The sequence below is a fragment of the Enterobacter cloacae complex sp. 394F7 genome, from assembly GCF_057320385.1.
On sequence record NZ_JBXWCS010000008.1, the window covers coordinates 57,672 to 113,179 of the forward strand.

The window sequence follows — 55,508 nt, forward strand, 5'->3', positions numbered from 1 at the left end:
GATATTCGATGCTGTGACGTTTTGCGGCCATCGGGTAGGTATCAGGATCTTCAACCCAGCCAGTTACTTCAACGGCAGTGGCCTGAATTTCGAAACTCTGACCCTGACCCGGTGATGCGACAACCACGCCGGTAACAATTACGGAACAACCGGTTGTCAGGTGCAGAACGTCATCATTGTAATTGGGCAGAGAATTATTAATGACGGCCTGTACAGGATCAAAGCAGGAACCGTCATAGACGGCAAGGAAGGAGATGCCAGCTTTAGAATCTCGGCGGGTACGCACCCATCCGCGCACGGTGACTTCCTGGTCAACGGCGACACGGCCCTGGAGTACGTCGGCTACAGGCACAACGCTCATAATATTCTCTCTGTTAATAGTCGGAAAAAATAAACACTTGTCCACCCAAATGGGGGGATATCTATGTTACCTGCCATCCGCTATCAGACAAGTAAATTTCGCAGTCAAAAGAGAAGAATTAAGAAATAAATAAGAAGTAGGGAGCCATTTGGCTCCCTTAAGCGCTTAACTGGCTTTTTTGACCTGAGGGAGATCGAAAGCTTTGCGTAACGCGCGGACAAACGCTTTATCATGACAGATGGTTTTACCCGGGCTATCGGAGAGCTTGGCTACCGGCTTGCCGTTACATTCCACCAGTTTTATCACGATATTCAGCGGTTTTACCTGAGGGATGTCGCAGGTTAAACGGGTGCCAATCCCGAAGCTCAGGTTCACTCGGGTACTGAAATGGCGATAGAGTTCAACCGCTTTCGCGAGATCGAGGTTGTCGGAGAAGACCAGCACCTTGCTCATCGGGTCGATGCTGAGTTTTTCGTAATGCGCTATCGCCTTCTCACCCCATTCAACCGGATCCCCGGAGTCATGACGTAACCCCTGGTAACGCTCAGCGAACTCAGGGCCGAAATCACGCAGGAACGCATCCATCGTGATACAGTCGGTCAGGGCGATGCCGAGTTGATTCGGATACTCGTCAAGCCACGCGGCCAGTGCGGCGCGTTGGCTGTTGGCCAGATCTGGACTGATCTGCTGATGCGCCTGGAACCATTCATGCGCCTGGGTACCCATGGGTGTCAGGTTCAGACGACGTGCCAGATCGTAATTACTGGTGCCCACGAACCACGACTCTTGCTGCAGACGCTGAACAATGGCCTGCTGAACGTCGCGGGAGAAACGGCGACGCGTGCCAAAGTCCATAAGACGGAAGCGGGACATATCCAACCCATCCGTCAGGGTGGCAAACCCTGCGAGTTTGTTTTCCAGCGCGGCCAGTGCCTGAGTCACCCCGGTTTCCGGCGAACGGTAGCGGTGAGCCAGCTCGCTGATCACAGCCAGCAACGGAACTTCCCACATGATCACTTCACGCCATGGGCCTTCAAGGCGAATATCCAGCTTGCCGTTATCATTCGTGACGGTGACCTGCTCTGGCTTATAACGGAAGTCGCGCAGCCAGTTCAGATAGTCCGCTTTAAAGAAAGGCAGGCCGGAAAGCCACTGGTATTCGTCGTCCTGCAACGTCAGATGCTGCATAGCATCGACCTGTTCACGAATGGAATCTGCGTAGATACCGAGCAAGTCGTCGCCACGGCAGCGGAATTCCGCCGCAACATCAACATCATAGTAATGGTGGAAAACGGCTTGCTGCATGTGCAGTTTATACGCGTCGGTATCCAGCAATGTATGCAGAACAGGAGAAGCGAATCGAGTCATAGGTGCGCAGTAGCATCCTCTCACAGGAGCGTTTAGTACAATAAACAACTCCGGAGTATACCTTGTTTAGTGATTTATTGAACCCCGATCACAACATAAGCGCTCTTTATGGTCGAGGGCATTTTGTGCCCCGTGTTATACAAATGTAGCAAAAAGGGTGTTTGTACCTGAAAAGATGAACATTCTGCATAGCGCGATCTACACAACAGGAATAGACTGGAATCGTTATTCGACAAACGATGCATAAGGTTTTCTATGACACAACAGCCACAAGCCAAATACCGCCACGACTATCGTGCGCCGGATTACCTGATTAGCGATATCGATCTGACTTTTGACCTGGATGCCACTAAAACCGTTGTGACGGCGGTAAGCCAGGTGACGCGCCAGAGCGCGACGGCAGTGCCGCTGCGTCTGGATGGTGAAGACCTGACGCTGGTCTCCCTGCATATTAATGATGCAGCCTGGACTGACTATAAAGAAGAAGACAACCAGCTGGTGATCGATAACCTGCCGGAACGCTTTACGCTGCGCATCGTGAATGAAATCAGCCCTGCCGCCAATACGGCGCTGGAAGGGCTCTACCAGTCTGGCGTGGCGCTGTGCACCCAGTGTGAAGCGGAAGGTTTCCGCCACATCACCTGGTATCTTGACCGTCCGGACGTGCTGGCGCGCTTTACCACCAAAATCATCGCGGATAAAACGCTTTATCCTTTCCTGCTCTCTAACGGTAACCGCGTGGGTGAGGGTGAGCTGGAAAACGGCCGTCACTGGGTACAGTGGCAGGATCCGTTCCCAAAACCATGCTACCTGTTTGCGCTGGTGGCGGGTGATTTCGACGTCTTACGCGACACCTTCAAAACCCGTTCTGGCCGCGAAGTGGCGCTGGAACTGTTCGTTGACCGTGGCAACCTCGATCGCGCGCCATGGGCGATGACCTCGCTCATCAACTCCATGAAATGGGACGAAGAGCGTTTTGGTCTGGAATACGATCTCGACATCTATATGATTGTCGCCGTCGACTTCTTCAACATGGGGGCGATGGAGAACAAAGGTCTCAACATCTTTAACTCCAAATACGTGCTGGCCCGTACCGATACCGCCACCGATAAAGACTACCTCGATATCGAGCGCGTTATTGGCCACGAGTATTTCCATAACTGGACCGGTAACCGTGTCACCTGCCGCGACTGGTTCCAGCTGAGCCTGAAAGAAGGTCTGACCGTCTTCCGTGACCAGGAGTTCAGCTCCGATCTGGGCTCGCGTGCGGTTAACCGCATCAACAACGTGCGCACCATGCGTGGGTTGCAGTTCGCGGAAGATGCCAGTCCGATGGCGCACCCAATTCGTCCGGACAAAGTCATCGAGATGAATAACTTCTACACCCTGACGGTGTATGAAAAAGGGGCGGAAATTATCCGTATGATCCACACCCTGCTGGGCGAGGAGAACTTCCAGAAAGGGATGCAGCTCTATTTCGAGCGTCACGACGGTAGCGCCGCCACCTGCGATGATTTTGTGCAGGCAATGGAAGATGCGTCGAATGTGGATCTCTCTCACTTCCGCCGCTGGTACAGCCAGGCCGGTACGCCGATTGTCACCGTTAAAGACGATTACAATCCGGAGACCGAGCAGTACACCCTGACCATCAGCCAACGCACGCCGCCAACGGCTGAGCAGGAAGAAAAATATCCGCTGCACATCCCGTTCAGCATTGAACTGTATGATAACGAAGGCAAAGTGATCCCGCTGCAGAAGGGTGGCCACCCGGTACACCACGTGCTGAACGTGACCCAGGCAGAGCAGACCTTTATCTTCGATAACGTCTATTTCCAGCCGGTGCCTGCGCTGCTGTGTGAATTCTCTGCTCCAGTGAAGCTGGAGTATAAGTGGAGCGATCAGCAGCTGACGTTCCTGATGCGTCACGCGCGCAACGATTTCTCCCGCTGGGATGCCGCTCAAAGCCTGCTCGCGACATACATCAAGCTGAACGTTAATCGTCATCAGCAGGGCCAGCCGCTGTCGCTGCCGGTTCACGTGGCCGACGCGTTCCGTGCGGTTCTGCTGGATGAACAGATTGATCCGGCCCTCGCGGCTGAAATCCTGACGTTGCCGTCCGCGACCGAAATCGCCGAGCTGTTCGAGACCATCGATCCTATTGCCATCGTGGCTGTGCGTGAAGCGCTGACCCGCACGCTGGCGGCCGAACTGGCGGATGAGTTCCTGGCGATCTACAACGCCAACAAGCTGGATGCGTACCGCGTGGAACATGGCGATATTGGTAAACGTTCCCTGCGCAATACCTGTCTGCGCTACCTGGCCTTTGGTGAAACAGACCTGGCGAACACGCTGGTGAGTAAGCAGTATCACGAAGCGGATAATATGACCGACGCGCTCGCAGCCCTGGCGGCAAGCGTGGCAGCCGAGTTACCGTGCCGTGATGCGCTGATGCAAGAGTATGACGACAAGTGGCACCAGGATGGCCTGGTTATGGACAAGTGGTTCATTCTGCAGGCGACCAGTCCGGCAGCCGATGCGCTCAGCAACGTGCGCAGCCTGCTGAAGCATCGCTCCTTTACCATGAGCAACCCGAACCGCGTCCGCTCCCTGATTGGCGCGTTTGCCAGCAGCAACCCGGCTGCGTTCCACGCGGAAGACGGCAGCGGTTATCAGTTCATGGTGGAAATGCTGACCGAGCTGAACAGCCGCAACCCGCAGGTGGCATCACGTCTGATTGAGCCGCTGATCCGCCTGAAACGCTACGATACGCAGCGCCAGGCGAAGATGCGTGCCGCGCTTGAGCAGCTTAAAGGGCTGGAAAATCTCTCTGGCGATCTGTACGAGAAGATTTCGAAGGCGCTGGCCTGATAGAAAGCTTAACCCTCCCTCTCCCTGTGGGAGAGGGCCGGGGTGAGGGCATCAGGCATTAGCTTTAATCAACGCGCGCTCATTCACACCGCGCCTCATCACTCGCTCCAGCACCTCCGCTTCCAGCTCTGCCAGTCTGGCCGATCCCACACGGCGAGGGCGTGGAATATCTACCGTCAGATCCAGACCAATTTTTCCCTCTTCTATTAACAGCACCCGGTCGGCCATGGCGACGGCTTCGCTCACGTCGTGCGTCACCAGCAGGACCGTAAAACCGTGCTCCTGCCAGAGCGAGGCAATTAAATCCTGCATTTCAATCCGCGTCAGGGCATCAAGTGCCCCGAGCGGCTCATCGAGCAGCAGCAGGCCTGGACGATGTATCAACGCCCGCGCCAGCGCTACGCGCTGTTTTTGCCCGCCTGAGAGGGCCGCAGGCCAGTCACCGGCGCGATCCTCCAGCCCGACGGCGGCCAGTGCCTGACGCGCCTCCTCCCGCCAGTGACCTTTCAGCCCCAGCCCGACGTTATCCATCACCGTTTTCCAGGGCAGCAGGCGCGCATCCTGAAACATCATGCGAGTATCATCCTGAATATTGGCCAGCGGCGTTGTCCCTGCCAGAATCTCCCCTCCATTCGGCGCTTCCAGTCCGGCTAACAGGCGCAGCAGCGTACTCTTGCCGCCGCCGCTGCGGCCGACAACGGCCACAAATTGTCCGGCGGGGATATGCAGATCCAGGGCGTTAAGAATGGTTTTGTCGCCGTAGCGTTTCGTGACGCCGTTAAGTAACAGCGGTGTCCCCTGAGTGAGTCGGGCGGTATTCATGCTTTCGCCTCCTGAGAGAAATAGGCCGGGTTCCAGCGCAGCCAGCTGCGTTCCAGCCACTGGGCACTGACGTCAGCAAGTTTGCCCAGCAGGGCATAAAGGATAATGGCGACCACCACCACGTCCGTTTGCAGGAATTCGCGGGCGTTCATTGCCAGATAGCCAATGCCGGAGTTGGCTGAAATGGTCTCCGCGACGATCAGCGTCAGCCACATCAGGCCGAGCGCAAAGCGAACGCCAACCATAATGGAGGGCAGGGCGCCCGGCAGCAGCACGTGGATAAACAGGGCAAATCCTGATAATCCGTAGCTGCGTGCCATCTCAACCAGCCCGCGATCGATATTGCGGATCCCATGCCAGGTATTGATGTAAATCGGGAACAGCGTGCCCAGCGCCACGAGGAAAATTTTGGCGCTCTCATCAATACCAAACCACAGAATGACCAGGGGGATCAGCGCCAGATGCGGTACGTTGCGCAGCATCTGAATGGAGGTATCCAGCAACCGTTCCCCCCAGCGGGACAGGCCGCTGATCAACCCCAGCGTCAGGCCGATGCTCCCGCCGATGGAAAACCCAATCACCGCGCGCCAGGAGCTAATGGCCAGGTGCTGCCACAGCTCGCCGCTGGCACTCAGCGACCAGAAGGCTTCGATCACGCCCTCCGGAGAGGGCAGGATACGGCTCGACAGCCAGCCGGTGGAGGAGGCCAGTTGCCAGATAAGGACAATGCCGACAGGTAAAAACCATGGGGCGGCGCGCAACAGCCATTTTTGTGAGGTGAGAGACATAGCCACTCCTTAGCTTTGCGCGACTTTTCGCGGAATAAACTCGTTGGCCACGGCTTCGCCCTGAAGCTGCAGCTGGCGGGGCTGCGGAATGTCCGGGATAGCGACATCCAGATGCGGGAACAGCAGTTCTCCCACTTTGTATGCCTCCTCAAGATGCGGATAGCCCGAGAGGATAAAGCTGTCGATACCCAGCTCGGCATATTCGTTGATACGCGCCGCGACGGTCGGGCCGTCACCCACCAGCGCAGTACCTGCACCACCGCGTACCAGGCCGACACCCGCCCAGAGATTGGGGCTGATCTCCAGATTCTCGCGTTTGCCGTTATGTAACGAAGCCATCCGGTGCTGTCCAACGGAGTCGGTTTTCGCAAACGCCGCCTGCGCTTTGGCGATGGTCTCATCGTCCAGATGCGAGATCAGCCGGTCAGCGGCCTGCCAGGCCTCTTCGTTGGTTTCACGCACAATCACGTGCAGGCGAATACCAAAGCGCACCTTGCGGCCGTGGGCGGCGGCTTTGGCCCGCACCTGGGCAATTTTCTCTTTCACCAGTTCAGGTGGCTCCCCCCAGGTCAGATAGAGATCGACCTGTTCTGCCGCCAGATCCTGTGCCACATCCGACGATCCACCGAAGTAGAGCGGTGGACGCGGCTGCTGTACCGGAGGAAAGTAGAGTTTCGCGTCGCGAATATGAATATGCTTGCCATCGAAGGTGACCGTTCCCCCCTCAAGCAGACGTCGCCAGACGCGGGTAAACTCGGCGGAGGCCTCATAGCGTTCCGTATGATCGAGGAACACGCCGTCACCGGCCAGTTCCTGCGGATCGCTGCCGGTGACCAGGTTAAACAGCGCGCGTCCGTTGGAGAGCCTGTCGAGCGTTGCCGCCTGACGCGCGGCAACGGTCGGGGAAACCACGCTCGGACGTAATGCCACAAGGAATTTCAGGCGCTGGGTGACCGGGATCATCGACGCGGCGACCAGCCAGGCGTCTTCGCACGAGCGTCCGGTGGGGATCAGCACGCCGGTGAAACCGATTCGGTCTGCCGCCTGCGCAATCTGCTGCAGATAGCCGTGGTCAACCGGGCGCGACCCCTCTTCGGTACCAAGATAGTGTCCATCACCGTGGGTGGGTAAAAACCAGAAAAGATTCAGACTCATGATTTGGCTCCTTCTTTGGCTGCGGGTTGCCAGATGCGTTCGCGAATGTTCACCTGTTTTGGTACTAAGCGGTTTTGATAAAAGAGGTCGGCAGTCTGTTGTTGCAGGGCTGCAACATGCGCGTCCACCGGGATAATGGTGGTGGGTGGACGGTGGTTGAGGTAGCTCGCGATCACCGCCTCCGGTAAGCCCATGGTTTTCGCCAGCAGGGTGATGCTCTCCGGGCGCTGGCTTTGCGTCAGGGTATCGGCCTCGGTAAAGGTATTCAGGACCTCCTGAACAAAGGCACCGTTTTTCTCTGCATACGGACGGGCTGCAAGGTAGAACGAACCGGTCTGTTTCAGGGTTGTGCCATCTTTCAATACCCGTACGCCGCCCTGAAGTAATGCCGCGGAGTAGTAAGGATCCCAGATAGCCCACGCGTCGACATTGCCTTGCTGGAAGGCGGCGCGGGCATCAGCAGGGGTCAGATAGACGGGTTGAATATCGGTGAACTTTAGCCCGGCCTCCTGCAGGGCGCGGAGTAGCAGGTTGTGCGAGCTGGAACCTTTCTGGAATGCGACTTTGTGACCTTTAAGTTCGGCGACATTTTTAATGGCGCTATTTTCCGGCACCAGAATCACCTCGGCTTTGGGCTTGGGTGGCTCAACGCCAACGTAGACCAGATCGGCCCCGGCCGCCTGCGCAAAGATCGGTGGAATATCGCCAGTACTGCCTAAATCAATGCTTCCAACGTTCAGCGCCTCCAGCATTTGTGGCCCGGCAGGAAATTCCACCCAGGAGAATTTGGTCTGTGGGAAGCGTTTTTCCAGAAGCTGGTGGCTTTTTGCCAGCACCATACTGACGCTGCCTTTCTGGTAACCAATGCGCAAACTGTCAGGTGCCGTCTCTGCTGCATGGGTCAGGGACGAGAGTGTGAGCAGACCAGCCAGGCTGATACGGGTAAGTGTTTTAAACATGTGCGACTCCTTGTGGCTGTCCAAACGCAGGTACCTGAATATCGCGACGGTGCAGGGCATGCCAGAATGTCTCCAGCGCAGTGTCGAGCCGGGTTTGCAGATTCGGGGTGAAATGCGGTTTGTGCTGGTAATCGATAACCTGCGAGTCATCGGCAAAAACGCCGTGCAGGATCTCCTGCGCCTTCAACGCGTTCAGTACCGGCTTCAGGGCGTAATCCACGGCCAGTAAATGCGCAACCGTACCGCCCGTAGCCAGCGGCAACACCACTTTTCCATCGAGTGCACGTTCAGGCAGCAGATCGAGCAAGGTTTTCAGTGCGCCGGAAAATGAGGCTTTATAAATCGGGGTCGCGACGATAAGCCCGTCAGCACTTTTTAGCTGTTCAATCAGGGTTTTCAATGCCGGACTGTCAAAGCGCGCGTAGAGCAGATCCTCAGGTTCAAAGTTGTGCAGATTCCAGTGGCACACTTCCACATCCAGAGCATTAAGCCTTTCGCGGGCATATTCCAGCAGGGCGCTGGAACGAGAAGGGAAACGTGGACTTCCGGCCAGGGTGATGACGCGCATGTGTGCTCCTTATAACTAATTGTTTGCTTTTATCTAACATTCATAACAATTTTCAGGAGTGTGACACTGCGTGGTTATTCCACTAAATGATTTATCCGCAATTAAAATGCGAAAAAGCGCATAAGAAGTGTACGGGGAAGTAAACGTTTGCGTTTTACGCTGATTTTTTTGCCGCAGGTCAATTCCCTTTCCGGGCAGGATCGCACATAATCCCCTCCCGGTTTGCACACCGGGAATCCAGGAGAGTTCATGTACTACCCCTTCGTTCGTAAAGCCCTTTTCCAGCTCGACCCTGAGCGCGCTCATGAATTTACATTCCAGCAATTACGCCGTATTACGGGAACGCCGCTGGCCGCGCTGGTGCGTCAGAACGTGCCGGAAAAACCTGTGCAGTGCATGGGTCTGACCTTTAAAAACCCGCTGGGTCTGGCGGCAGGTCTGGATAAAAATGGCGAGTGCATTGATGCCCTGGGCGCGATGGGCTTTGGTTCCATCGAAATCGGTACCGTAACGCCGCGTCCACAGCCGGGTAATGATAAGCCGCGTTTGTTCCGCCTGGTCGAAGCCGAGGGGCTGATCAACCGCATGGGCTTTAATAACCTCGGCGTGGATCATCTCGTAGAAAACGTTAAAAAAGCCCATTTTGATGGTGTATTAGGCATCAATATTGGCAAAAATAAAGACACGCCGGTTGAACAGGGTAAAGATGACTACCTGATTTGTATGGAAAAAGTCTACGCCTATGCCGGTTATATCGCCGTGAATATTTCATCGCCGAATACCCCGGGGCTACGTTCTCTGCAATATGGTGAAGCGCTGGACGATCTTCTCAGCGCCATTAAAAATAAACAAAATGAGCTGCAGGCGATCCATCATAAATATGTTCCGGTGGCGGTTAAGATCGCACCGGATCTTTCTGCTGAAGAATTGATCCAGGTTGCCGACAGCTTAGTTCGCCATAATATTGATGGTGTGATTGCGACCAATACGACGCTCGATCGCTCCCTCGTCCAGGGAATGAAAAACTGTGACGAAGCGGGTGGGTTAAGTGGACGTCCGGTACAATTAAAAAGTACGGAAATTATTCGTGCGCTCTCCGCCGAATTAAAAGGTCGTCTGCCAATAATCGGTGTCGGTGGTATCGATTCGGTGATTGCTGCGCGCGAGAAGATGGCTGCGGGCGCCTCACTGGTGCAAATCTATTCCGGCTTTATTTTTAAAGGCCCGCCGCTCATAAAAGAAATCGTTACTCATATCTAATCTTTTCTCTTAATTAGACAACCAGGGCTTTATTTCCAGCCCTGGTTGTTTTATATTCCGTCACTGTTGCTTATTTAGACATTATAGTCTTTTATTAATGGTGTTATAAACGAAGCGGCGAATGGGACATTTTTAGTACAGGACGTTTGGGTACGGGAGAGACACATGCGAATTAAACCTGACGATAACTGGCGCTGGTATTTTTGTGAAGAGCATGACCGAATGATGCTCGATTTAGCCAATGGCATGTTGTTCCGTTCTCGTTTTGCGCGTCGAATGTTAACCCCGGACGCTTTCTCCCCGTCTGGCTTTTGTGTAGACGATGCTGCGCTTTATTTCTCCTTTGAAGAGAAATGCCGTGACCTGCTGCTCTCAAAAGAACAGCGTGCCGAACTGATATTAAACGCGCTGGTGGCGATTCGTTTTCTGAAACCGCAAATGCCGAAAAGCTGGCATTTTCTGCCGCATGATATGAACTGGACGCCGTCCACGGGCGATGCGGCCAGCGTCAATCTGAGCGATACCGCAGAAGAGGTGAGTTTACTGGTGGTGGAACCTGGCGAAAATGCCGCGCTTTGTCTGCTGGCTCAGCCCGGCGTGACCATTGCCGGGCGGACGATGCAACTCGGGGATGCCATTAAGGTCATGAATGACAGGCTGAAACCGCAGCTGCGCGTGGATTCGTTCAGCCTGGAACAGGCGGTTTAAGCTTCCAGCTGTATCGACGTTTTTGGAATACAGCTACAGCACAGGATCGTCCCGTCATCACCGATTGCGGATTTCTTCAGCGCACTGACATCGCCCCCGACCAGCTTGATTCGACAGCAACCACAGATACCCGCCCGACAGGAATACGGGATACGGATCCCGGCTTGCTCCAGCTGCTCAAGTATCACCTGCTGATTGTTACCCCGTATAACGCGGCCCTGCCAGTGAATATCCACTGCGGAACTGGCTTGCGTCTCAACGTCTACCGTTTCTTCTTCCTGACCCGCACCGTACACGCGCGCAGGCCCACGGGTGAGAATTTCCACCTCGTCACCCACGCGGATCACTCCGCTTGAGCGTGGAATAAGATTCTGGCCGAAATCCACGTCGCCATTATCCTGCGCGGTACGGAATGATTGCAGGGTTTTCAGCGGTTCGCTGGAAGGATGCTTCAGGCCTTTCTCCGGACTTACGGTGGTGAAAATGCAGCGGCTGCACGGCTTCACGACATCAAAAATGACGCTGCCGATGCGGATGACTTTCCAGGTATCTTCCTCCCAGGCTTCCGTACCGGTCACCACCAGATTCGGGCGAAATTGCTCCATCTGCACGCTGGCCTTACAGCGACGCTGCAGGTCACGCAGCGAGGCTTCGCTGGTTAACAGGAACGGGAAACCATCGGCAAACGAGAGGGGAACCGCGTCGTGGCGCTTGACGCGTCGCGTCAGCGCCGGACCCACCCAGCGCAGCTGTACCTCGCGGGAGAAGAAGCCGCTCAGCCAGCGGTTAATCTCGTCCGGAGCGATGCGAGCGGTAAAATGATTGCCCCACACTTCCGTTGGCGCATCGACAGGCGCAAAATCAGCAAAGCGAATCACCACGCTTGAGCCATCCGGGGCGGTGAGGTGCAGGCCGTCATGCAGCGGCGAAGGCGTAAAGCGCACCATCTGCGGGAACTGGCGTGCAGTAATGAACGTACCGTCAGGCTCGGTGACCATAAAAATACGATCGAAGGCAAATCCACTGATGTCAGCCAGGGCGTGAGAAACGCCGATACCGCGCATGGATTTCACCGGATGAATAAAAAGCCTGGATAACGTCGCCACTGTGCACAGTCCCTCGAATGAAAATAAGCCTTCAACTTTATGACATACACGTCATATTAGCTATAATGCGCGACAATTTTCTTAGAGTAAAAGTGACGATATGAATTCTCTGTTTGCCAGTACGGCCCGTGGGCTGGAAGAGCTGTTAAAAACTGAACTGGAAGCCCTGGGCGCGCAAGAGTGCCAGGTGGTTCAGGGTGGTGTCCATTTTGAGGGCGACACACGGCTTATTTACCAGAGCCTGATGTGGAGCCGCCTGGCGTCACGCATCATGCTGCCGATGAAAGAGTGCAAGGTCTACAGCGATCTTGATCTCTATACCGGCGTACAGATGATCGACTGGACAGAGATCTTCACGCCAGACGCGACCTTCGCGGTGCATTTTAACGGTGTAAACGATGAGATCCGCAACAGCCAGTACGGCGCGCTGCGTGTGAAAGATGCCATCGTGGACTGCTTTACCCGTAAAAACAAAGAACGACCAAACGTCGATCGTGAAAACCCGGATCTGCGCATTAACGTCTGGCTCAATGGCGATACCGCCAGCATCTCTCTGGATCTGAGCGGGGCAGCTCTGCATCTGCGTGGCTACCGCGATCGCACCGGTATGGCGCCCATCAAAGAAACGCTGGCCGCCGCCATCGTGATGCGCTCCGGCTGGCTGCCGGGCACGCCGCTGCTCGACCCAATGTGTGGTTCCGGTACGCTGCTGATTGAAGCCGCGATGCTGGCCACCGACCGCGCTCCCGGCCTGCATCGCGGCCACTGGGGCTTTAGCGGCTGGGCGCAGCACGATGAAGCACTCTGGAAAGAGGTCAAAGCCGAAGCGCAGGCCCGTGCGCGTAAAGGCCTGGCGGAGTATACCTCGCATTTCTATGGCTCTGACAGCGACCCGCGCGTCATTGAACGTGCGCGCAGCAATGCCCGTCGCGCAGGTATCGGTGAGCTGGTGACCTTTGAAGTGAAAGATGTCGCGAACCTGACCAACCCGCTGCCGAAAGGCCCCTACGGTACCGTTATCAGCAACCCGCCATACGGCGAGCGTCTGGATAGCGAACCGGCGTTGATTGCCCTGCACAGCCTGCTGGGCCGCAATATGAAAGACTACTTTGGCGGCTGGAATCTCTCCCTGTTTAGCGCTTCACCAGAACTGCTGAGCTGTCTGCAGCTGCGTGCCGATCGCCAGTTTAAGGCGAAGAATGGCCCGCTGGACTGTGTGCAGAAAAACTACCATCTGGCAGAGAAAGCGGCGGACAGCAAACCGTCGGGCGTGGCGGAAGATTACGCTAACCGTCTGCGCAAGAACCTGAAGAAATTTGAAAAATGGGCCAAACAGGAAGGCATTGAATGCTATCGCCTGTATGACGCCGATCTGCCGGAGTACAACGTGGCGGTTGACCGCTATGCAGACTGGGTGGTGATTCAGGAATATGCCCCACCAAAAACCATTGATGCGCAAAAAGCGCGCCAGCGCATGCTGGACGTGATCGCAGCGACGATTGCCGTGCTTGGCATCGCGCCAAACAAACTGGTGCTGAAAACCCGCGAGCGTCAGAAAGGGAAAAACCAGTATCAGAAGATGGGTGAGAAGGGCGACTTTATTGAAGTGGGCGAATACAACGCTCGCCTGTGGGTTAACCTGACGGATTACCTCGATACCGGGCTGTTCCTCGACCACCGCATTGCCCGTCGTATGCTGGGCCAGATGAGCAAAGGTAAGGACTTCCTTAACCTGTTTTCCTACACCGGTAGCGCCAGCGTGCATGCGGGCCTGGGCGGCGCGCGCAGCACCACTACGGTGGATATGTCGCGCACCTATCTGGAGTGGGCGGAGCGCAACCTGCGTCTCAATGGCCTGACCGGACGCCAGCATCGTCTGATGCAGGCCGATGTCCTGGGCTGGCTGCGTGACACCGATGAACAGTTCGATCTGATCTTCATCGATCCGCCAACGTTCTCCAACTCCAAGCGTATGGAGGATAGCTTTGATGTACAACGCGATCACCTGCGCCTGATGACCGACCTGAAGCGCCTCCTGCGTAAAGGCGGCACGATTATGTTCTCGAATAACAAACGCGGTTTCCGCATGGATCACGACGGCCTGGCCGCTCTGGGACTGAAAGCACAAGAAATCAGCCAAAAAACGCTGTCTCAGGACTTTGCCCGTAATCGTCAGATCCATAACTGCTGGCTTATCACCGCGGCCTGAAAGGAAAAATAAATGTCTTTAATTAGTATGCACGGTGCGTGGCTCTCCTTCAGCGACTCACCGCTTCTCGACAATGCTGAACTGCACATCGAAGACAACGAACGCGTCTGTCTGGTGGGCCGTAACGGCGCGGGTAAATCCACGCTGATGAAAATCCTCAACCGCGAGCAGGGTCTGGATGACGGGCGTATTGTTTACGAGCAGGATCTGATTGTCTCCCGCCTGCAGCAGGATCCGCCGCGTCATGTCACCGGGAGCGTGTACGATTTCGTAGCGGAAGGGATTTCGGAGCAGGCTGAATACCTGAAGCGCTATCACGAGATTTCTCATCTGGTGATGACCGACCCGAGCGACAAAAATCTTAACGAACTGGCGAAAGTTCAGGAGATGCTCGATCATCACGGCCTGTGGCAGCTGGAGAACCGTATTAACGAGGTGCTGGCTCAGCTGGGCCTGGAGCCGGATATGCAGCTGTCTGCGCTATCTGGTGGCTGGTTGCGTAAGGCGGCACTGGGCCGCGCGCTGGTCAGCGGGCCGAAGGTGCTGCTGCTGGATGAACCAACCAACCACCTGGACATTGAAGCGATCGACTGGCTTGAAGGGTTCCTGAAAACTTTCAGCGGTACCATTATCTTCATCTCCCACGACCGTTCCTTCATTCGCAATATGGCGACGCGCATTGTCGATCTCGATCGTGGCAAGCTGGTCACTTATCCCGGCGATTACGATACTTATCTGCTGGAAAAAGAAGAAAACCTGCGCGTGGAAGAGCTGCAAAACGCCGAATTCGACCGCAAACTGGCGCAGGAAGAGGTGTGGATCCGTCAGGGTATCAAAGCCCGCCGTACCCGCAACGAAGGCCGCGTTCGTGCCCTGAAAGCGATGCGTCGTGAACGCAGCGAACGTCGCGAAGTGATGGGCAGCGCCAAAATGCAGGTAGAAGAGGCCTCCCGTTCCGGGAAGATCGTCTTCGAGATGGAAAACGTTAACTACCAGGTTGACGGGAAAGTGCTGGTGAAAGACTTCTCCGCTCAGGTTCAGCGCGGGGATAAAATCGCCCTGATTGGCCCCAATGGCTGCGGTAAAACCACGCTGCTGAAGCTGATGCTGGGCCAGTTGCAGGCGGATAGTGGCCGAATTCACTGCGGTACCAAACTGGAAGTGGCCTATTTTGACCAGCACCGCGCGGAGCTGGATCCGGACAGAACGGTGATGGATAACCTTGCCGAAGGTAAGCAGGAGGTCATGGTAAACGGTAAGCCGCGCCATGTGCTGGGCTATCTCCAGGACTTCCTGTTCCACCCTAAACGGGCGATGACCCCGGTGCGTGCGCTGTCTGGCGGTGAGCGAAACCGTCTTCTGCTGGCGCGGTTATTCCTGAAACCAAGCAACCTGTTGATTCTCGATGAACCAACCAACGACCTGGATGTCGAAACGCTCGAACTGCTGGAAGAGCTGATCGATGGTTATCAGGGCACTGTGATGCTGGTGAGCCACGACCGTCAATTCGTTGACAACACCGTGACCGAATGCTGGATCTTCGAAGGCGAAGGGCGGATTGGTCAATATGTGGGTGGCTACCACGACGCGAAAGGGCAGCAGGCACAGTCGCTGGCGCAAAAACAGGCGAAGTCTAAAACAACGACTGAACCTGTTGTAACAAAAGCAGAAACTGTCAAGAAAACCTCGGCTAAACTAAGCTATAACCTGCAGCGCGAACTGGAGGGTTTGCCTCAGCGTCTTGAGGAGCTGGAGGCCGCGCTGGAGGCGCTGCAAGCGCAGGTTGCCGATGCATCCTTCTTCACCCAATCGCACGACTATACTCAAAAAGTCCTGGCCGAATTGTCCGCAGCTGAAAAAGCTCTGGAAGAAGCATTTGAGCGCTGGGAGTACCTTGAGTCTCTGAAAAACGGCGCATAAACAGGGATAACATATGTGTGACCAGCACCATGCCGACAGGCATATATTATGCTCGCAATGCGATATGCTCGTGGCGTTGCCAGAGCTTGGTCACGGACATAAGGCCCTGTGCCCGCGTTGCGGCACAACGTTGACAACCGAATGGGACGCGCCAAGACAGCGTCCCACGGCGTATGCGCTGGCCGCGTTGTTCATGTTGCTGCTCTCTAATCTCTTCCCCTTCATCTATATGAAGGTGGGAGGGATGACAAGCCAGGTCGATCTGCTTGAAATTCCGGGGGTGATGTTCTCGGAAGATTACGCCAGCCTCGGCACCTTCTTTCTTCTGTTTGTGCAGATCGTTCCGGCTTTTTGTCTGGTTGTCATCCTTTTGCTGGTCAACCGCGTAAAAATGCCCGCAGCCCTGAAAATCAAACTGGCGCGAGTCCTGTTTCAGCTTAAAAGCTGGGGAATGGCCGAGATTTTTCTGGCGGGTATTCTGGTCAGCTTCGTAAAGCTGATGGCCTACGGTGACGTGGGGATTGGCAGCAGCTTTATCCCGTGGTGTCTCTATTGCGTGCTGCAACTGCGCGCATTCCAGTGCGTTGACCGGCGTTGGGCATGGGATGATATTGCTCCGGCTCCCACGCTTGCCCAGACGGTGAAGGTTGGCGTGCCGGGGATCCGCCAGGGACTGCGCTCTTGCTCCTGCTGTACTGCCGTGCTGCCCGCCGATCTGGACGTCTGCCCACGCTGTGAAACCAAAGGCCATGTGCGGCGCAAAAATAGCCTGCAGTGGACCATGGCGCTGCTGGTGACCTCTGTCATGCTGTATCTTCCCGCGAATATTCTGCCGATCATGATCACCGATTTGCTCGGTGACAAAATGCCCTCGACGATCCTCGCCGGGGTGATATTGCTGTGGGGCGAGGGATCTTATCCGGTGGCTGGGGTGATTTTTATCGCCAGTATTATGGTGCCTACCTTAAAAATGATCGCGATTGCCTGGCTCTGCTGGGATGCGAAAGGGCACGGCAAACGCGACAGCGAACGCATGCACCTCATTTATGAAGTTGTCGAGTTTGTTGGACGCTGGTCAATGATTGACGTGTTTGTCATTGCCGTTCTCTCTGCACTGGTGCGGATGGGCGGTTTGATGAGTATTTATCCTGCGATGGGGGCTTTAATGTTTGCGCTGGTCGTGATTATGACCATGTTTGCGGCCATGACCTTCGACCCTCGTTTATCGTGGGATCGTGAGCCTGAATTAAGCCATGAGGAAGAGTAAGAGCATGGAAAATAAGAGTGGAGAGGCGAAAGTGCAGAAGGTCAAAAACTGGTCACCGGTGTGGATTTTTCCCATCGTGACGGCGCTGATCGGTGCATGGATCCTGTTTTATCATTACAGCCATCAGGGACCGGAAGTGACGCTCATCACCACCAATGCCGAGGGGATTGAGGGCGGTAAAACGACCATCAAAAGCCGCAGCGTGGATGTAGGGGTGGTTGAAAGCGCCACCCTGACGGATGATTTAACGCACGTAGAAATTAAAGCGCGGTTAAATGCCGGGATGGAAAAGCTGCTTCACGGTGATTCCGTTTTTTGGGTGGTTAAACCGCAGGTCGGTCGGGAAGGGATCAGTGGTTTAGGCACGCTGCTCTCGGGCGCGTATATTGAGCTACAGCCGGGGGCAAAAGGGGCGCAGCCAGCCCAGTATCAGCTTTTAGACTCTCCACCGCTAGCCCCGCCTGATGCAAAAGGGATCCGCGTGATTCTCGACAGTAAAAAAGCGGGCCAGCTCTCACCTGGCGATCCGGTGTTGTTCCGCGGCTATCGTGTTGGCTCAGTCGAGACCAGCACCTTTGATCCGCAAAAACGGACCATCAGCTATCAGCTGTTCATCAATGCGCCAAACGATCGTCTGGTGACCAGCAACGTACGCTTCTGGAAAGACAGCGGGATCGCGGTCGATCTCACCTCAGCAGGTATGCGCGTTGAAATGGGGTCGCTGACCACCCTGTTTGGCGGCGGCGTCAGCTTTGACGTGCCGGAAGGACTGGATCTGGGGCAGCCGGTGGCCGAGAAAACGGCCTTCAGGCTCTTTGACGATCAAAGAAGCATTCAGGACGCGCTCTATACCGATCACATTGATTACCTGATGTTCTTTAAAGATTCCGTCCGCGGCCTGCAGCCGGGTGCGCCCGTTGAGTTCCGCGGTATTCGTCTGGGTACGGTCGGACAGGTGCCGTTCTTTGTGCCGGGACTTCAGCAAGTACTTGATGATGACTATCGTATTCCGGTGCTGATCCGCATTGAGCCAGAGCGTCTGGTTAACCAGATTGGCGAGAATCAGGATATCGGCGCGCATATTACCGATTTGATGAACCGTGGCCTGCGCGGCTCGCTGAAGACCGGCAACCTGGTGACTGGTGCGCTGTATGTGGATATGGATTTCTATCCAAAAGCTCCGCCGATTACCGGTATCCGTGAATTTGGCGGCTACAAGATCATTCCAACGGTGAGCAGCGGTCTGGCTCAAATCCAGCAGCGTCTGATGGAAACACTGGATAAGATCAACAATCTGCCACTGAATCCGATGATTGAAGCGGCGACAGGCTCGTTGCATCAGAGCCAGGAGACGATGCAGCGTCTGCAAACCACGCTGGATAACATCAATAAGCTCACGGCAAGCCAGAGCATGCAGCAGTTGCCGCAGGATATGCAGAAAACGCTGCGTGAACTGAACCGTAGCATGCAGGGCTTCCAGCCTGGTTCGGCGGCCTACAACAAGATGGTGGCAGATATGCAGCGTCTTGATCAGGTCTTGCGTGAACTGCAGCCCGTACTGAAAACGCTCAATGAGAAGAGCAACGCGCTGGTGTTTGAAGCAAAAGATAAAAAGGATCCTGAGCCGAAGAGGGCGAAACAATGAAAAAATGGCTAGCGATTGTAGGTGCGATGGTGCTCACGGCCTGTAGCTCAGGGAGTGAAACGAAAAGCTACTATCAGCTGCCGCTGATGGCGCAGGTGGGTACGCAGAGCACCGCCTCACAGGGCAACCGTCTGCTGTGGGTTGAGCAAGTGGCTGTGCCAGATTATCTGGCCGGCAACGGGGTGGTTTACCAGACCAGCGATGTGCAGTATGTGATTGCCAATAATAACCTGTGGGCCAGCCCGCTGGATCAACAGTTGCGCAATACGCTGGTGGCGAATCTCAGCAGCCAGCTTCCGGGCTGGGTTGTCGCCTCCCAGCCTCTTGGAAGCGACCAGGACACGCTGAACGTGACGGTAACGGGCTTTCATGGTCGTTATGACGGTGCTGTTGTCATCAGCGGAGAATGGCTGCTTAACCATCAGGGACAGCTGATTAAGCGTCCGTTCCATCTGGAGCTCAAGCAGCAAAAAGATGGCTATGATGAAATGGTGAAAGTGCTTGCCCAGGGGTGGGCACAGGAATCGGCCAACATCGCGAGAGAAATCTCCCGGCTGCCATAAGTAAAATTCATCATCAAAAACCGCAATCGGTGTGCCACTGATTGCGGTTTTTTTTCGTTTTCACGTCAGACCGTTACTTGTCCCGGGTCACAATTTTTGTACAAATGATCTTCTGGCTAGCTCACAAATATGACATCCGTATGAATTTTGAACGTTGACGCTACGACTAATTCGGGGTATTCGTTATCTGTGCCTGCACGCATTGTGCAGTCACTGTTTTCTTTCCACCAGACAAAAGAATGAGGGAAACGAGGCATGAAGAGACAGAAACGAGATCGCCTGGAACGGGCTCATCAACGTGGTTATCAGGCCGGCATCGCTGGACGATCTAAAGAAATGTGTCCTTATCAGACGATTAATCAAAGGTCACAATGGCTGGGAGGCTGGCGAGAAGCCATCGGCGACAGGGCACTCATTGCCTGATAACGTCTCTTTAAAAACAGAAACCTCCGCACTGCGGAGGTTTCGCCTTTCTGGAGCCGCGAAAAGCAGCGATTAGAAAGCAGAAGTGTCCTGGAACAGACCCACTTTCAGATCGTTGGCGGTATAGATCAGACGACCGTCTACCAGCACTTCGCCATCCGCCAGGCCCATAATCAGGCGGCGGTTAACAATGCGCTTGAAGTGAATACGGTAGGTCACTTTCTTCGCCGTTGGCAGAACCTGACCTGTGAATTTCACTTCACCCACGCCCAGCGCACGACCTTTACCTTCGCCGCCAAGCCAGCCCAGATAGAAGCCAACCAGCTGCCACATAGCGTCCAGACCCAGGCAGCCAGGCATTACCGGATCGCCAATGAAGTGGCAACCGAAGAACCACAGGTCAGGATTGATATCGAGTTCTGCTTCTACGTAACCCTTATCGAAGTTGCCGCCGGTTTCGGTCATTTTCACGACACGGTCCATCATCAGCATGTTCGGGGCCGGTAACTGTGGGCCTTTCGCACCAAACAGTTCACCGCGACCAGAGGCAAGAAGATCTTCTTTTGTATAGGATTCGCGTTTATCTACCATGTTCTCAGTAAGCCTTATTTTAGTGAAGGACGCAGGATAGCTAACACGTGTACGCTGAACAAGTCCGATCAGTTCGGACTAAACCAACCCAACCAGCGTAACGGCCACGGATAACGATGACGAGCATCTTGCTGTGTCGCCTGGGCAATGCGCTCCTGGATAGTCTGCATCAGGGTCGTTTGCCCCTCCCCATCCCATACCAGGTTTGTCAGTAAGGGTAGTGCATCCTCAATCCCTTCGATGGCCCAGAGGGTGAATTGTTCCTGCTCCACCGCATCCAGAAGTGCCTGACTGAGGCTCAAATGGCGTGCGTTGGGAGCCGGAATAATCACCCCTTGTTTGCCGTTTAACCCGCGTTGCTGACAAATAGAGAAGAAGCCCTCAATCTTTTCATTCAGACCACCTACAGGCTGGGCGCGACCAAATTGATCGACTGAACCGGTAATGGCGATATTTTGATTGATGGGGACGTCCGCCAGGGCGCTGATTAAGGCACACAGCTCGGCCATAGAGGCGCTATCACCATCCACTTCGCTGTAGGATTGCTCAAACGTCAGCGAGGCAGAGAAGGGGATTTGTTGCTCAAGCTGCAGCTCTGACATCAGGAAAGCCTGCATGATCATCATGCCTTTGGCGTGGATGTTTCCGCCAAGCTCAGCTTTGCGTTCAATGTCGGTAAACTCGCCGTCGCCAATGTGGACGACGCAGCTGATGCGTGAAGGCTCGCCAAACGCACGCGGATGTCCGGGAAATTCAATCACCGACAGGGCATTGATCTGTCCGATGCGCTCGCCTTCGGTCTCGACCAGAATCTGCTCCAGCAGAATTTCATCCTGCATACGATCGGCCAGATAGCCTTCCCGCCACTCTCGCTGGGCAAGCATCTGAGCGAGTTGTTCCCCGGTAAAGACGCCGTTCCCGCTGATAACGCCCACTTCACGCAGCTGTTTGCTGATCCAGAGCGGACAAAGCGGCAGCGTCTCCTGGTCACCGGTATAACGAACCGCTTCGCGGATAAGTCCAGGCCACGCGTCAGCAGCAGGCGTCGGCAGGGTAAAACGGGCTGCAATGGCCATCACCCACTGGCACCACTGAGCCATGTCATCGGCATCAGCAATCTGGATGTTGTCTTCGTACTCGCTGTACACCGCCTGTGCCGCCAGCTCTGGCTCCATTTCCTGGAAATCAGCCAGCGGTTCACGGTCACCCGTCAGTACCACGGTCAACGACAGCGGCATGGAGGGGACAGAGACCGGCAGAGGACGAGACTCGTCGTAGCCGACCCAGTCAAAGCGTTGCTGACTGACGATTGTCTTCAGACGCATCCACAACAGCGGCTGGGAGAGCAAAGTACGCAGGGAAATGATCAGTACGCCACCATTCGCGCGGTGTACCAGCCCAGGCTGCAGCGATATCTCACCATTGAACTGGCGAAGGCAACCAAAGAGTTGTTCAGCCTCGACCCAGTTAGCGGTAACCACTTCGCCCTTAGCCGCAAAACGGCCATCAGCCTGTTCTGCGGGTTCGAAAGTGACATCATGTCCAGAAATACGATACTGGCCGCCGAAAACAACATTTGCTTCCGGTCGTAGCTGGCGCATGGCATCACCCAGAAGCGTCAAATACTCGGCTTCTTCCGGGGCTTTGAGCAGCATGAAGGGTGATGTCGCCCATGGGCTTAACACCTGCTCCAGCGCGTAATGCAAACGCGGTTGTGTATCGCTAAGTATGAATTCGTGTTCTTGTGCGAGGTCTGGCTGTGCAAACAATTCCTGGTAACTTTCGGTATCCGGAACAAGGTCACGCCATGCAAGTTTCGTAATGGTCAAAGTTGATGTTTTTTAGTCAGATGTAAAAGCGTGGAGTATACCGTAAGCGGGGGGCTGTACCCAAGCAGGATTGGGGTTTTCGGGAAGCGAATCGCCTGCAATGCTTCACAGGATATGATTTCTTTTCAGCAGATTGCTAAAAAACTGATATTCTGAACAGAGTTACGTGGTAACACTGAGATCGCAATGAAATATCAACAACTGGAAAATCTCGAAAGCGGCTGGAAATGGAAGTACCTGGTCAAAAAGCACCGAGAAGGGGAGCTGATTACCTGCTACATCGAAGCCAGCGCCGCACAAGAGGCCGTGGATATTTTGCTGACCCTCGAAAATGAACCGGTACAGGTGAATGGCTGGATTGAGAAACATATCAATCCGGCACTGTTAAACCGGATGAAGCAAACTATCCGCGCGCGACGTAAACGGCATTTTAATGCTGAGCACCAGCACACCCGCAAAAAATCCATCGACCTGGAATTTATGGTCTGGCAGCGTCTGGCAGGGCTTGCGCAACGGCGGGGAAAAACGTTGTCAGAAACGGTGGTGCAGTTGATTGAAGATGCCGAGCATAAAGAGAAATACGCCAACCAGATGTCCACGCTGAAGAACGATCTTCAGGCGCTGCTGGGCAAAAAATAACGTTTTCAGTTACTTCAGATAATAAAAAACCCCGCATTGCGGGGTTTTTTTATAAGACGATAACTTAAGCCGCTGGCTGAGTTACAACGTCTTTAACGCCTTTAACTTCGATCTCTACGCGACGATCTGGTGCCAGGCAGTCGATCAGAGCAGCGCGAGCTTTAACGTTGTCACAGGTGTTGCCAGTAACTGGGTTAGATTCGCCCATACCACGTGGGGAGATCTTGTTAGCTGGGATACCTTTAGAGATCAGGTAATCAACAACAGACTGAGCACGTTTCTCAGACAGTTTCTGGTTGTAAGCGTCAGAACCGATACGGTCGGTGAAGCCCAGAACCACGACAGAACCGTCTTTAGGATCCAGGTTGCTCAGCTGGGTGTACAGCTGATCCAGTGCCTGCTGACCTTCTGGTTTCAGGGTCGCTTTGTTGAAGTTGAACAGAACGTCAGACTTCAGAGTGAAGTGCTTGGTCTGTACTTCTGGAGCTGGAGCCGGTGCTGGAGCTACGACTGGCGCATCTTCCTGCTGGCCGAAACGGTAGGAAACACCTACGCTCAGCATGCCGTTGTCTGGACGAACACCAACGGTAGCACCGTCACCGATGTTGTTAACCCACTGGTATTCCAGACGGGTAGCGATGTCACGGGTCATAGCCCACTCAACGCCACCAGCGAATACTGGGGAAACACCGGTGTCATGGTCGTCGCCAGCGATGCTGTTGCTGGAGTCAGCGCGCCATACCATGCCGCCCAGACGGGTGTACACGTCCAGATCGTCAGTTACTGGGTAACCCAGTTTAGCGGTCAGCTGTACGCCCTGAGCTTTGAAAGCGCCATTTACGTTGTCGCCTTTGTATGGCATACGACCTAACCAGTCGTAACCCATTTCAAAACCAACATACGGGTTAACCTGATAGCCACCGAACGCACCTGCACCAAGCTGGCTCTCGTGAGTAGGGCCATCATTGTTCAGGCTGCTGTTGTACCAGCCGGTGTCGTGGAACTGAGACCAGCCCAGTTTACCACCTGCATACCAGGTATTATCTTTCGGAGCGGCCTGCGCTACGGTAGCGAAGCCAGCCAGTGCCACTGCAATCGCGATAGCTGTCTTTTTCATTTTTTGCGCCTCGTTATCATCCAAAATTCGCCATGAAAATCTCAATCGAGAATCACGGTTAAATCCTTCACCGGGGGGCGTGGTCAAATATAAATCTACCGATATCTTCGGCTTAGGCCGAGCACCCCTGGCGATGTAAAGTCTACAACGTAGCTGAAAACTTACAAGTGTGAAGTCCGTCAGGCATATGAAAAAAAAAGTTCCGTATACCGATTATTTAACAATTTCTGAACGAAATTTGTGCAATAAAATTAAGAAGAACCGCACCAGACAAGCCTTGCCGCCGTTTTGGACCATGGAACTAAAAGCGCATCTTGAGGTCGAAAAAAATTCCAGGAAAACTCTTAAATTTGCTCAGTGATACAAATTTGAGTGAATTTTTAGCCCAGAAAGTTGTCCTCTGCGGTAAGAATCCTGGCGAACCGGGCGCATGATAAAGCCGATCGCATTGCCTTCTTCTGCCGCTTCGGTGAGACGAAAATGTTCCTGCTCCGTCAATTCGTCTGATAACCATCCAATCACCACGCTGTAATTTCCTGTACGTAATGCCCGGATCATCGACTCAACCGTATCGCAGGGAGAGAGCTGATTAATTTGCATGACTTTCGTCAGCGGCAGGCCTGCAGACTGAACCCATTCCCGGCTCAGTTTCTGCTGCGGCGTTAGCCAGAGCTGCCAGCGCGATTGCTGACCAAGCTGCTGCAAGAGCGGCAGTAACAGAAGTTGGGTCAACAGGGGCTGGTCTTCACGATAAACCACTTCACTGATAAGCCCTGTCGAAACACGCCCGACGGCGTTCTGTGCGACATCGCCAGCGGGAGAAGAGAAAGATGTTGAGCGATTTGCATAGCCTGAAGTGTACATAATCATTCCAGCCCTGTAGTTACTGTATGAATATACAGTAACCCCTGTATGCATAAAGATCAACCTCAATTTCGGAAAGCGACTCGCAAAATTCATTCATTCCTGGCGAACCTGAAAAAATCATCTTGCTCATCGGCAATAAGTTGCCTATTTTCCTGTTAACGGATCCGTTAGTAAGAAATGTCGTCGTTAATATCTGATTTTTAATGGAAATATCATGAAAAAGATATCTTATGAACGGATTTATAAATCCCAGGAATACCTCTCTCCATTAGGAGAAATTCATCATCGTGCGCTTTTTGGTGGCTATACCCTGGCCGTCGATGAAGCGGTGTTTGCCATGGTGTCAGACGGTGAGCTTTACCTTCGCGCCTGTGAGGAAAGTGCAAAGTACTGTGTCAAAAACGGATCCTCCTTTTTGACCTTAATGAAACGCGGCCGTCCGATCCTGCTTAACTACTATCGTGTGGATGACGGACTCTGGCAGGACCGGGAGCGGTTGCTTCAGCTTTCCTCTTACGCGCTTAATGCCGCGCGTAAAGAGCGCATACAGCGCTACCAGCGAAATCGGCTTAAGGATCTGCCCAACCTGACTTTTCAGCTGGAAGTCCTGCTCTGTGAAGCCGGGATTACCAACGAAGATACCCTCCGGTCGCTGGGAGCCAGAACGAGCTGGCTAAAGCTGCGGGCAAAAAATAAAGCGCTCAGTATTAAAGTACTGTTTGCCCTGGAAGGGGCTATTGAGGGCCTGCATGAAGCGGCACTCCCGGCGGAGATTCGCCGGGAGCTGACGGAGTGGTTTAATGCGCTGCCTGAGCCACAGGAGAATCGCTCCTCCAGGTAGCAATTTGCTGTTGCAGTCGGCAAATTTCTGGCAGCAGAGCGATAAGCAGACCAATCTGCTGGAGAACCAGCGGCGCTTTGCTGTCGTTTCCTGGGTCAAGATGCGCAATCCGTTGAGCCAGTTCATCCAGTGCCTGCTGGACACGCGGTTGATCGGCTGGGCGGTGGTGTAGCGCATCATCGACATAGCAGACAGCATCATCCAGCAAGGCAAGGATACCCGGGTTTGTCAGTTTTTCGCGGTGGGCACCGAGCGTAGAGATATAGCTGGTGAAGGTATGGTTCAGGCACAGCAGGCGGAAAGCCGTTTCACGAATTTCTGCCGTGGCGCGCGGCTCCGTTGACATATTAGAGACTACGGAAGCCAGTTCAGCATCGCTGTTATGCGCATCGCGTCGGGCAATGCGGTAAGCCAGACGGTTATCGCGTCCCTGGTGGTACTGTTCAAGAATGGCATCCAGATAGCGGCAGTTGGCATTCATCGCCCTGTCCAGGACGCGCGGCAAATTACGAAAACGCCAGTCGGGCCAGATAAAACTCACTGCCGCCCAGGCGATGGCACAGCCGAGCAGCGTATCGATCACGCGGGGCAGGGCAACTTCAAACCCTTCACCCAACAGGTTAAAGCAGAGTAGCACCAGCAGGGTGATGAACATCGTCGCGTGGGCGTACTGCACGTTACGAAAGGCGAAGAACAGCACCCCGGTGATCACGATCAGGATCAGCTGGCCCTCCACCGAGGGCACAAAATAGAGCACCGGTAGCCCGATTGCGACCCCCACCAGCGTGCCAATAATGCGCAGCGCCAGGCGGTGTCGGGTGGCGTTATAGTTCGGCTGGCAGACGAACAGGCTGGTCAGCAGGATCCAGTATCCGTGGTGTAAACCGGTGATCTGAATAAAGGCGTAGCCCACGCACAGCACCAGCGACATGCGTACCGCATGGCGAAACAGGGCAGATTCCGGCGTAAAGTTGCGGCTTAGCCGGAGCCACATATCGCTGAAACTGTGCACGCTGTCATCCGCAAGCTGGCTGTCCGCCTCATTACCCGGCAGCGCCATTGCCTGCTCAGATTCAATGGTTGCCAGCTGAGCATCAATTGCCCGCAGGTTGTTGAGCAAAAATCCCAACGCTTTTATATGCTCCGGCGATGTACCGCTGGCTCGCACGCGGTCAATGGCCGCATCGAGATGGCTGAAAACGCGCTCAAAGCGCGGATCGTGTTGATAGGGCGTGCGCAGCAGAATGGAGCGTGCCAGCTGCTGGCACGCCTGGGACTGCATGGACAGCAGGCGCTGGAAGCGGAACATGACGTCGCTGTAGCGAAACTTCTCACGCAGGGCGGCATACTGCACATGCGACGAGCTGGCGCGTTCATGAATATCCTGGGCGGCAAAGTAATAGTGCAGCGTTCTGCGTGTCCCTCGCTGGCCCCGGTCGCCCCGCAGGCGAGTGAGCAGCGAGGCTTTGGTCTGGTTAAGCGTGGCGACCAACTGGCCGTTTGCCAGTGCCAGGTCGTAGAGCGGCGCCTGGCTCTCCTCTTCGATATCCGGGTCGAACAACCGGGATTTTAGCTCAAGGTAGTGGGCCAACTGCTCGTAGCTGCGGGCAAGATTATCCTGCAGAGGGCGTACCGGGAAGATCAGATGACCGGTTAACGTCAGCAGGTTATACCAGATGGCCCCCAGCAACAGCAGAACAGGTTGCTGGTACCATTGGTCGTAAAGGGAAACGCCCAGCATGGTGTAGATGGCAATCAGCAGGGCGCCAAACGCGATGGTGGCATAGCGCTGTCCCAGCCCACCCAACAAAATAAACCCGCTGGTGGAAAGCGTAAGGCCTAAAGCGAACAGCCACGGCCACGGGAACAGCAACTCCACGGACGCGGAGGCAATAAAAAAGCAGACGAGGGTAATAACCAGATTACGCAGACGCCCGGCAAGGCGATCGTCCAGATCCGCCAGCGCCCCCGCAACCACCCCCAGCGTGAGCGGAATGGTGAGCTTGACATCGTTCAGCCACCACGGCAGGGCAACCGTGCCGCAAAGTGCGATAAAAATCCTGACGTTATAGAGCCAGGAGCTGTTCCAGGTGTAACGGCGAAGCAGTGGGCTTAGCATAGACGCGGCCAGTCCTTAATCACTGAAAACGACGACGTGCATTCGCTTCACGCGCCGCCTGGGCCACTTCGACCGGAACAACCCTGCGCCCGACAGGCCACAGAGCGATGGCGGCGATCTTAAAGTTCGCGATCCCCACCGGGATACCGATAATCGTGATGCACTGGGCTATGCCGGCAAAAATATGCATCACACACAGCCACCAGCCGAAGAAAATCAGCCACAGGATGTTCAGCACGGTTCCACCCGTGTTCATCAGTGCGCTTTTGCTCTCCGGGTTCAGTTCGTCGACGTGAACGGCTTCATTCCCGTAAGGGATAAAGGAGAGTTTGGTGATTTCCCAGCAGGAGCGGGTCAGGGGAAGCGTAAAAATCAGGACGATGCTCACCAGAGTGGCAAAAAGCCAGGAAAGGGTGGTGGCAAAACCGCCCAGCACAAAATTCAACACATTCAGAACGGTACGCATAAACCCTCACTTCCTTTCGATAAAATTAACGCCCAATGATTGTAACGTTTTTTTAGGCTGGAGCACCTTAAAACTGGCAGTTAAACTATCAGGCAATTATCTCTTCGTGGATCCGGCTGGATATGGAACTGAAAGCAACTTCAATGGGCAAACGCCTGGCGCAACACCCGTACGACAAGGTTGTCCTCCTCAACGCGGGAGTGAAAGTCTCCGGGGAACGCCACGAATACCTTATTCCGTTCAATCAGCTCCTGGCCATCCACTGCAAGCGCGGGCTGGTATGGGGTGAACTGGAATTTGTGTTGCCTGCCGATAAAGTCGTGCGTCTTCATGGCACGGAGTGGGGCGAAACCCAGCGTTTTCATCATCATCTGAACCAGCTCTGGCAGCAGTGGAGTCACGATATGAGCGTGATTGCCGCGCAAGTCCTGCAGCAGGTGCTGAATGATATTGCGCAGAGTCATGCCCAACAAACGTGGCTGACCCGTCAGCAGACCGCCGGGCTGCAACAAAAGATCAGGCAGGCGCTCACGGCGCTACCGTTACCGGTGACGCGCCTTAATGAATTCGACAATTGTCGTGACGCCTGGCGCCAGTGTCAGGCCTGGCTGAGCGACGCAGACAAGAGCCGGCTGGCGCATAATCAGGCGTGGACTGACGAAATGCTCACCCGCTACGCCGATTTCTTCAGCACAGTGGAGTCTTCACCGCTGAATCCTGCTCAGGCTCGCGCCGTGGTTAACGGCGAACAATCGCTGCTGGTGCTTGCGGGTGCCGGGAGCGGTAAAACGTCCGTGCTGGTTGCGCGGGCGGGGTGGTTGCTGACAACGGGTGAGGCCGTCGCCGATCAGATCCTGCTGCTGGCGTTTGGTCGCAAGGCGGCGCAGGAGATGGACGAACGCATTCAGGAACGGCTACACACCCGGGATATCACCGCGCGAACCTTCCATGCCCTTGCGCTGCACATCATTCAGCAGGGCAGCAAAAAAGTCCCGTCCATCAGTAAACTGGAAAACGACACCCAGGCGCGTCAGGCCCTGTTTATTAAAACGTGGCGCCAGCAGTGCAGCGAGAAAAAAGCACAGGCGAAAGGGTGGCGGCAGTGGCTGGAAGAGGAGCTCAACTGGGAGGTGCCTGAAGGCAGCTTCTGGCAGGATGAAAAGCTGGCGCGTCGGCTCGGCTCGCGTCTTGACCGCTGGGTGAGTCTGATGCGGATGCATGGCGGATCGCAGGCGGAGATGATTGAAAGCGCGCCGGAGTCTGTTCGCGCCCTGTTTTCAAAGCGGGTCAAGCTGATGGCCCCGCTGTTGAAAGCCTGGAAAACGGCGCTGAAGGAGGAAAACGCCGTTGATTTCTCAGGTCTTATCCATCAGGCCATCATCATTCTGGAGAAGGGGCGTTTTGTCAGCCCGTGGAAACATATTCTGGTGGATGAGTTCCAGGATATCTCCCCGCAGCGTGCTGCACTGCTTTCGGCATTACGGGCACAAAATAAACATACCTCTCTGTTTGCCGTCGGGGATGACTGGCAGGCCATCTACCGCTTTAGCGGCGCGCAGCTTTCATTGACCACCGCGTTCCATCACTATTTTGGCGAAGGCGATCGTAGCGATCTGGACACGACTTACCGCTTCAACTCCCGAATTGGTGAAATCGCTAACCGCTTTATCCAGCAGAACCCCCATCAGTTGGCCAAGCCGCTCAACAGTCTGAGAGCGGGAGATAAAAAAGCCGTGACCCTGCTGGCGGATGACCAGCTTGAGCCGCTGCTGGACAAACTCAGCGGTTACGCAAAGCCTGATGAACGTATTCTGGTGCTGGCGCGTTATCACCATCTTAAACCGGCGGCGCTGGAGAAAGCGGCGACTCGCTGGCCGAAGCTGCAGCTTGATTTTATGACCATCCACGCAAGTAAAGGCCAGCAGGCCGACTATGTCATTGTGGTCGGGCTGAAAGAGGGGAGCGATGGATTCCCCGCGCCTGCCCGTGAGTCGGTGATGGAGGAAGCCTTACTGCCGGTACCGGAAGATTTCCCGGACGCCGAAGAGCGGCGATTGCTGTACGTGGCGATCACCCGCGCGCGTCATCGCGTGTGGCTGCTGTTCAACAAAGAGGAGCCGTCAGTGTTTGTCGATATTCTGAAGAGTATTGATGTGCCGGTGGCGCGCAAGCCGTAGCGGGATTGCCGGGTGGCGGCTTCGCCTGACCCGGCCTGCAAAACACGCCGTCCCGTGCAAGCGTAGCGCCGCCGGGCATAACGCTACTTCAGTCTGTCGGAAAGATAACGCTGATAATCGGGGATGAGAATTTCAACCGGCGAGTTGAACTGCGGTGATTCAATGATGAAATCCGCCGTCGACAGGTTTGTCGCCACCGGAATATTCCAGACGGTGGCAAGACGCAGCAGCGCTTTCACGTCCGGGTCATGCGGAACCGCATTCAGCGGATCCCAGAAGAAGATCAGAACATCAATTTTCCCCTCAGAAATCTGTGCGCCCACCTGCTGATCGCCACCCATCGGGCCGCTCAGCATGGCGTTCACCTCCAGACCCGTTTCGCGGTGGATAAGGTTACCGGTGGTGCCCGTCGCCGAGAGGGCGTGCTTTTCCAGCAAGGACTGATGGCGGCGAACCCAGTTAAGCAGCATTTGTTTACAGTGATCGTGCGCAACCAGCGCAATGTGCTTGCGTGCCGGTAATGTGCGTGTTGTCAGTTCCATAATCATATCCATCAGGTTAACTGGCTACACGATGACGGGAACCGCCTGATGCTGCAAGAGAAAGGCGAAAAAAATGTGGCTTACGACGAAGGTTGTTGCTTCACCCACTGTAAAAAGCGGGCTCGCGTGTCGGGATCGGCCTGCTGAAACCAAAATTTCAGGCGTTGTTCTGTCAGCGTCTGGGATTGAGGGGGGATCACATCCAGCTCTGAGACGCCGGACAGCAGTGTACTGTCGTCAGCCATCATGGAGGCAAACCGGGGCAGCGAGGCGCGCTTACCCGCTTTGTTATAGGCTTGCGTTGCGGCCTCATAATCTGTGCCCGTCGGTGACGACGTCAGCGCCAGAATATCCAGCTTCACCGGGATCGGGGTGGCATCGCCATCCACCAGTTCCACACGCGGCGAGGCGTCAAACGTCGCCGACTCTTTTTCCGTTTCCAGACGCGGCAACGTAAAGTTCACCTGGCTTACCTGCTGGGTGTTAAAGCTCATAATCAGCGGAGGAGAGAGGTACGTTCGTTGTTCATGATTAGCAAGGCGGATGGTTTTTTCTACCCGGAACACCACCTGATGAGGGCCGTTATCCAGTTCGATGCTGTCGGCACCGCGTAATAACGAACTGGAGACTTTTTTTCCGTCCAGCACCAGCAGGTCAATGTCGGAAGAAAGCCGCAGCGTGGTTGCAAAAACGCAAACCGGCATCACTAACGCAATCACAGCAGTGGCAAGGCCGGCTTTCATAGGGGCTCCTGTTTAACGTACGCTTACCGCGATAATGTATCTAAATTTGTCGATAATCATGTTTACTAACATATAGACATATTCTGGCCTTTTGCTCTCATACATCTGTATGGGATGGATGGTTGAGATGTGCGCTTTGACATACACTTGTTAAAAAGCCAGGAGGAAAAGCATGAAAGAGAATGATATTGCCGAGATTTTGACGTCCACACGCACCATTGCGCTGGTGGGGGCGAGCGATAAACCGGATCGTCCAAGCTATCGGGTAATGAAGTACCTTCTCGATCAGGGCTACCACGTCATCCCTGTGTCACCAAAAGTGGCCGGTAAGACCTTGCTGGGCCAGCCAGGATACGCCACGCTAAACGACGTACCGGAAAAGGTGGATATGGTGGATGTGTTCCGTAATTCCGAGGCTGCATGGGGCGTGGCGCAGGAGGCCATTGCCATCGGTGCGAAAACGCTGTGGATGCAGTTAGGCGTTATTAACGAACAGGCTGCGGTGCTGGCGCGCGAGGCGGGGCTGAAGGTGGTGATGGACCGCTGTCCGGCGATTGAAATCCCCCGGCTGGGGCTGACAAAGTCATAAAAAAAAGCCCGTTATCGGGCTTTTTTTACACGCTTAGTTCCGCAGGCGCGGAGCCTGTAACTGTTTGCGGATAGTCTGAGCCAGTTCATCCATCGTGGGTTGCTCCGGATGCTCATCCTGCAATTCACTGCTTAGCTGCGCCTCAGCAAGATAGGTATGGACGGGTTGTCCATCATCACCTTCCATCACCACATGGTACCAGGGTGCGGCGCGAAGCTCTGCGTTCACCGCCAGCTCATCCGCCGACGGTTCATCAAGGGAATACTCCGGGTCGATATCCACGACCACACCCAAATACCCGAGCAAAGTGTGGCGGACCTGCTGGCCGATACCGAATTTGCTGGCAATCATAGTCACCTCCCGGGAAACACTACTTACACTCTATGTGCGGGCAATATTTCTCTTTTCAAGTTACATGACGCGACAGGCAAACCCTTTCAGATACAGCCCTTCCGGGTAGGTAGCGATCACCGGGTGATCGGCTGCCTGACGGAACTGCTCTATAAATTGTACATCACGACCAGCATCTATTGCGGCATCGGCGATGATTTTCTGAAATAAATCTGTGGTCATCAGTCCAGAGCAGGAGAAGGTGAGCAGCACGCCGCCTGGGTTCAACAGCTGAATGGCCAGCATGTTGATATCTTTATAGCCGCGGCAGGCACCCATCAGCTGGCTTTTGTTCTCCACAAACTTAGGCGGATCCATCACGATAACGTCAAACTTCTCACCCTGATCGCGATATTTACGCAGCAGTTTGAAGACGTCGTCGCGAATGAATTCGGCTTTGCTCAGATCCAGCTTGTTCAGCTCGACGTTCTGTTTTGCCACATCCAGCGCTTCCTGAGACGTATCCACGCTCACCACCTGCGCGCAGCCGCCCATTAAAGCCGATACCGCAAAGCCGCCGGTGTAAGAGAAGCAGTTGAGCACGCGTTTGTCGGCAACGTACTGACGCGTGGCCAGACGGCTGTCACGCTGGTCGAGGTAATAGCCCGTTTTATGACCACCCTGAATATCCACCAGCAGCTTCATGCCGTGTTCTTCGATAGGCAGCAGGGCAGGCGGCAGTTCGCCGGTCACCGGACCCTGGGTCAGTTCCATTCCCTCTTTTTTACGCACAGCCACATCGCTGCGGTCGTAGATGGCGCATTGCTGGAACAGAGACTGCAGGGCGCTGATCAGCGCGGCGCGCTGGTATTCAGCCCCAGCGCTCAGTAACTGCAGGACCAGGAAGTTACCGAAGCGGTCAATGGTCACGCCCGGCAGACCGTCGGACTCTCCGGCAATCAGGCGGTAGCTGTCCAGACCATCGCGTTTGGCCAGCCAGTCGCGCCAATGCTGCGCCTGCTGCAAACGACGCACGAAGAAGTCGATATCGATGGTTTCATCTTTGTCGAAGGTCCAGACGCGCGCGCGGATCTGGGAGGCTGGCGAGTAGGCGCCTCGTGCTAACCATTTCCCCTGATGGTCAAAAATATCAATGGTTTCACCGAGGCTGGCTTTACCTTCCATACGGGCAACCGCGCCGGAAAAGACCCAGGGATGACGGCGCAGTAATGACTTCTCGCGCCCTTTGGCTAACACTAAACGTACACTCATAATTTGCTATTCTGTCGATTCAAGAAAATGGCCGCCATTTTCCCGAGTTCGCCGGGGAAATGCAACGCGCCAGACGGATAAGGAGAAGGAAGATGTCAAAAGTCTGCACTATCGCCTGGGTTCACGGCGTCGTTCAGGGCGTGGGCTTCCGCTACAGCACGCAGCGCGAGGCGGTCCAGCTTGGGCTAACGGGATATGCGCGAAACATGGATGATGGCAGCGTTGAGGTGGTCGCCTGTGGCGAGGCAGAGCAGGTTGAAAAACTGCTGGCGTGGCTGAAAGCGGGTGGGCCGCGCAGTGCCCGGGTTGATAAGGTCTTAACCGAACCGCATCAACCCGGCCGGGAATACATGAACTTCGGTATTCGCTACTAAATGCATTTCACCGGTTTAGGCAGGCCGGCAATTTTGGTGGCCTGTTTGGCCGGGCCTTTCGGGAACAGACGATACAGATAGCGGCTGTTGCCTTTCTCTTCACCGAATTTATTGGCCATGGCTTTAACCAGCATCCGGATAGCCGGAGAGGTATTGAATTCGAGATAGAACTCGCGCACAAAGCGCACCACTTCCCAGTGCTCAGGGGAGAGCGCGATCGCCTCTTTTTCTGCAATCACTTCCGCCAGCGCCTCGCTCCACTGGTGGCTGTCTTTCAGATAACCGTCGTTATCGGTTTCGATCTCTTTACCTTCAAAGCTCAACATAGTTATTCACGCATCAGTCAAAAACCGCCGCAGTGTACCAAAAAACAAAGCCCCGCATAAGCGGGGCTCGGTACACAACACTCTGGCTTAATCCCGGCTGGCGAAGCCCAGGATGCTCAGCAGGCTGACGAAGATGTTGTACAGCGACACATACAGGCTCACGGTGGCGCGGATGTAGTTGGTCTCACCGCCGTGAATGATGTTGCTGGTTTCATACAGGATCGCGCCGGATGACAGCAGGATAAACACCGCGCTAATCGCCAGGTGCAGGGCAGGGAGCTGCAGGAAGATGTTAGCCACCATACCAATCAGCACCACCACGATACCTGCCATCAGCATACCGCCGAGGAAGGACATGTCCTTGCGGGTGGTCAGCACGTAGGCGGAGCAGCAGAAGAACACCAGCGCGGTGCCGCCCAGCGCCATACCGATCACATCACCCATGCCGGCAGACAGGTATGCGTTCAGGATTGGCCCCAGGATATAACCCAGGAAGCCGGTAAAGGCGAACGCGGAAAGAATACCGACCGGTTTGTCAGCGGTTTTGTAGGTCAGGAACATCAGACCGTACATCCCCACCAGCGTCAGGATCAGCCCCGGAGACGGCAGCATCAGCACGGTGCTGGCGGTGGCGGTGATCGCCGAAAACGCCAGCGTCAGGCTGAGCATAAAGTACGTATTGCGCAGCACCTTGTGGGTGCTGAGTAGCGATGTGCGGTCGCGTGAGGAAGTAATTATACGATCCATGAGTCACTCTCTTATGACAGATGTAATTAACGGAAAGAATAGGAAACGGCGCGCCAGTCTCAAAGTGGTTTTACCCATCTTTACTCAGCAGGTTAGCGCCGGAGCTGGTTATTTATTCTGCAGAAAGACGTTTCACCAGTATGAACAGCGGTTTGGCGCAATTAATCAGATCAAGCTCTTATAGGTTACTGAAAAATATTGCCTTATTACCATAAGGCCGCTAAGAGTTATTTCCGGATCGTCACAAAACAGACAATAAGGCGAAGGAAATGAAACCACAAACACGCACTCACTTTACACTCTCTTTACTGGCGGCCGGGATCCTGTGTGCCAGCACGGCATCCTTGGCGGCTAACGTGCCGGCAGGGACGCAGCTGGCCGATAAGCAGGAACTGGTCAGGAATAACGGAAGTGAACCCGCTTCGCTCGACCCGCATAAAGTCGAAAGCGACGTCGAATTCAATATTATCAGCGATTTATTCGACGGGCTGGTCAGTGTCTCCCCGGCGGGTGAAATCCAGCCACGGCTGGCGGAAAAATGGGAGAACAAGGACAACACCGTCTGGACGTTCCATCTGCGTCCGGGCATCACCTGGAGCGACGGTACCGCCATCACCGCGGAAGATATCGTCTGGAGCTGGCAGCGACTGGTTGACCCAAAAACCGCCTCACCGTATGCCAGCTATCCCGGTAGCATGCTTATCGTCAACGGCACTGAAATTGCCGAAGGTAAAAAAGCGCCCGATACGCTGGGCGTGAAAGCAATTAATGACACCACGCTGGAGGTCACGCTTTCGCAACCTAATGCAGCTTTCCTGGCGATGCTGGCACACCCGTCTCTGGTGCCGATAGATAAAGTCCTGGTGGGGCGTTTCGGCGATAAATGGACCAAGCCCGAGCACATCGTCAGCAGCGGTGCCTATAAGCTGTCCTCATGGGTGGTTAACGAACGCATTGTGGCGGAGCGTAACCCGCGCTACTGGGATAATGCCCATACTGTGATCAACAAGGTGACATATCTGCCTATCACCTCCGAGGCGGCTGATGTGAACCGCTATAAAGCGGGAGAAATCGATATTGTCTACACGGTGCCAGTCAACCAGTTTGCCCAGCTTAAGAAAACGCTGGGCAGCCAGCTGGATGTCTCTCCGCAGCTTGCCACCTACTATTACGAATTCAACACCGCCCGTCCGCCGTTCAACGATGCGCGCGTGCGTAAGGCGCTCAATATGGCGCTCGATAAAGACATCATCGCAGATAAAGTGATGGGGCAGGGACAGCGTCCGGCGTGGCTTATCAGCCAGCCGGACATTGGTGGCGTTAAGTTACAGAACCCGGATTACGCCAGCTGGCCGCGGGACAAACGAATTGCCGAGGCGAAAAAACTGCTCGAAGAGGCCGGGTATAATGCCAGCCATCCACTGAGTTTTAATCTGCTGTATAACACCTCTGAAACGCACCAGCGTATCGCGATTGCTGCCAGCTCAATGTGGAAGAAAAATCTCGGCGTCGAGGCGAAGCTGCAGAACCAGGAGTGGAAAACCATGCTCGATACCATGCACACCCATAACTTTGACGCGGTGCGCTACGCCTGGATTGCCGATTACGATGACGCCTCCACATTCCTGAATAACTTCCGTACCGGGGATAGCCAAAACACCACGCAGTACAGCAATCCTGAGTACGATCAAGCGCTGGTGAATGCGGCGAAGTCGAAAACGGCACAAGAGCGCGGTAAGTTTTATCAACAGGCAGAGGATTTGCTGGGGCGTGATGTGCCGGCGATCCCTGTCTATCACTACGTTCGTACGCACCTGGTGAAGCCGTGGGTGGGGGGATTCACGCCGGATAAGCTCGGGTACTACTACACGAAAGATATGTACATCAAAAAACACTAAGACATTCGCTGGATATTATGCTGGCAAAATGGCCAATATGTTGTCTATTCAACCGATTAAACGTAATTTGGCTATTTTTAAAGCGAACGAATGCGCGTGCTCTTTACAGTCTGCAGTGAGGTGTTTATAGTTCGCCTCACTTAGGAAGCGTGGCCGAGCGGTTGAAGGCACCGGTCTTGAAAACCGGCGACCCGAAAGGGTTCTAGAGTTCGAATCTCTACGCTTCCGCCAAATTCGAAAACCCTGCGATAGCAATATCGCAGGGTTTTTTGCTTTGGCTCTACACTTCCGCCATGCCGCCCATGTTGTAGCCGATCGTCATCCCGGCGTCTGCCCTGTAGACGCTCGCTTTGACACACCAGGTTTGCTCTATATTTTTAGGGGTGAGCACCCCCGCAGGCGCGCCCGTGGCCGCGATACGCCCGGCCTTCAGAAGGATCAGCCGCTGGCAGTAGTTGGCCGCCAGATTGAGATCGTGTAGCGCCACCACCACCGTAAGAGGCAGTTGCGATATAAGTCGCATCAGCTCCAGCTGGTGCTGAATGTCCAGGTGGTTTGTCGGCTCATCAAGCAGCAACACCCGGGGCTGCTGTGCCAGCGCTCGCGCTATCTGGGTTCGCTGACGCTCCCCACCAGACAGTTGCTGCCACCGCCGCTGGCGTAATCCGCATAGCCGCATGAGGCTAATCGCCTCTTCCACCGCCATATCATCATCGCGAGTGCTTCTCTGAAACGCCTTCCGGTAAGGCGTACGTCCCAGCCGCACGATTTCCTCGACGATCAGTTCTCCCTCAACGTCGGCATGTTGCGGGACGAAAGCTAACTGCCGCGCGCGCGTTTTTAACGGCATCACGCTAAGCGACGTGCCATTAAGCGCGACGCGTTCACTGTGGTGTGGAAACAGCCCGGCAAGACAGCGTAGCAGCGTTGATTTGCCCGAGCCGTTTGGCCCTAACAGGCCGACAATCTGCCCGGATGACAGGTCGAGATCGATATCCTCAAGCACCGTCTGTGCTTGTCGGGTCACACTTAACCCCGAGACGGAAATATTCATGGATGCTCCTTCCGGTTTTGATAAAGCAGCGCCACAAAGACAGGTGCGCCCACCAGTGCCGTCACCACGCCGATGGGAAGCACCTGGTGCACAATCAGCGTGCGTGACACGACATCGGCCAGGATCATAAAGTGCGCGCCGATAAGAAACGTCAGCGGGATCGTGCGGCGATGGCCCGGACCGCTGAGCATGCGCGTCACATGGGGAATGACCAGCCCCACAAATCCCACTGCCCCTATGGCGCTGACCAGGGTTGCGGTGACGAACGCGCAGGTCAGCAACAGGATAATTCGTACGGCGGTCACTGGAATCCCGAGGGTGGTAGAGACCTCGTCTCCAAAGGTAAAGGTGTCCAGCGCCCGCGCAAAGAGGCATACCATCAGCAGGCCCGTCAACGTAACGGCCAGCGCCAGCAGCGCGTCCGGCCAGCGCACACCGCTCAGGCTGCCCATTAACCAGAACATAACGCTACGCGACTGCTCGGCATTGGCGGAGGTGCTGACGATATACGCGGTCATGGCGTTGAAGAGCTGTGTGCCCGCAATGCCTGCCAGCAAAATGCGCGACGGGCTTGCGCTCATGCCGTTTGTAATCAACATGATGAGCGCAAAAGCGGCGCAGGCGCCAACAAACGCACCGCTGCTCACGCCAATCACGCTCCCCCCGATACCGAGCAGCATCACGCAGACGGCCCCCAGCGAAGCGCCTGCGGAAATGCCCAGCAGATAGGGCTCCGCCAGGGGGTTACGCAGTATTGACTGGAGCACCAGCCCGCACAGCGCCAGGCCGCCGCCGCTGCATGCTGCCATTAATGCGCGACTCATGCGGTACTGCCAGACGATGCCTTCCTCGGGTTGCGGCAGAACGTATGCAGTCAGCCCAAGACCATTGAGGATCGCTTTTCCGGTAACGGCATACGATACCGGCATATCGCCGATACTCGCGGCAAAGACCAGCATCAGCGGCAATGCCACGGCGCCTGCCGCCATTAACCCCTGCTGGCGGCGGGGAGAAGATACATGACTCATTATTCGTCCTGGAATGAAGCCAGCCGATCGCTGATAAGCTCAACCGCGTCGACGTTACGCAAAGAAGGGTTTAACGACATTGCGGGCACCACAATAATCTGATTATTCCTGACCGCCGGAATGTTTCTTGTCACCGGATCGCGTCGTAAAAAGGCCTCTTTTACCGCGGCGTCATCGGCAGGGTAGAGCCTGCGTGACATCTGAGCGATGACGATAACGTCTGGCTGCATTTGGGCAATATGTTCCCAGGTGACAGCGGGCCATTCATCATGCGAGTCAATAACGTTCTTTAACCCCAGCGTGCGGCTTATCCAGCCAGGCGCGCCGTAATTCCCTGCCACCCAGGGATCGCCATTCAGGCGGCTGCTTGAAAACCAAAAGACAACCTTCAGGGGTTTTGCTGAGATGCGCGCCTGCGCTTTCTGAATCCGTTCTGTCAGGTCACGATTGAGCTGCTCGCCGCGCGTGGGAACATCAAAGATGGCGGCCAGGTCTGTGACTTCGTGTTTTATTTCTGCCAGTGAAAACGGCGTGCTCCGTGCTCCGTCAGCATTTGAGGTTGCCGTCACCGTTTTGTCCGTGCAGTCGGCAGGGGAGATCCACGTCTTGATCCCCAGTGATGCAAACTGCTCGCGTGTTCCCACCTCGCCCTGCGGGCCAATATGCCAGTGATACTGAGCGAGGACGAGTTCCGGTTTTTGTCCCACCACGGCTTCAAAAGAGGGGGAGTTATCCGCAAGCCGGGGGAGTTTTTTTCCGGCATCAGCCAGCGAATCCGGGAGTTTGCCGAACCAGACTGAGGTTGCGGCGACAGATTTTTCCAGCCCCAGCGCGAGCAGCAATTCCGTTTCATGCTGACCCACGGTAACGACGCGCTGTGGCGCTTGCGTAAAGGTCTGCCTGACGCCGCAATTTTCAATCGTCAGCGGGTAAGTTGTTGCTGCAAACGTGGCTGGTGCCATGGCCAGCAGTACTGTCAGTAATAACCCTTTTTTCAGAAGCATAAAAATCAATCCTAAATTGTTATGTTATAACATAATACATATATTGTGATTGAGCGCAACACGCTGCCTGCCGGACATTTGCCGGTGCCTGTAATGAGAGGGAAACTTCACATCCAGATTAACGTCGCCGAAGTGAGTCATGACGCCAGAGGGCGGGGTGATGGTGAGCAAGTGTAACTTTATGCAATTTCACGCTTTACATCATGCTCAGAGATGTTTATAGTGCGCCTCACTTTGGAAGCGTGGCCGAGCGGTTGAAGGCACCGGTCTTGAAAACCGGCGACCCGAAAGGGTTCTAGAGTTCGAATCTCTACGCTTCCGCCAAATTCGAAAACCCTGCGATAGCACTATCGCAGGGTTTTTTCGTTTTACAGCCCAATCACCAGCTCAGCGGAATGACTTCTTGAGCAACACAGCGCCACATGCGGGTTCGGGGCGTTTTTCTCTGCCTCTGACTGTACGCTGTCCCGGTGATCCACCACGCCGTCAATCACCGGTGTCAGACACGCACCGCAGATCCCCATCTCGCAGGAGAGCGGTACGGCCACACCGTTTTCCTGCAGCACCTGAGCAATGGTTTTATCTGCGGGCACAGGCCAGCGCTTTCCGGTGGAGGCCAGTTTAATCGTGAAGATCTCGCCGCTTTCAGCGCCGGTATCAGGCGCAGCGGGTTGAAACGCCTCGCTGTGGATCGTGGCGCCATCCCAGCCTTTCGCCGTCGCCACCTCACGTACCATTTCCATAAACCCGGCCGGGCCACAGACCCAGGCGTGAAGACCCGCCGCGGCCACCGGGATATGCTCTGCCAGCAACGTGCGCGGGCTGGTGGTATGGATAACGCATTCGCCGTGCTTCAACTGCGCCAGCTCGCGGGCGAAAGCCGCGCTGTCAGCGTGTTTGACATAATAGTGCAGAGTGAACGGGGTTCCGGCTGCTTCCAGCTGCAGGGCCATGGCATACAGTGGCGTAATCCCGATCCCCGCAGCCAGCAGCAACACCCGTTCGGCCTCCTGCAGGGCAAACAGATTGCGCGGCGCGGAGATCAGCAGCGTCTGACCGGGACGCAGCGTCTCATGAATATAGCGCGACCCGCCGCGCGATGCGGTTTCCCGGCCCACGCAGATCAGATAGCCTTCACTCCCGCATGGGCCGGTCAGGGAATACTGACGTATAACCCCGCAGGGTAAATGCACGTCGATATGCGCACCGGGCTGCCACTCAGGCAGCGCTTCACCGTTTTCCGCCACCAGCCTGACGGCGAGGCTTTTGTTCCCCTGACGCCACAGCCCGTCGACGATAACGCTTAAGATATCACTCATGACAGCCCTCCATCAGACCAGGAAAAACGCGCCAAAACCCATCTTTTTCAGCCCCCGGCGATAGACAATCGAGCTTTTATCCGCGGGAATATGGGCTTCAAGGGTCAGATCCAACGGCAAACTTTCCGGGCGCTGGGTCTCGACCATCAGGCGGTCTTCCTCAAAAATTCGCAGGTTAAAGGCATGCACCTCTTCCACCGGGATATGCAGGTCAAAGTTGCGCGCAATCGGGGCAAACATGCGGGTGACGCGTGACGAGACCGGCGACGCGGCGTTCATGATCACCAGCCGGGATTCACCCGGAAAATGGATCGTCAGGGTGGCGGTAAAGGGCAGGTGCATTTCAAAATGGCGCAGCCACTGGAAGCCTTCCGGCGCCTGCACGTCAGCGCTGGCGGGATAATTGCTCACCGAACTCCAGTAGTCCGCTACAAAACCAAACGGTGTTTCCTGTGGCTGATAGGTCGGGACGAGCTGGTTATCCGGGTCCGCAAAGGTGCTGGTGTGGATCCACGCGAAATGCGCCACATCCAAAAATCCTTCCACCTGGCGGCCAGCGAAGCCATTCACTTCAAACGCCGGACAGTTGATCTGCTGAAAGCCGTCGTCATCCCAGTGTGGCATGGTGGGTAGCGGCATCGGGTTGTCCGGGTCAAACGCCAGACACGTCCAGATCAAGCCAAAGCGCTCCTCCACGGCGTAGTTAATCAGATTGAGTTTCGCCGGTACCGGCTGGTCGGGGCTGGAGGGAATACGGTTGCAGCGGCCATCTTCCCCGAAGCGCAGGCCATGGTAGGGGCAGATAATCCCGTGCTCATCATGAAAGCCCAGCGTCAACGGCACGCCGCGATGTGGACAAACATCGCGGGCGACCACGACCTGGCCGTTCACGCGGTAGATAACCAGCGCTTCGTCCAGCAGGGTCGCCTTAACCGGCGCCGCGCCAATGTCGCAGGCGCGCGCAACCGGATGCCAGCACTTTGCCAGACGCAGCCAGTCCTCTGGCTCAAACGTGCAATGGGCGGGTGGTACAGGTGCTTTATTCATGTGTATTCCTCTTACGTTCAGCCTAATGGTCCGCCCTGAATGGTGTCGCACAGACCGTTGATAATGCGCTCCCCGGTCTCCTCTCTCAGCTCCTGATACCAGGCTCTGGTTAACGCCATATCTTTACCGTGCGTGACGTCACAGCGCTTGCGAGCCTTCAGCACCAGGTCGCGTACCCGGTCACAGCGCAGGGCTTCGTACTGCCGCAGCGCCAGGGTAATGTTGTGGTTTTCGCGCAGACAATCACCCAGCACCACCGCATCCTCCAGCGCTGCGCAGCCGCCCTGGCCGATATCCGGCGTGGTGCTGTGTGCCGCATCGCCGAGCAGCGCCACGTGGCCGCGTACCAGGCTGTCGAACGGCTCAATGTCGTGGATTTCAATGCGGTTGGTGGTATCCGGATCCAGCGCGGCGATCAGCTTCTGCACCGGCGGCGCCCAGCCGCGGAAGTAACCCGTGAGATCGGCTCTGAGGGTGGTGCGATCTTCCGCCAGACCGAGGGGAAGCGGGACATCAAAAAAGAAATAGAAGCGGCCACCGGAGACGGGCATCAGCGACACACGCTTGCCTTCTCCCACGAACGTGGTCCACTGGTGGGCGGGGGCAATCTCTTCATCAATCTTCACCAGTCCGTTCCAGTTAACGTAACCGGCATAGCGGCGCTCGGGGGTATACCCCAGCACGTACGGGCGCACCGCCGAATGGCTGCCGTCGGCGGCAATCAGAAAATCGCCCGTCGCCGTGCTGCCGTCGGTAAATGTTACGCTGACGCCAGCATCATCTTCCCGGACGTGTTCCACGCGCTTGCCGAACTGCACCCGCTCGCGACCCCAGAAGTCCAGCATCTCGCGCTGCAGTTCGGGGCGCGAGACGGGGCAGGGGCGTCCTCCGGTGCGCTCCACCAGCGGGGCCAGGCTAAAGCGGGTCAACGTGTCGCCGCGCCGGTGATTCTTGTAGGCCATAAAGCGCATCGGCCCGCCGTATGTCTCAATGATGTCGCCCATGCCGAGGTGCTGCATGCATTTCACCCCGTTGGGCCAGATGGAGATGGCCGCGCCAACGGGTTTGATCTCTTTTACTGCTTCAAACACGGTACAGTCGATGCCCGCCTTTTCCAGCGCGACAGCGGCGCTCAGGCCACCAATGCCCGCACCAATGACGATTGCTTTCATGCTTCTCTCCTTTTGCCGGGTGTCATTAACATCAGCAATTTGCGTACCAGGCTGCAGAGTGGGGTAAAGGGCGTTGTGGGAGAGATGTTTGCACTGCTAAGGTGCGTTATCGCGGTGGGAATGCCTTTTTATGAATCAATAATTTCCGGTTTAGGGTTAAGGAATCAACTGTTTCAGGCCTCAGGCAAGAGTGGCGTGTTTTGTGCAATGTTCAGGGACGATGATGTCACGGGAGGAACCATGATAACGCTGGACGATTTTAATCACCGGAGTCACGAAGAGGTGCTTACGCTATTACACCCTTGCGTGGCCATTCCCGGCTGGGCCGAGGCGCTGGTCGCCGGGCGGCCTTATCCGAGCCGGGAGGTTTTGTTTAACGCGGCCCAGGCGCTGACGCATAGCTGGGATGAACACGCGCTCACGCGGGCCCTGAGCGCGCATCCGCGCATCGGTGAGAAGCCCATGGGCACGCAGGCGGAGGCGGCGCTGTCGCGTCGGGAGCAGGGAGCGGTGAATCATGATGATGCGCAGCTTGCTGAGGCGTTGCGGGCAGGCAATGCCCGCTACGAAAGCCGTTTCGGGCGCGTCTTTCTGATCCGCGCCAAAGGCCGCAGCGGGGAGGAGATCCTGCAGGCCCTGAACGCGCGGCTGGAAAACAGCGATGCGCAGGAGGTGCAGGCCGCACTGGATCAGCTGCGGGAAATTACCTTATTACGACTGGAAGGAGTCATTGGCGCATGAGCACACTCAGTACACATATTCTGGATATCTCGACGGGCAAACCCGCGCAGGGGGTGACGGTACGTCTTGAACAGGACGCGGAGATCATCGCAACTGGCGTGACCAACGCGCAGGGCCGCATCACCGAATTTGTTCCCCTTCTGCCTGCGGGCCGCTATCGGCTGGTGGCCGAGACTGGCGCCTGGTTTAGCGAAACGGGGCGCGACACGCTCTATCCCTGCGCGCAAATTGATTTTCTAATCGGCGAAACGGCAGATGAGCACTTCCATCTGCCGTTTGTGATTGCCCCTGGCGGCTGGTCAACCTACCGCGGCAGCTGACCACACTGGCTCGCCGTTGACCCAGGTTTGGCTGATATTACGCTCGTCGCCCAGGGTCATCAGCACAAACAGTTGCTCGTAGATATCCTTGCAGCGCCCGCTGCGCAGGCGCTGCAGCGGGGTGACAGCCGGGTCGATCACGATAAAATCGGCCTCTTTGCCCGGAGCGAAGTTGCCAATTTTGTCATCCAGACGCAGGGCATGCGCGCCACCCAGCGTGGCATGATAAAAGGCCTCGCTGGCGCGCAGGCGATAGCTCTGCAACTGACCCACCTTGTAAGCTTCCCCCAGCGTGCGCAGCATGCTGAAGGTGGTACCCGCGCCGACGTCGGTGCCGATACCCATTCGCACCTTGTGCTGCCAGCAGGCGGGTAACCGAAACAGCCCACTGCCAAGAAACAGATTGGAGGTAGGGCAAAACGCCACCGCCGATCCGGTGTCGTGCAGGCACTGCCACTCGCTGTGGTGCAGATGGATCCCATGAGCAAACACGCTGCGCTCGCCGGTGAGGCCGTAGTGGTGATAGACATCCAGATAACGTTCATGCTCCGGCCACAGGTCATTAACCCAGGCCACTTCGTTCGGGTTTTCGCTCAGATGGGTCTGCAGCCAGGTGTCCGGAAACTCCTCTCTGAGTAAACGCACCGCCGCCAGCAGTTCCGGTGATGAAGTGGGTGCAAAGCGTGGCGTAATGGCATACCCCAGCCGTCCATGGTGGTGCCAGCGCTGGATTAGATCCCGCGTCTGCCGGTAGCTCTGTTGTGCCGTTTCGGTCAGGTAGTCCGGGGTGTGCCGGTCCATCATCACCTTCCCGGCGATAAGGCGCATATTCAGGCGCGATGCTTCGGTAAACAGCGCATCCACCGATTCAGGATGCAGCGTGCAAAACACCAGTGCGGTGGTGGTGCCGTGGCTCACCAGCTGATTTATGAAAAATTCCGCGATCTCTTTTGCGTAGCTCTCGTCGGCAAACTGGCTCTCCACCGGAAACGTATAGGTGGTCAGCCACTCCAGCAACTGCTCGCCGAAGGCGCCGATCATCTCGGTCTGCGGGTAATGAACGTGGGTATCGATAAAGCCGGGCAGCAGCAGTTTGCCGCGCAGGTCGGTGTAACCCTTGTGCGGGTCAAGATATTGATCTCCCTCCTGCCAGGCCATGAGCGCCACGATTTTCCCGTGGTGAATAAACAGCAGGCCGTCCTCCTGGTAGCGCGCATGGTCGGCAATCAGGTCTGCGCTGTCGCAGACCCGGGCGATATCGAAAAATGCACCGCGTATCGCAGTCTGGTAATCCATCACGGCTCCTGTCTGATTGTTTGCGTGGCCTCGCGTGCCGTGAAGTGAGCAGTGGACGCCCCTTCGCGCTCTTCGCGCGCCAGCCAGCGGTAGGTTACCCCGCCAAGGAACACGCCAATGAACCAGCTAAAGTTTGCCACCTCATGCAGCGCCGGGATGAAGCTTATCACCAGCCCGACGGCAACCGAGGGGATCAGCGCGCCGATGGCTTTCGGGTTAAAGCCGTTGCGGTACCAGTATTTCCCTTCTGGCGTGTCATCGAACAGGTCGTCCACGGATACCTTGCCACGCTTAATCAGGTAGAAATCGGCAATCAGGATACCGAACAGCGGACCGATAAACGCCCCCAGCACATCCAGGGTGTAATGAATAAGCTCCGGGGAGTTAAACAAGTTCCACGGGGTTAACAGGATCGAGCCGACGGCGGCAATCATTCCCCCGGTGCGGAAGCTGATTTTCTGCGGGGAACAGTTAGAGAAATCAAACGCCGGGGAGACGAAGTTGGCCACGATGTTAATCCCGATGGTGGCGGTGATCATGGTCAACAGACCAATCGCCACCGCCAGATCGTTGCCCACGCGGCTGACGGTTTCAATCGGGTCGGTGATCATGCGGCCAAACAGCGACTGGGTACCGGAGACAATCACCACGGTCACGATGGAAAACAGCAGGAAGTTAAACGGCAGGCCCCAGCGGTTACCGCGGCGGATTTCCCCCATGCTTTTGCCGTAGCGGGAGAAATCACCAAAGTTGAGCAACGGGCCTGAGAAGTAGGAAACCACCAGCGCCGTGGCGGTGATCATCTGCCAGGTCTGCTCGCCCGCGCTCAGGGATTTGCTGGCGAGGGTAAAGGAGATCCCGTCGAATCCTGTCTTGTATACAATCCATCCTGCCAGCGCCAGCATCACCACATACACCGCCGGGCCGGCGATGTCGATAAAGCGCTTAATGGCATTCATGCCGTGCCAGAAGACCATTGCCTGCAATACCCACATAATGGCAAAGCAGACCCAGCCCAGGTGCGACAGTCCGAGGAACGCGCCGGTGGTGAGCGACGAGAGCGACGGCCAGAACTTCAGCGCCACCAGCATCAGGGCGTTAGCGGCCAGATAGGTCTGAATGCCGTACCAGGCAAAGGCGATAAGCCCGCGGATCACCGCCGGAATGTTTGCCCCGAACACGCCAAAGGCCTGACGGCTGATCACCGCATACGGCACGCCCGCCATCTGGCTCGGTTTCGCCACCAGGTTGGCACACAACTGCACAATGCAAATTCCCACCAGCAGGCAGAGCAACACCTGCCAGCTTGCCAGCCCGAGCGTAAAGAAGCTCGCGGCGACCACGTAGCCCCCCATGCTGTGGACGTCGGACATCCAGAAAGAAAAGATGTTGTACCAGCTCCAGTTCTGGTCACGCGTCGGTGCCAGATCCTCATTGCAAAGCCGTGGGCTGTATACCGCACCGGAATCAGCGGCCGTACCGTGTTGCGTATTTTGTCTGTTTGGCATGAAACCTGCTCCTGTGAATGAAAACCCGTTGAGTGGGAGTGCAGACGGTGTTGCAGGATTCAGGCCAAAATAATAAATCTTGTATGCAATATTTTATTTTTATGTATACGATTCGATAGCGAAAAGTAAAAAGTGGAGTGGTTAATGAACAACGTGAACAGTCTGCACGCCGCGCCAGACCTGCAAGACAAAGACGAATCCATCTTTCAGGCGCTGATGACCGCGATTGTCGAACATCAACTGCTGCCGGGAAGCAAATTGCCGGAAGAGGCGCTGGCGGAGGTCTTTGGCGTGAGTCGTACGGGCATCCGTAAGGTGCTGCAGCGACTCGCCGCTGTGCAAATGGTCACCTTAACGCCCAAACGTGGTGCACACGTTGCCAGCCCGACGGTCGAAGAGGCCCGGCAGATCTTTCGCACCCGCGCGCTACTGGAGGTCGCCAATCTACCGGACGTGCTGGCGCACTGTCAGCCGCCGCATCTGACCGCGCTGGCGTCAATCATCCGTCAGGAGCTGCAGGCGCATGAGGCTTACGACGGCCCGGCGGCGATCCGCCACTCCGCAAATTTCCATATTCAGCTGCAGGCCATCTCCGGCAATCAGGTCCTGACGGAGATGGTGACCCGCCTGAGCCAGCGCTCCTCGTTGGTGATTGCCACCTGGGGCGCGCCGTGGCGTCAGGGGTGTCGCTGCAATGACCACGAACAGCTTGTGGAGCTGCTGCGTCAGAAAGCGCTGCAACCCCTCAGTGATGCCTTAATGCACCATTTTGAACATATCGTCGCCAGCCTCTGTTTCGAACGGGCAGGTGAATGCCTGCCCGATTTTGCCCGGCTGTTCGCCAGCCACAAGGAGTCGTAATGTCGTCTGTCCGTATACAAGTCATTAATCCCAATACCAGCCTCGCGATGACGGAAACCATCGGCGCGGCCGCCCGCGCGGTGGCTGCGCCGGGCACCGAGATCCTCGCGGTCTGCCCCAGTGCGGGTGTGCCCTCAATCGAAGGCCATTTTGATGAAGCCATTGCCGCCGTGGGTGTCCTTGAGCAAGTCAAAAAAGGCAGAGAGCAGGGGGTGGAAGGGCACGTGATTGCCTGCTTTGGCGATCCGGGGCTGCTGGCCGCGCGCGAGCTGGCACAAGGGCCGGTTGTCGGCATTGCCGAAGCCGCCATGCATATGGCCACGCTGGTGGCGACGCGCTTTTCCATTGTCACCACGCTGCCGCGCACGCTGATCATTGCCCGTCATCTGCTGCACCAGTATGGCTTTCAGGATCACTGCGCGGCCCTGCACGCGATTGATCTCCCGGTGCTGGCGCTGGAAGACGGCAGCGGCCTGGCGCAGGAGAAGGTGCGCGCGCGCTGTATACAGGCCCTGAAAGAGGATGGCTGCGGTGCCATCGTACTGGGCTGTGGCGGGATGGCAACGCTCGCCCAGGAGCTGACGCGCGAACTGCGCGTGCCGGTGATCGACGGCGTCAGTGCGGCGGTGAAGATGGTGGAATCGCTGGTGGCGCTGGGGCTGGCAACCAGCAAGCACGGGGATCTGGCCTTCCCGGAGAACAAACCGTTAAGCGGACATTTTCAGGCATTGAATCCATTTTAATTTTTGGGGGGGTAGCAATGGGGCTTTTTGAAGAGGGTTATCCGCGGGATCTGCGTGGCTACGCAGGCAACCCGCCGCATGCGCAGTGGCCGAATCAGGCACGCATCGCCGTGCAGTTTGTGCTCAATTATGAAGAGGGGGCAGAAAACCACGTCCTGCACGGCGATGCCGGGTCGGAACAGTTTCTCTCGGACATCATCGGAGCGGTCAGCTATCCCGACAAACACATGTCCATGGACTCCCTGTACGAATACGGCAGCCGCGCCGGGTTCTGGCGAATTCATCATGAATTTCAGAAACGCGGCCTGCCGCTGACGGTCTTTGGCGTGGCGATGGCGCTGGCGCGTCACCCGGAGATTGTCGCGGCGATTAAGGCGGCGGATTACGACGTGGTCAGCCACGGCTGGCGCTGGATCCACTATCAGAATATGGATATCAACCAGGAGCGCGAACATCTGCACAAAGCGGTGCACGTGCTGACCGATCTGTTTGGCAAGCCGCCTACGGGCTGGTACACCGGGCGCGACAGCCCCAACACGCGCCAGCTGGTGGTCGAGCACGGCGGTTTTGACTACGACAGCGACTACTATGGCGACGACTTGCCCTTCTGGACGGAAGTGGCCTGCAGCGATGGCAGCCGTAAACCGCACCTGATCGTGCCCTACACGCTGGACGCGAACGACATGCGCTTCGCCACCGCCCAGGGGTTTAATACCGCCGAGCAGTTTTATACTTATCTGAAAGACAGCTTTGACGTGCTGTATGAAGAGGGTGAAAGCGCGCCGAAGATGATGTCCATCGGCATGCACTGCCGTCTGCTGGGGCGTCCGGGCCGTTTTCGCGCGCTGCAGCGGTTCCTGGATTATGTGCAGCAGCACGAGCGGGTCTGGGTCTGTACCCGTCAGCAGATCGCTGACCACTGGCGGGACGTGCATCCGTTTCAGAAATAGTGGTGTCGTATTGTGCCGGGTGGCGGCTGCGCCTTACCCGGCCTACAGCATCCGCAGCGCCACCGGGCAGGTTTTTCAGCGTTACACCATCACACTCACCTGTGCCGCAACAATGCGCCACCCGTAAGCAAACCGCACCCACGTCTGCTGCTGGCGGCCAATGCGTTCTGTGCCCTCGCGGGTAAATTCGGTGCTGCACACCGCGTAATCTTCTCCGAAGGTGGTGATCACGGTATTGCGCAACGTCCGCTGCAGCCCGGCGGAGGGGCGCGCCGCCCGAAAGGCGCGGATTTCATCAATGCCGTAAAGGTTTTCCCCCGCGCCCAGTCGCACCGTGTTTTTGTCGTGCCAGAACAACTCATCCAGCACCGCAATGTTGTTGCTCACCAGCGCATCTTCATAGCGATAAAACGCGGCCGTGACGTCCGCCACCACCCAGGGAAGGTTAATGTCGTCGTGATTGATCATGGTGCCATCTCCGCAGGACGGGCATCGGTTATCCCGCTCGCTTCCAGGACCCGCGCCACGCGCAGGCAGGCTTGTTCATTAAACGGTGCTGCGATGAGTTGCAGACCAATCGGTGCCCCCCGGGCGGTGCGTAGCGGAACGGTGGTGACGGGCAAACCCAGAAACGAAATCGGCTGCGTCAGCATCCCCATGCTGGCACGCACCGGCAGTGGCTCCCCGTTAATCTCCATGGTCTGCTCGCCAATCGTCGTGGCGCTGCGCGGCGTTGCCGGGGCGATCAGCACGTCGGCCTGCTCAAACAGCGCTTTACAGGCCTGTCGGGCGTGGGCGCGAAAACGCTGGGCCTGAATATACCAGGCGGAAGGGATCATCGCCCCAGCCAGCAGGCGTTCGCGGGAGTGTGGTTCAAAACGCTCCGGTTCACGGCGAAGTGACGGCAGGTACTGGTTCCCCCCTTCGGAGGCGCTGATGATAAACGCGGCAGAGCGGGACAGCGCGGCTTCAGGAAACTGCAGCTCCTCCTGGACGTCAAGAGCACGTGCCGCGCGCGCGACGGCTTCCCGGGCGTCGTCGTTACACCACGTGCTGAAATAGCCCCCGAGGACGGCGCAGCGCAAACCATCCAGACCGCGATCGAGCATAGGCCGCGTCTGCTCGCGGGAGGACTCTGCCTGAAAAGGGTCGCTGGTGTCTCGTCCCTGTAGCGCATCGTACACGGACGCCAGATCGCACACCCGGCGGGCAAACGGCCCGATATGATCGAGACTGGCGACAAACGGGTGGCTGCCGGAGCGTGACAGGCGGCCAAAGGTCGGTTTTAAGCCGTAAATTCCGCACAGGGACGCCGGGACGCGAATCGACCCGTTGGTGTCGGTACCCAGTGAAAAATGGACCAGCCCGGCGGCGACGGCGGCGGCAGAGCCACCGGAGGAGCCGCCTGCAATGCGCGTCAGATCGTGCGGATTACGCGTGGCGCCGTAGTGGCTGTTTTCCGTGGTAAAGCCGTAGGCATAGGCATCCATATTGACCATCCCGGACAACAGTCCTCCCGCGCTGCGTAGCTGGCGAACCGCAAAGCTGTCTGCGCTGGCAGCGGAACGCTGGCTGAACAGCTCGGCTCCGGCGAGGGTGGTGTGCCCGGCCACATCAAACAGGTTTTTTACCGCGTAAGGCACGCCCGCCAGCGGCGGCAGGGGGCGCTTTTCCCGGCGCAGGGTGTCGATATTTTCTGCCTCGGCCAGCATCCGCGCGTCGGTAACCGCCGTCCAGGCGTTGATCTGCGGGTTGATGCGCGCAATATCTTCCAGCGTCTGACGGGCGATCTCGCGGGCGCTTAACTCGCCTGCACTCAGCGCCTGCTGGATCGCGCTGATACTCATCTCGTGTAGACTCATGCTTTGTACACTCCTGCGATCTCCAGACGGTCATCAAGCGGCAGCGCCATCAGCGGGGCGGCCATGGCGGCAATGCGGCTAAACTGCTGCTGAAGCTCCGCGCGGCGGGCGTCATCCAGCTCAACGCCCAGCACGGCCTCCATCTGCGCCAGGTAGGCATGCCAGTCAGGTTGTTGTGTTGTCATGGTTTTCTCCTTAGTATCCGGCGGCGCCGCCGTTGCTGCGCGGGTCGAACGCGCCTTCAAACAGCCCGTTCGGGTGGCGGACAATCGCGCCCGCGTGGCCCATGGCTTCGCTAAAGTCCGGGAAGATCTCCACCTCGTGACCCAGCGCCTGCAGGCGTGCGATCGTTTCGGGGGAAAACCGGCCTTCCACTTTTAAGGTGTCTGAGCTTTGTCCCCAGGTGCGCCCCAGCAGCCAGCGCGGACGGGAGATGCTCTCCTGCAGCGGCAGACCCTGCACCACATAGCGGGTAAAGAGCGTGGCCTGAGTTTGCGGCTGGCCGTCACCGCCCATGGAGCCGTAGACCATCACCCGTCCGTCGTTCAGACGCGCCGCGGCCGGGTTCAGGGTATGGAACGGCTGTTTGCCCGGCGCGAGGGCCAGAAGATGTGCGGAATCGAGGCTGAACGACGCCCCCCGGTTCTGCCAGACGATGCCGGTATCCGGCAGCACCACGCCGCTGCCGAACTCGTGATAAATGCTCTGGATAAACGACACGGCCAGGCCGCTGTTATCCATCACCCCCATCCACACCGTATCGCCGGGGCCTTTGCCGGTGCCCCACGGCGCGGCATGGTTATCGTCAACCCGGTCGGCGAGCGCCTGAAGCGCCGCAGGATCCAGCAGGCTCTGAATATCGGTTTTCAGCTCGCGCGGGTCGGTGATGTGGGCATCGCGCAGGCCAAAGGCCAGTTTGGTGGCTTCCACAATGCGGTGCACCGTCCCGGCGTCGTCGGCATCGGCCATTGCCAGACGGTCGGTAATGCCGAGGATCGCCAGCGATACCAGCCCCTGCGTCGGCGGGGCGAGGTTCCAGACCTCACCTTGCTGATGCGCTAATTTCAGCGGCGTGGTGCGCCGGGCGACATGCGCGTTCAAATCGGCCAGCGTAATCGGCAGGCCGAGTGTCTCCATCCCACGGGCCAGACGCGCCGCCAGCGGGCCGCGATAAAAGCTCTCCAGACCCTCTTCGGCAAGTTGTGTCAGCGTGGAGGCCAGCGCCGGTTGATAAAACCGGCTGCCGACCTCCGGTGGTTTGCCGTCAACCAGCCAGGTTTCCGCGAAGCCGGGCAGGTCTTTCAGTTCGTCGAATTTACTGGCGGTGGCGCTGGCCTGCGAGGCCGTGACCGGCGTGCCGTTGCGGGCATAGTCAATGGCATCTGCCAGCAGATGCGTCAGCTGCAGGGCCTTGCCCGTCAGCGCGTGTGAGACCTTAAGCGCCTCCTCCCAGCCACTGACGGTACCCGCCACGGTCAGCGCCGCACGGGGCCCGCGGTGGGGGATGTGCGCCAGATCGCCATAGGCGGCAAGCGTCGCCAGCGATCCCGCCGCGCCGCTGGCATCGATGGCAATCGGTTCGCCGCCGGGGGGTACGATAAGCCAGAAGCCATCGCCGCCCAGGCCATTCATATGGGGATAGACCACGGCAATGGTGGCCGCCGCCGCGACCATCGCTTCAATCGCGCTACCGCCGTCGCGCAGCACCGACAGTGCGCTCTGGCTGGCAAGATGATGGGGGGCAACCGCCATTCCGTGTACGGAGACATTACTTTGCATGAACAGTCCTCATAACCCTGAAAGTCACAAGGCGCTGCAAAAGCTGTTCCAGGTATGAAAGAAAAGTTTCATGTCATCCCGGCTGATAAGCTGGCATGCTTAATGAATAGAGAGCAAGAGATGAAACAAACGTTACAGAGGCGTTATGGAACAGCTTGATGAACGACTGAAAGCACAATACGCGTCACTGTCGCCGCAGGAGCAGCGGGTGGCGGATTTTATTTTCGATCACTTCGACGACCTGATCAGCTACAACAGCGCCGAGCTGGCACAGCTGAGCGGAGTGTCGAAAGCCACGGTGAGCCGCCTGTTTAAGCGTCTGGGCTATGATAAGTATAAAGACATGCGCGATGAGTTGCGTACCCTGCGCCAGAGCGGTATGCCGCTGACGGACAACCGCGACGCGGTGCAGGGCAATACGCTGCTGGCGCGTCACTATAAGCAGGAGATGGCCAACCTGACCCAGTGGGTGAATGCCCTGGATGCCCGGCAGTTTGCCGACGCGATGGCGAGCATGGTTAAGGCGAGGCGCATTGTCATTATCGGGATGCGTAACGCCTATCCCGCGGCGCTGCACCTGCGTCAGCAGCTGTTGCAGGCACGCGGACAGGTGCTGGTGTTGCCGCAGCCCGGGCAGAGCCTGAGCGAAGAGCTGGTGGATCTCACCCCTGACGATCTGGTGGTGATGATGGCGTTTCGCCGCCGCCCGCGCATCATCCGCCCGCTGCTGCAGCAGCTTCAGAGCAGTGGTATTCCAGTGCTGCTGATGTGCGAGCCGCAGGCGCACAGCCTGTTTCCGCTGGCGAGCTGGCAGCTCTGCGCTCCGCTGGACAGCGTCTCAGCCTATGACAGCTACGCCTCGGTCACTAGCCTGATCAACCTGCTGGCAAACGCCTTTCTGCATGAAATCCTCGATAAAGGCCGTCCGCGCATTCATGAGATCGCCACCCTGTATCAGCACCTGGACGAGCTCGAACAACGATAATGGGGCATCGGTGTGGTGCTTTGCATTGAAATGGTGCAGTGAGGCGGGGCGAAAAAGAGAGAGCTTTTTCGCCCCGCCTTTGTTTTATCAGGCTTTACAACAAAATCCCGCGTTTCGCTTTATCTGGCACATTAGTTGCAAAATCCAATTCAAAGAATCTTTTGTTTCATGTTAACGTTACGGGGAAGCACCATGAAAAAATTGTTGATTGCACTGGCCGGGGCCGTCTGTCTGCTCACTAACCTGTCGGCAAAGGCGGACCAGCTTCAGGATATCGAGAAACGCGGCACCATTCGCATTGCCGTGCCGCAGGATTTCCCGCCGTTTGGCTCGGTCGGAACCGATCTGCAGCCGCAGGGCTATGACATCGATATGGCGCGTT

At 56.4% G+C, this 55,508-nt stretch carries 53 protein-coding genes, 2 tRNA genes and 1 pseudogene (2 of these 56 cut by a window edge); 24 read left to right on the forward strand and 32 right to left on the reverse strand.

The annotated features are described in order from the left end of the window. Both asnS and pncB read right to left on the reverse strand, forming a co-directional pair. On the reverse strand, positions 1-361 hold the start of the coding sequence (gene asnS / locus AC2FAK_RS13130; protein WP_058680323.1) for an asparagine--tRNA ligase. Its footprint begins 1,040 nt before the window's first position; the window shows 361 of its 1,401 coding nt (coding positions 1-361); the start codon lies at positions 359-361; its stop codon lies beyond the left edge, outside the window. Between the two features lie 165 nt (positions 362-526). After that, positions 527-1,729 (reverse strand): nicotinate phosphoribosyltransferase, encoded by a 1,203-nt coding sequence (pncB, locus tag AC2FAK_RS13135; protein ID WP_058680324.1) that lies wholly within the window; start codon positions 1,727-1,729, stop codon positions 527-529. Between the two features lie 255 nt (positions 1,730-1,984). Here pncB and pepN point away from each other — a divergent pair, with 255 nt between their 5' ends. Then, entirely contained in the window at positions 1,985-4,597 is a 2,613-nt protein-coding gene (gene pepN, locus AC2FAK_RS13140) for an aminopeptidase N (protein WP_038981301.1), read from the forward strand. Between the two features lie 51 nt (positions 4,598-4,648). Here pepN and ssuB read toward each other — a convergent pair whose 3' ends face one another. Genes ssuB through ssuE form a run of 5 tightly spaced genes read right to left on the reverse strand, consistent with a single transcriptional unit; the run spans position 4,649 to position 8,889 of the window. Beyond that, positions 4,649-5,419, reverse strand: coding sequence for an aliphatic sulfonates ABC transporter ATP-binding protein (gene ssuB, locus AC2FAK_RS13145; RefSeq protein WP_058680325.1), 771 nt, complete (start codon positions 5,417-5,419; stop codon positions 4,649-4,651). Next, positions 5,416-6,207, reverse strand: coding sequence for an aliphatic sulfonate ABC transporter permease SsuC (gene ssuC, locus AC2FAK_RS13150; RefSeq protein WP_058680326.1), 792 nt, complete (start codon positions 6,205-6,207; stop codon positions 5,416-5,418). Before ssuC ends, ssuB begins: the two co-directional genes overlap by 4 nt. Positions 6,208-6,216: 9 nt before the next feature. Then, positions 6,217-7,362, reverse strand: a complete 1,146-nt coding sequence (ssuD, locus tag AC2FAK_RS13155; protein ID WP_095455498.1) for an FMNH2-dependent alkanesulfonate monooxygenase — start codon at positions 7,360-7,362, stop codon at positions 6,217-6,219. Next, complete coding sequence (locus tag AC2FAK_RS13160; RefSeq protein ID WP_023619891.1) at positions 7,359-8,321, reverse strand: sulfonate ABC transporter substrate-binding protein; 963 nt, start codon at positions 8,319-8,321, stop codon at positions 7,359-7,361. Before AC2FAK_RS13160 ends, ssuD begins: the two co-directional genes overlap by 4 nt. Continuing rightward, positions 8,314-8,889, reverse strand: a complete 576-nt coding sequence (ssuE, locus tag AC2FAK_RS13165) for an NADPH-dependent FMN reductase (RefSeq protein ID WP_038419038.1) — start codon at positions 8,887-8,889, stop codon at positions 8,314-8,316. Before ssuE ends, AC2FAK_RS13160 begins: the two co-directional genes overlap by 8 nt. Positions 8,890-9,138: 249 nt before the next feature. Between ssuE and pyrD the strand changes: the two genes are divergently transcribed. Both pyrD and zapC read left to right on the forward strand, forming a co-directional pair. Then, positions 9,139-10,149 carry a quinone-dependent dihydroorotate dehydrogenase gene (pyrD, locus tag AC2FAK_RS13170; protein WP_013097269.1) on the forward strand — a complete coding sequence of 337 codons (1,011 nt, stop codon included), beginning with the start codon at positions 9,139-9,141 and terminating at the stop codon, positions 10,147-10,149. Between the two features lie 165 nt (positions 10,150-10,314). Beyond that, on the forward strand, positions 10,315-10,857 hold the full coding sequence (zapC, locus tag AC2FAK_RS13175) for a cell division protein ZapC (RefSeq protein ID WP_020689696.1): 543 nt from the start codon (positions 10,315-10,317) through the stop codon (positions 10,855-10,857). Here the strand turns inward: zapC and AC2FAK_RS13180 are convergent. Next, positions 10,854-11,963 (reverse strand): YcbX family protein, encoded by a 1,110-nt coding sequence (locus tag AC2FAK_RS13180; protein WP_095455499.1) that lies wholly within the window; start codon positions 11,961-11,963, stop codon positions 10,854-10,856. The two genes, zapC and AC2FAK_RS13180, sit on opposite strands and share 4 nt — an antisense overlap. A 100-nt stretch (positions 11,964-12,063) precedes the next feature. On the opposite strand from AC2FAK_RS13180, the gene rlmKL reads away from it, so the two are divergent. The 6 genes from rlmKL to rmf all read left to right on the forward strand — a co-directional run bounded on the left by rlmKL (position 12,064) and on the right by rmf (position 19,990). Next, complete coding sequence (rlmKL, locus tag AC2FAK_RS13185; protein ID WP_485453295.1) at positions 12,064-14,172, forward strand: bifunctional 23S rRNA (guanine(2069)-N(7))-methyltransferase RlmK/23S rRNA (guanine(2445)-N(2))-methyltransferase RlmL; 2,109 nt, start codon at positions 12,064-12,066, stop codon at positions 14,170-14,172. A 12-nt stretch (positions 14,173-14,184) separates the two neighbouring features. After that, positions 14,185-16,092, forward strand: coding sequence for an ABC transporter ATP-binding protein (locus AC2FAK_RS13190; RefSeq protein WP_029883226.1), 1,908 nt, complete (start codon positions 14,185-14,187; stop codon positions 16,090-16,092). A 13-nt stretch (positions 16,093-16,105) separates the two neighbouring features. Beyond that, positions 16,106-17,359 carry a membrane integrity-associated transporter subunit PqiA gene (pqiA, locus tag AC2FAK_RS13195; protein ID WP_058681832.1) on the forward strand — a complete coding sequence of 418 codons (1,254 nt, stop codon included), beginning with the start codon at positions 16,106-16,108 and terminating at the stop codon, positions 17,357-17,359. Between the two features lie 4 nt (positions 17,360-17,363). Further along, positions 17,364-19,004, forward strand: a complete 1,641-nt coding sequence (gene pqiB, locus AC2FAK_RS13200; protein ID WP_013097263.1) for an intermembrane transport protein PqiB — start codon at positions 17,364-17,366, stop codon at positions 19,002-19,004. Beyond that, a complete protein-coding gene (gene pqiC / locus AC2FAK_RS13205) occupies positions 19,001-19,567 on the forward strand; it encodes a membrane integrity-associated transporter subunit PqiC (RefSeq protein ID WP_013097262.1) in 567 nt (188 codons plus the stop codon). The genes pqiB and pqiC overlap by 4 nt, the downstream gene beginning before the upstream one ends. Positions 19,568-19,822: 255 nt before the next feature. Beyond that, positions 19,823-19,990 (forward strand): ribosome modulation factor, encoded by a 168-nt coding sequence (gene rmf / locus AC2FAK_RS13210; protein WP_013097261.1) that lies wholly within the window; start codon positions 19,823-19,825, stop codon positions 19,988-19,990. Positions 19,991-20,062: 72 nt separating this feature from the next. Here the strand turns inward: rmf and fabA are convergent, their stop codons facing one another. Both fabA and AC2FAK_RS13220 read right to left on the reverse strand, forming a co-directional pair. Beyond that, complete coding sequence (gene fabA / locus AC2FAK_RS13215; RefSeq protein WP_000227926.1) at positions 20,063-20,581, reverse strand: bifunctional 3-hydroxydecanoyl-ACP dehydratase/trans-2-decenoyl-ACP isomerase; 519 nt, start codon at positions 20,579-20,581, stop codon at positions 20,063-20,065. A 68-nt stretch (positions 20,582-20,649) separates the two neighbouring features. Then, a complete protein-coding gene (locus tag AC2FAK_RS13220) occupies positions 20,650-22,410 on the reverse strand; it encodes an AAA family ATPase (RefSeq protein WP_095455500.1) in 1,761 nt (586 codons plus the stop codon). 186 nt (positions 22,411-22,596) lie between these two features. On the opposite strand from AC2FAK_RS13220, the gene matP reads away from it, so the two are divergent. After that, positions 22,597-23,049, forward strand: a complete 453-nt coding sequence (gene matP / locus AC2FAK_RS13225; RefSeq protein ID WP_013097258.1) for a macrodomain Ter protein MatP — start codon at positions 22,597-22,599, stop codon at positions 23,047-23,049. 64 nt (positions 23,050-23,113) lie between these two features. Here matP and ompA read toward each other — a convergent pair whose 3' ends face one another. Beyond that, complete coding sequence (gene ompA, locus AC2FAK_RS13230; protein WP_118283100.1) at positions 23,114-24,166, reverse strand: porin OmpA; 1,053 nt, start codon at positions 24,164-24,166, stop codon at positions 23,114-23,116. 354 nt (positions 24,167-24,520) lie between these two features. After that, on the reverse strand, positions 24,521-25,030 hold the full coding sequence (gene sulA / locus AC2FAK_RS13235; protein ID WP_095455501.1) for an SOS-induced cell division inhibitor SulA: 510 nt from the start codon (positions 25,028-25,030) through the stop codon (positions 24,521-24,523). 217 nt (positions 25,031-25,247) lie between these two features. Here sulA and AC2FAK_RS13240 point away from each other — a divergent pair, with 217 nt between their 5' ends. Continuing rightward, the gene (locus tag AC2FAK_RS13240; RefSeq protein WP_013097255.1) at positions 25,248-25,874 is read left to right on the forward strand and encodes a TfoX/Sxy family DNA transformation protein; all 627 of its coding nucleotides are present in this window, start codon (positions 25,248-25,250) and stop codon (positions 25,872-25,874) included. Here AC2FAK_RS13240 and yccS read toward each other — a convergent pair. After that, entirely contained in the window at positions 25,831-27,993 is a 2,163-nt protein-coding gene (gene yccS, locus AC2FAK_RS13245; RefSeq protein WP_014831317.1) for a YccS family putative transporter, read from the reverse strand. The two genes, AC2FAK_RS13240 and yccS, sit on opposite strands and share 44 nt — an antisense overlap. 19 nt (positions 27,994-28,012) lie before the next feature. Then, positions 28,013-28,459 (reverse strand): YccF domain-containing protein, encoded by a 447-nt coding sequence (locus AC2FAK_RS13250; protein ID WP_014831318.1) that lies wholly within the window; start codon positions 28,457-28,459, stop codon positions 28,013-28,015. A 122-nt stretch (positions 28,460-28,581) separates the two neighbouring features. On the opposite strand from AC2FAK_RS13250, the gene helD reads away from it, so the two are divergent. Next, positions 28,582-30,636 (forward strand): DNA helicase IV, encoded by a 2,055-nt coding sequence (gene helD / locus AC2FAK_RS13255; RefSeq protein ID WP_046888174.1) that lies wholly within the window; start codon positions 28,582-28,584, stop codon positions 30,634-30,636. 83 nt (positions 30,637-30,719) lie between these two features. On the opposite strand, the gene mgsA is transcribed toward helD, so the two are convergent. Beyond that, entirely contained in the window at positions 30,720-31,178 is a 459-nt protein-coding gene (mgsA, locus tag AC2FAK_RS13260) for a methylglyoxal synthase (RefSeq protein ID WP_095455525.1), read from the reverse strand. An 80-nt stretch (positions 31,179-31,258) separates the two neighbouring features. Beyond that, positions 31,259-31,921 (reverse strand): curli synthesis inhibitor, encoded by a 663-nt coding sequence (gene csgI, locus AC2FAK_RS13265; RefSeq protein ID WP_095455502.1) that lies wholly within the window; start codon positions 31,919-31,921, stop codon positions 31,259-31,261. A 172-nt stretch (positions 31,922-32,093) separates the two neighbouring features. On the opposite strand from csgI, the gene AC2FAK_RS13270 reads away from it, so the two are divergent. Further along, a complete protein-coding gene (locus AC2FAK_RS13270; RefSeq protein WP_020689684.1) occupies positions 32,094-32,510 on the forward strand; it encodes a CoA-binding protein in 417 nt (138 codons plus the stop codon). 33 nt (positions 32,511-32,543) lie between these two features. On the opposite strand, the gene hspQ is transcribed toward AC2FAK_RS13270, so the two are convergent. Further along, on the reverse strand, positions 32,544-32,861 hold the full coding sequence (hspQ, locus tag AC2FAK_RS13275) for a heat shock protein HspQ (RefSeq protein WP_013097248.1): 318 nt from the start codon (positions 32,859-32,861) through the stop codon (positions 32,544-32,546). Between the two features lie 60 nt (positions 32,862-32,921). Beyond that, positions 32,922-34,112 carry a 23S rRNA (cytosine(1962)-C(5))-methyltransferase RlmI gene (gene rlmI, locus AC2FAK_RS13280; protein ID WP_095455503.1) on the reverse strand — a complete coding sequence of 397 codons (1,191 nt, stop codon included), beginning with the start codon at positions 34,110-34,112 and terminating at the stop codon, positions 32,922-32,924. A 92-nt stretch (positions 34,113-34,204) separates the two neighbouring features. On the opposite strand from rlmI, the gene yccX reads away from it, so the two are divergent. Then, positions 34,205-34,486 (forward strand): acylphosphatase, encoded by a 282-nt coding sequence (gene yccX / locus AC2FAK_RS13285; protein WP_013097246.1) that lies wholly within the window; start codon positions 34,205-34,207, stop codon positions 34,484-34,486. On the opposite strand, the gene tusE is transcribed toward yccX, so the two are convergent. Then, positions 34,483-34,812 (reverse strand): sulfurtransferase TusE, encoded by a 330-nt coding sequence (gene tusE, locus AC2FAK_RS13290; protein ID WP_013097245.1) that lies wholly within the window; start codon positions 34,810-34,812, stop codon positions 34,483-34,485. The genes yccX and tusE overlap by 4 nt on opposite strands. 87 nt (positions 34,813-34,899) lie before the next feature. Next, the gene (gene yccA / locus AC2FAK_RS13295) at positions 34,900-35,559 is read right to left on the reverse strand and encodes an FtsH protease modulator YccA (protein WP_013097244.1); all 660 of its coding nucleotides are present in this window, start codon (positions 35,557-35,559) and stop codon (positions 34,900-34,902) included. A 269-nt stretch (positions 35,560-35,828) separates the two neighbouring features. Between yccA and AC2FAK_RS13300 the strand changes: the two genes are divergently transcribed. Further along, entirely contained in the window at positions 35,829-37,457 is a 1,629-nt protein-coding gene (locus AC2FAK_RS13300; protein WP_095455504.1) for an ABC transporter substrate-binding protein, read from the forward strand. A 143-nt stretch (positions 37,458-37,600) separates the two neighbouring features. Beyond that, positions 37,601-37,688, forward strand: a tRNA-Ser gene (locus AC2FAK_RS13305). 49 nt (positions 37,689-37,737) lie between these two features. Here AC2FAK_RS13305 and AC2FAK_RS13310 read toward each other — a convergent pair. From AC2FAK_RS13310 to AC2FAK_RS13320, 3 genes are read right to left on the reverse strand one after another with little or no spacing between them, the layout of a single operon-like run. Beyond that, positions 37,738-38,511: an ABC transporter ATP-binding protein gene (locus tag AC2FAK_RS13310; protein WP_095455505.1), complete on the reverse strand. Its 774-nt coding sequence runs from the start codon at positions 38,509-38,511 to the stop codon at positions 37,738-37,740. Then, positions 38,508-39,539 (reverse strand): FecCD family ABC transporter permease, encoded by a 1,032-nt coding sequence (locus AC2FAK_RS13315; RefSeq protein ID WP_095427249.1) that lies wholly within the window; start codon positions 39,537-39,539, stop codon positions 38,508-38,510. Before AC2FAK_RS13315 ends, AC2FAK_RS13310 begins: the two co-directional genes overlap by 4 nt. After that, a complete protein-coding gene (locus AC2FAK_RS13320; RefSeq protein WP_057072077.1) occupies positions 39,539-40,543 on the reverse strand; it encodes an ABC transporter substrate-binding protein in 1,005 nt (334 codons plus the stop codon). Before AC2FAK_RS13320 ends, AC2FAK_RS13315 begins: the two co-directional genes overlap by 1 nt. A 236-nt stretch (positions 40,544-40,779) precedes the next feature. Here AC2FAK_RS13320 and AC2FAK_RS13325 point away from each other — a divergent pair. Beyond that, a tRNA-Ser gene (locus AC2FAK_RS13325) sits at positions 40,780-40,867 on the forward strand. A 44-nt stretch (positions 40,868-40,911) separates the two neighbouring features. On the opposite strand, the gene AC2FAK_RS13330 is transcribed toward AC2FAK_RS13325, so the two are convergent. The 3 genes from AC2FAK_RS13330 to hpxO are packed head-to-tail and all read right to left on the reverse strand — an operon-like array spanning position 40,912 to position 44,081. After that, positions 40,912-41,862 (reverse strand): PDR/VanB family oxidoreductase, encoded by a 951-nt coding sequence (locus AC2FAK_RS13330; protein ID WP_038419048.1) that lies wholly within the window; start codon positions 41,860-41,862, stop codon positions 40,912-40,914. Between the two features lie 12 nt (positions 41,863-41,874). Continuing rightward, positions 41,875-42,909, reverse strand: coding sequence for a molybdenum cofactor-independent xanthine hydroxylase subunit HpxD (hpxD, locus tag AC2FAK_RS13335; protein ID WP_095455506.1), 1,035 nt, complete (start codon positions 42,907-42,909; stop codon positions 41,875-41,877). 17 nt (positions 42,910-42,926) lie between these two features. After that, positions 42,927-44,081, reverse strand: a complete 1,155-nt coding sequence (gene hpxO / locus AC2FAK_RS13340; RefSeq protein WP_095455507.1) for an FAD-dependent urate hydroxylase HpxO — start codon at positions 44,079-44,081, stop codon at positions 42,927-42,929. Between the two features lie 240 nt (positions 44,082-44,321). Here hpxO and uraD point away from each other — a divergent pair, with 240 nt between their 5' ends. Continuing rightward, positions 44,322-44,822: a 2-oxo-4-hydroxy-4-carboxy-5-ureidoimidazoline decarboxylase gene (gene uraD / locus AC2FAK_RS13345; protein ID WP_095455508.1), complete on the forward strand. Its 501-nt coding sequence runs from the start codon at positions 44,322-44,324 to the stop codon at positions 44,820-44,822. Further along, the gene (gene uraH, locus AC2FAK_RS13350) at positions 44,819-45,142 is read left to right on the forward strand and encodes a hydroxyisourate hydrolase (RefSeq protein ID WP_045295753.1); all 324 of its coding nucleotides are present in this window, start codon (positions 44,819-44,821) and stop codon (positions 45,140-45,142) included. The genes uraD and uraH overlap by 4 nt, the downstream gene beginning before the upstream one ends. Here uraH and guaD read toward each other — a convergent pair. Continuing rightward, the gene (gene guaD, locus AC2FAK_RS13355) at positions 45,122-46,438 is read right to left on the reverse strand and encodes a guanine deaminase (protein ID WP_095455509.1); all 1,317 of its coding nucleotides are present in this window, start codon (positions 46,436-46,438) and stop codon (positions 45,122-45,124) included. The genes uraH and guaD overlap by 21 nt on opposite strands. Then, positions 46,438-47,946, reverse strand: coding sequence for an NCS1 family nucleobase:cation symporter-1 (locus tag AC2FAK_RS13360; protein ID WP_095455510.1), 1,509 nt, complete (start codon positions 47,944-47,946; stop codon positions 46,438-46,440). Before AC2FAK_RS13360 ends, guaD begins: the two co-directional genes overlap by 1 nt. Before the next feature lie 144 nt (positions 47,947-48,090). On the opposite strand from AC2FAK_RS13360, the gene AC2FAK_RS13365 reads away from it, so the two are divergent. The 3 genes and pseudogenes from AC2FAK_RS13365 (at position 48,091) to puuE (ending at position 50,500) form a co-directional block, all read left to right on the forward strand. Beyond that, entirely contained in the window at positions 48,091-48,807 is a 717-nt protein-coding gene (locus AC2FAK_RS13365; protein ID WP_095455511.1) for a GntR family transcriptional regulator, read from the forward strand. Next, positions 48,807-49,683: pseudogene (hpxA, locus tag AC2FAK_RS13370) on the forward strand (allantoin racemase). The gene AC2FAK_RS13365 and the pseudogene hpxA overlap by 1 nt, the downstream one beginning before the upstream one ends. Next, positions 49,601-50,500, forward strand: coding sequence for an allantoinase PuuE (puuE, locus tag AC2FAK_RS13375; protein WP_375714101.1), 900 nt, complete (start codon positions 49,601-49,603; stop codon positions 50,498-50,500). The pseudogene hpxA and the gene puuE overlap by 83 nt, the downstream one beginning before the upstream one ends. Before the next feature lie 81 nt (positions 50,501-50,581). On the opposite strand, the gene hpxZ is transcribed toward puuE, so the two are convergent. Genes hpxZ through hpxW form a run of 4 tightly spaced genes read right to left on the reverse strand, consistent with a single transcriptional unit; the run spans position 50,582 to position 54,141 of the window. Then, positions 50,582-50,968, reverse strand: coding sequence for an oxalurate catabolism protein HpxZ (gene hpxZ / locus AC2FAK_RS13380; RefSeq protein WP_057072082.1), 387 nt, complete (start codon positions 50,966-50,968; stop codon positions 50,582-50,584). Beyond that, positions 50,965-52,362, reverse strand: coding sequence for an AtzE family amidohydrolase (locus AC2FAK_RS13385; protein ID WP_095455514.1), 1,398 nt, complete (start codon positions 52,360-52,362; stop codon positions 50,965-50,967). The genes hpxZ and AC2FAK_RS13385 overlap by 4 nt, the downstream gene beginning before the upstream one ends. Further along, positions 52,359-52,547 (reverse strand): oxalurate catabolism protein HpxX, encoded by a 189-nt coding sequence (gene hpxX / locus AC2FAK_RS13390; protein WP_045902785.1) that lies wholly within the window; start codon positions 52,545-52,547, stop codon positions 52,359-52,361. Before hpxX ends, AC2FAK_RS13385 begins: the two co-directional genes overlap by 4 nt. A 10-nt stretch (positions 52,548-52,557) precedes the next feature. Continuing rightward, complete coding sequence (hpxW, locus tag AC2FAK_RS13395) at positions 52,558-54,141, reverse strand: oxamate amidohydrolase (RefSeq protein WP_095455515.1); 1,584 nt, start codon at positions 54,139-54,141, stop codon at positions 52,558-52,560. Positions 54,142-54,286: 145 nt separating this feature from the next. On the opposite strand from hpxW, the gene hpxU reads away from it, so the two are divergent. Together hpxU and AC2FAK_RS13405 are read left to right on the forward strand one after the other, a co-directional pair. Continuing rightward, positions 54,287-55,126, forward strand: coding sequence for a MurR/RpiR family transcriptional regulator HpxU (gene hpxU, locus AC2FAK_RS13400; protein ID WP_095455516.1), 840 nt, complete (start codon positions 54,287-54,289; stop codon positions 55,124-55,126). Positions 55,127-55,318: 192 nt separating this feature from the next. After that, positions 55,319-55,508, forward strand: partial view of a transporter substrate-binding domain-containing protein gene (locus tag AC2FAK_RS13405; protein WP_020689666.1) — the 5' portion only. The gene runs 593 nt beyond the window's last position; 190 of the gene's 783 nt are visible here — the first part of the coding sequence; its start codon is at positions 55,319-55,321; its stop codon lies beyond the right edge, outside the window.

What these genes read in the sequence shown, in the direction of transcription:
- hpxZ (WP_057072082.1), bottom strand. Translation starts at nt 50,968, where the DNA reads ATGATCAATCACGACGACATTAACCTTCCCTGGGTGGTGGCGGACGTC.
- AC2FAK_RS13310 (WP_095455505.1), bottom strand. Translation starts at nt 38,511, where the DNA reads ATGAATATTTCCGTCTCGGGGTTAAGTGTGACCCGACAAGCACAGACG.
- ssuB (WP_058680325.1), bottom strand. Translation starts at nt 5,419, where the DNA reads ATGAATACCGCCCGACTCACTCAGGGGACACCGCTGTTACTTAACGGC.
- AC2FAK_RS13330 (WP_038419048.1), bottom strand. Translation starts at nt 41,862, where the DNA reads ATGAGTGATATCTTAAGCGTTATCGTCGACGGGCTGTGGCGTCAGGGG.
- hpxW (WP_095455515.1), bottom strand. Translation starts at nt 54,141, where the DNA reads ATGCAAAGTAATGTCTCCGTACACGGAATGGCGGTTGCCCCCCATCAT.
- sulA (WP_095455501.1), bottom strand. Translation starts at nt 25,030, where the DNA reads ATGTACACTTCAGGCTATGCAAATCGCTCAACATCTTTCTCTTCTCCC.
- AC2FAK_RS13315 (WP_095427249.1), bottom strand. Translation starts at nt 39,539, where the DNA reads ATGAGTCATGTATCTTCTCCCCGCCGCCAGCAGGGGTTAATGGCGGCA.
- AC2FAK_RS13300 (WP_095455504.1), top strand. Translation starts at nt 35,829, where the DNA reads ATGAAACCACAAACACGCACTCACTTTACACTCTCTTTACTGGCGGCC.
- rlmKL (WP_485453295.1), top strand. Translation starts at nt 12,064, where the DNA reads ATGAATTCTCTGTTTGCCAGTACGGCCCGTGGGCTGGAAGAGCTGTTA.
- zapC (WP_020689696.1), top strand. Translation starts at nt 10,315, where the DNA reads ATGCGAATTAAACCTGACGATAACTGGCGCTGGTATTTTTGTGAAGAG.
- mgsA (WP_095455525.1), bottom strand. Translation starts at nt 31,178, where the DNA reads ATGGAACTGACAACACGCACATTACCGGCACGCAAGCACATTGCGCTG.
- uraH (WP_045295753.1), top strand. Translation starts at nt 44,819, where the DNA reads ATGAGCACACTCAGTACACATATTCTGGATATCTCGACGGGCAAACCC.
- rlmI (WP_095455503.1), bottom strand. Translation starts at nt 34,112, where the DNA reads ATGAGTGTACGTTTAGTGTTAGCCAAAGGGCGCGAGAAGTCATTACTG.
- AC2FAK_RS13360 (WP_095455510.1), bottom strand. Translation starts at nt 47,946, where the DNA reads ATGCCAAACAGACAAAATACGCAACACGGTACGGCCGCTGATTCCGGT.
- hpxD (WP_095455506.1), bottom strand. Translation starts at nt 42,909, where the DNA reads ATGAATAAAGCACCTGTACCACCCGCCCATTGCACGTTTGAGCCAGAG.
- hpxU (WP_095455516.1), top strand. Translation starts at nt 54,287, where the DNA reads ATGGAACAGCTTGATGAACGACTGAAAGCACAATACGCGTCACTGTCG.
- pqiA (WP_058681832.1), top strand. Translation starts at nt 16,106, where the DNA reads ATGTGTGACCAGCACCATGCCGACAGGCATATATTATGCTCGCAATGC.
- ssuD (WP_095455498.1), bottom strand. Translation starts at nt 7,362, where the DNA reads ATGAGTCTGAATCTTTTCTGGTTTTTACCCACCCACGGTGATGGACAC.
- pqiC (WP_013097262.1), top strand. Translation starts at nt 19,001, where the DNA reads ATGAAAAAATGGCTAGCGATTGTAGGTGCGATGGTGCTCACGGCCTGT.
- pyrD (WP_013097269.1), top strand. Translation starts at nt 9,139, where the DNA reads ATGTACTACCCCTTCGTTCGTAAAGCCCTTTTCCAGCTCGACCCTGAG.
- AC2FAK_RS13320 (WP_057072077.1), bottom strand. Translation starts at nt 40,543, where the DNA reads ATGCTTCTGAAAAAAGGGTTATTACTGACAGTACTGCTGGCCATGGCA.
- AC2FAK_RS13190 (WP_029883226.1), top strand. Translation starts at nt 14,185, where the DNA reads ATGTCTTTAATTAGTATGCACGGTGCGTGGCTCTCCTTCAGCGACTCA.
- pepN (WP_038981301.1), top strand. Translation starts at nt 1,985, where the DNA reads ATGACACAACAGCCACAAGCCAAATACCGCCACGACTATCGTGCGCCG.
- AC2FAK_RS13250 (WP_014831318.1), bottom strand. Translation starts at nt 28,459, where the DNA reads ATGCGTACCGTTCTGAATGTGTTGAATTTTGTGCTGGGCGGTTTTGCC.
- ssuE (WP_038419038.1), bottom strand. Translation starts at nt 8,889, where the DNA reads ATGCGCGTCATCACCCTGGCCGGAAGTCCACGTTTCCCTTCTCGTTCC.
- AC2FAK_RS13365 (WP_095455511.1), top strand. Translation starts at nt 48,091, where the DNA reads ATGAACAACGTGAACAGTCTGCACGCCGCGCCAGACCTGCAAGACAAA.
- hpxX (WP_045902785.1), bottom strand. Translation starts at nt 52,547, where the DNA reads ATGACAACACAACAACCTGACTGGCATGCCTACCTGGCGCAGATGGAG.
- ssuC (WP_058680326.1), bottom strand. Translation starts at nt 6,207, where the DNA reads ATGTCTCTCACCTCACAAAAATGGCTGTTGCGCGCCGCCCCATGGTTT.
- AC2FAK_RS13385 (WP_095455514.1), bottom strand. Translation starts at nt 52,362, where the DNA reads ATGAGTCTACACGAGATGAGTATCAGCGCGATCCAGCAGGCGCTGAGT.
- yccX (WP_013097246.1), top strand. Translation starts at nt 34,205, where the DNA reads ATGTCAAAAGTCTGCACTATCGCCTGGGTTCACGGCGTCGTTCAGGGC.
- guaD (WP_095455509.1), bottom strand. Translation starts at nt 46,438, where the DNA reads ATGGATTACCAGACTGCGATACGCGGTGCATTTTTCGATATCGCCCGG.
- hspQ (WP_013097248.1), bottom strand. Translation starts at nt 32,861, where the DNA reads ATGATTGCCAGCAAATTCGGTATCGGCCAGCAGGTCCGCCACACTTTG.
- AC2FAK_RS13240 (WP_013097255.1), top strand. Translation starts at nt 25,248, where the DNA reads ATGAAAAAGATATCTTATGAACGGATTTATAAATCCCAGGAATACCTC.
- fabA (WP_000227926.1), bottom strand. Translation starts at nt 20,581, where the DNA reads ATGGTAGATAAACGCGAATCCTATACAAAAGAAGATCTTCTTGCCTCT.
- hpxO (WP_095455507.1), bottom strand. Translation starts at nt 44,081, where the DNA reads ATGAAAGCAATCGTCATTGGTGCGGGCATTGGTGGCCTGAGCGCCGCT.
- pqiB (WP_013097263.1), top strand. Translation starts at nt 17,364, where the DNA reads ATGGAAAATAAGAGTGGAGAGGCGAAAGTGCAGAAGGTCAAAAACTGG.
- rmf (WP_013097261.1), top strand. Translation starts at nt 19,823, where the DNA reads ATGAAGAGACAGAAACGAGATCGCCTGGAACGGGCTCATCAACGTGGT.
- matP (WP_013097258.1), top strand. Translation starts at nt 22,597, where the DNA reads ATGAAATATCAACAACTGGAAAATCTCGAAAGCGGCTGGAAATGGAAG.
- yccA (WP_013097244.1), bottom strand. Translation starts at nt 35,559, where the DNA reads ATGGATCGTATAATTACTTCCTCACGCGACCGCACATCGCTACTCAGC.
- tusE (WP_013097245.1), bottom strand. Translation starts at nt 34,812, where the DNA reads ATGTTGAGCTTTGAAGGTAAAGAGATCGAAACCGATAACGACGGTTAT.
- pncB (WP_058680324.1), bottom strand. Translation starts at nt 1,729, where the DNA reads ATGACTCGATTCGCTTCTCCTGTTCTGCATACATTGCTGGATACCGAC.
- ompA (WP_118283100.1), bottom strand. Translation starts at nt 24,166, where the DNA reads ATGAAAAAGACAGCTATCGCGATTGCAGTGGCACTGGCTGGCTTCGCT.
- yccS (WP_014831317.1), bottom strand. Translation starts at nt 27,993, where the DNA reads ATGCTAAGCCCACTGCTTCGCCGTTACACCTGGAACAGCTCCTGGCTC.
- helD (WP_046888174.1), top strand. Translation starts at nt 28,582, where the DNA reads ATGGAACTGAAAGCAACTTCAATGGGCAAACGCCTGGCGCAACACCCG.
- AC2FAK_RS13270 (WP_020689684.1), top strand. Translation starts at nt 32,094, where the DNA reads ATGAAAGAGAATGATATTGCCGAGATTTTGACGTCCACACGCACCATT.
- csgI (WP_095455502.1), bottom strand. Translation starts at nt 31,921, where the DNA reads ATGAAAGCCGGCCTTGCCACTGCTGTGATTGCGTTAGTGATGCCGGTT.
- AC2FAK_RS13160 (WP_023619891.1), bottom strand. Translation starts at nt 8,321, where the DNA reads ATGTTTAAAACACTTACCCGTATCAGCCTGGCTGGTCTGCTCACACTC.
- uraD (WP_095455508.1), top strand. Translation starts at nt 44,322, where the DNA reads ATGATAACGCTGGACGATTTTAATCACCGGAGTCACGAAGAGGTGCTT.